Source organism: Archangium violaceum (assembly GCF_016887565.1).
GTDB lineage: Bacteria > Myxococcota > Myxococcia > Myxococcales > Myxococcaceae > Archangium > Archangium violaceum_B.
Map to the genome: position 1 here is coordinate 4701522 of NZ_CP069396.1, position 57671 is coordinate 4759192.

Below are 57671 nucleotides of genomic sequence, written 5' to 3' on the forward strand. Positions count from 1 at the left end.
GAGCACCGCCACGGCCTTGAGATCCTCCGTGGGCTTCTCCGGGTTCTTGATGGTCTCCAGGTCGGCCTTGATCTCCTTGCCGGCGATCTTCATGGTCAGAATGACGCCGACGTTGCTCTGCTTGTCCTTCTTGAAGTTGAATCCCTGGTACACGTCGAGGCTGCGGCTGAACTTGGGCATGGTGCTTTCTCGCGAGTATGTTGGTGATGGAAGACGGAGGGACTAGCCGAGCCGCGACTCGAGCTGGAGCTCGACGTTGAGGCCCTCGAACTGGATGTGGGGGAGGACGGAGACCTTGCAGTCGTACCAGCCGATCTCTCCCGAGCGCTTCACCACCTGGACCTGGGCGGCCTTGAAGGGGAAGCGGCGCAGCGTGAGGTCATCCGGGTTGGTCACTGCGGTGACGTAGTCCATCAGCCAGGTGCTGATCTGCTGGTGGATGTAGACCTCGTCGGCCGAACTGCCGATGTTGTCGCGCATGATGCTCTTCACGTAGTGCGCGAGCCGGGTGATGGAGAACGTGTAGGCCAGGTTGGTGACGAGCTGCGCGTTCTCCGAGTCCTTCGGGTCCTTGTAGCGCTTGGCGCGCTTGATGGAGGGGGTGCTGAAGAACGTCGCCTCCGCCTCGTTCTTCCGGTACACCAGCGGCATGAATCCGTGGCGGACGAACTCGTACTCCCGGAAGTCCGGGATGCACATCTCCACCGGCATCTGCATTTCCTGCTGACCGCGCAGGGTGAAGGTGTCCACCGGCAGGCCCTGGATGCGCCCGCCGCCCTTGGGGCCGCGGATGGACTGGCACCAGCCGGACAGCTCGAAGGCGCTCGCCAGGTTGCGTCCGAAGAGGATGGCGGCGTTGCCCCAGAGGTACTTCTTCGAGTCGCCGTGGGCCTCCTCGGTGAAGTTGAGCACCTCGCACGGGTTGGTGACCGGGTTGTACGGCAGCCGCACCACGTAGCGCGGCAGCGCCAGGCTGACGTAGGCCCCCGACTCGCTCTCGCGCAGCTCCGCCCACTTGCCGTAGCGCGGGTGGTTGAGCACGCCGTCCAGGCTCTTGAGCGACTCGAGCTGCTCGACGCTCTCGCAGTCGAAGAACTTGTAGCTGGCCGAGGCCACGAAGGGGCAGTGCGCGGCGTTGGCCACCCAGCTCATGCGCTCCAGCCACAGCAGGTCCGGCCGCGACGCCGTGAACTCATACAGTCCGAGCATCACGCCGAACGGCCGCCCGCCGTACTGGTCGTACTCGCGGGTGTAGACCTTGTTGAAGAGCGCGCTGGAGAAGATGCTGCTCGCGTTCTTCTCGAAGTCCTGGGCCAGCTCCTGCTTGGACACGTCCAGCAGGTCGATGGTGATGTTGGCCTGGAAGTTGGTGTGGTTGACTAGGTCCTCCACGCCGCGCCACGTGGCCTCCGCCTTCTGGAAGGTCTCGTGGTGGAGGATTTCATTCACCTGGGCCTCGATGATCTCATCCAGGCGGGCCACGGCGTTCATCACCTGGCCCTTGTCGAAGCGCGGCCGGTTGTCCTCGTCCTTGAGCGGCTTCACGTTGTGGAGCAGCGCCGCCAGCGCGGACAGGAAACGGCTGTCGGTGGAGATCTCGCTCTCCTGGAGTGAGGTGGGGATCAGGCCCGAGCCGATCATGGGCTCGGCGGACGCCGGAGGGGCGCCCAGGCCCCGGCTCTTGAAGATGTCCTGCAGGTAGTTTCTCTCAGCCATGGGAGGGTTCCTTGTGGGTAGGGGTGACTGGGGTTGGGGGTGGGATCAGGCGTCCGCCGTGCCGCCAGCAGGCAGGCGCAGGTTCTCGAAGCCCTTGAGCGAGTCGCTCTCCAGCAGCTTCTCGATGTCCTCGGGGTTGGCGTACAGCTCGGAGAGCGTGCGCCAGAGGTCCTTGCGGTTGTCGATGTCCGCCTGCATCTCCAGCAGCAGCTTGCGGAGCACGAGCAGGGCCTTGAGCTTGGGCACGTGCTGGACGAACTCGTCGGGGTGGAAGGACTTCATCTTCTCGAGGGGCAGCGTCACGTTGAGCGAGCCCTGGCCGTCCGCGGCGGTCTTGTCCGGCACCTGGAACTCGATGGACATGTTCATGTCCTTCATCAGGTCGTCCAGGCCGCCGGGCTTGACGGAGCGCAGCTTGCGCTCGTCCAGGTCCACCTTCCGGTCCTTCGCCGAGCCAAAGGAGAGATCGGCGAGGACGAGCATGCGGAAGGGCAGGTCGACCTCCTCCTCCTGCCCATTGATGGTGGTGCGGTAGGTGAGGGTGATGCGCGAGGTGGGAAGTTTGTCTTGGATGGGCAAGGTGCTACTCCTTCTGACTGCGGTGGCCGGGAGCTTGTGGCCCCAGGGTGATGCGTAATCTGGTGGAAACGGTTCGACTGGGCTGTGACGAGATTCATGGGAGGGAGGTGAAGTCCGTCACAGTGGCTCGAGCTGAATGCTAGGTGATGCGACGGTGTATGAGGCGGAGCATGCCCGCGTGCCGTGCTCCAAGGATCTCGCGAGGCTTCCCACGTCCAAGGAACAGTCGGCCAGGGGGACTTCGGCTCCTGCTTGTCGAGCGTCTTGCTTCTCAAATTCGGTTCTGGGCGATCTCGAACCTCGACTCCTCCATCTCCTTCATGGCGTCGCCCTTCGCAACCAGGACATAACACACCTTGCCGCCACAACCCGCGTGTTCCGGATGGCTTCTCTTCAGCGAATCGTAGATGTTTTGCTCAACGGCCAGTTGCGCTCGGTCGACCTCCTTGGTGAAGGAAAGCGTGACCAGCGCATGCTGGTGCAACTCCAACACCACCCGAAGCAACTTCATCATCTTGTCCCAGGAGACGGTGAGTATGGCCAGATCGCGTGCGTACTGGTATGCGTCACCACACGCCAGGACATCTGGCCTATTCTTGAGGTTGTACTCGTCGCGAGCGTAGGCGATCTTGAACTCGTCATAGGCCTTCTTGAAGCGCTCGAATTCACTGGTGAAGTCGTCGAATACTTTGCCGTTCTTCAGGACAGACCGAAGCGCGTCAATGCGCTTCAGTTGGCCGTCCAGCCCCTCAAACTCATTTGTGTTTTCGATGGGCTCCTCGAGCCGCTTCGCGTCCCAATATAGATTCAACATCTCGCCGGTGGCTTGGACCCCGGCTTTGAGGATCATGTTGGCCAAGTAGGGAACGTTGACCGCGTCCCCCGGTTGGGTATCCCAACCCTTCCAGACCTTGATTTCGTATTTGGCCTGCTTGACTGCCGCCCCTAAGGCACCGGTGCCCAATTTCAATGCGAAGGTGGACCCGAGCACGGACGCGAGCTTCTTGAACTCACCCCGATCGCAATACTTCTGGAGTTCCTTGAGTTCCTGCCAAGCCTTTTCCTTTTCGGCTTTGGTCATCTTCTTGTCCTGCTCCACCATGACATCCAGTTTCTTGAGAATGCGCTTGAGACCGTTTGGATCGATGGGGGCTGGCTGCGCGGAGGGAGCCAAGGGGTCGGACGGCTGAGTATTCCTCAGGGCCGACGGAGCCTTGATGGCGACCATCATGTCATTCAGTGCGCTTGATAGGTCCACCATGAGGAAGAGGCTTTGCAGAGAGAAGAAGGGCTCGTCGGCCTTCCGAAGCTCGTTTTCCCCGCTCTGCTGCTGCTGCGACTCCTCTAGGAGGGCCCGGAAGGCATCCACGTCCGCTGTATGGTCATGATAGATGCGATTCCCGACGGCGACGTTGTAGACGTCGTTGAAGAGGCGGTAGACAGGATCGTGCCTGTGCTTCGGGAACTCGCCTCTCGTCATCCACTGCTTGAAGCCGGGCTTCCTGGGAGTGTCCCCCTGCATTTGATAGCAGAGGCCATTGAAGGACGAGCCGCCGCGGCCGAAGAAATGGACGTCGCATTTCTTCCCATGGGCAGCCCCCCTTACCTGCCTCTGAATGAAGGTGTAAAGTTGATGAACCTTGGCTCTCGTGAGATCCTTCTGCATGGCATCGAGTTGATCGAAGCACCAGTCGACGAAGAACCCGAACCCCTTGAGCTTCTTCATGAGGTCTTCTTGTTTGGAGGCCCAGACATAGTAGATCGCGACCGCCTTGTCCGCGACCTCCTCCGCTGCAGCACAGTTGTGGATGGCACGGGCCTGCAGTTCCTTCAGCTTCTGTTTGCAGTTGATGATGTCCGCGAGGGAGTCCGTTATTGAGGTCAATTGTAGGCCCTGGATGTACTTCCGGACGGCGGAAAGCTTGTCGCCGACAAAGGTCCCCTGCTGATACTGCTCCATGAACTTGTTGTAAGACTTCTTGTAGTACCTTGACCGGACCCAATTCAAAATCTCAGAGATGATGGGACCCGCCAGAGCGCCCGCAATGAGGACGGCGGCGCCGCCAAAGGTCACCGCCGCCACGATTGCCGATACCGTGAGGCCACCCACGATCGAGATGACGGCGTAGACGACCTTTCTCTTGTTCCTGTTGAGTCGGCGCGCGGGAAGGAAGATGGAAGGTGCCTTGCTTCCTCCGCCCTTGGATTTGCGCGCGTAGGCGTCCACCATGATGGCTTCCAGGGCCATGTAGCACGAGGTCTCGTGTTCGATCTGCTCCTTCGAAACGGGCACCTTGTTCGCTCTGCTACCCTTTGAGCCACCGGACTGACGCTGGCCCTTGTCCAAGATCTCTTCCTTCGCTAGTTCCAGGTCGGCACGGGAGAGCTTCTGGCCCAGATTCGCGGCGCTCTCGAGCAGCACATTGTCGAAGGCCTCGGCGCTCGCTCTTATGTCGGGTTTCTTCTGCTTCGGGGAGGACGGTTGCGCCACCATCGTCCGCTGCGGAGATGGTTTGAGGTCCTTCTGTGGAAGAATGCTCTCAGACTGTTCCACCGAGTCGTCATTGTCCCCGGGATGCTTGTGCTGAACTGGAGGCGCGAGATGAAACTTGCGCTGTTTGTATGTGGCGGAAGGCTTCTCCGAATGGGACAAAGAGCCCTTGCTCTGCGTAGTAACCTTGTCGGACATTGCCATGTTCCTCCTGCCGTGAATTACTTGTTCCGTGCTCGTTCGCCAAAGCATCGAAGCCCTACCGCTACGACACACACCAGACTGCCCTCCAAGCCACATCCGCGCTGTGACGCGACTCACCCTCCGGGTGTGAGTCAGGACACGATGTTTGTGTTGAGCCCGTCACACGTAAGCCCAGCCGGTTCCTGGTGTGAGGTCTTGCCGCAGAAGAGGATGAACTGTTGAGGGCGGTTCTCCGCATCCACCAACGGTGCATAGCCGAGGTAGCTGTCTTGCTGGAGACGGGCTGGGGCGCTCTGGTCACGCAGCGCCATCTGGACGGTCAGGGGCAACGAGGTCTGGACCAGGAGGGGCAGCACTCCTTGCGTCAGTCGGCGCGGAGCTTCAATAGCCCAGGGGATTCCCATTCCGCATTGGCTCTCATTGAAGAAGAGCACCACTTCCAGTCCACCTGTGGGCACGGAAGCAAAGCCACCCAGGGCCGTGGAGTCTCCCAGCGTTGTGGCACTCAACTGGGAGCCTTGTGTCGCCACCGGTTGCACGTGCACCTTACGCCGCACGGACACTTCTGCCTCGGGATAGGCTTGGATGAACAGCCAGTGCAACGTGCTGGGGCTGGTGAGGTTCAGCAGGCTCAACCGGTGCTGGGTGGCGTTCTCCCATCCGGGGAGCAATGCGGAGTTCTGCTCCGGATAGAGCCCCGCGAAGCGCGCCCGGAGCAATTCATGATCAAAATAGCCCAGGAACCGCTCCATCCGCTCCGCCTCCAGCGGGTCCGTCTGCTCCATCGTCTGGAGGAGGAACGCGGGGAGGGGAGATTGCACGCCGAGCAGGCCGAGGTTCACCGTGAGGATGACGCGGCGGTGCGGCACCTGGAGGAATTGGATGTCATGCACCAGGTGGCCCTGGTGCACGAGCGTGCGGTGACTGCGGTATTCGATGTCATTCTCGCCGTAGCCTTCCTGGGCAAGCAGGGCCAGCAGGGCGGGCATGTCGAAGTGGCGGATGCGCTCGCGGAGGCGTTGCTCGAGCTGGGGACCGCTCATGACTCGTCCTCCGCTCCGGAAGCGGCGCTCAGGAACGCTTGCAGGTCCGTCCGGTAGAGCCGCTCGAGGGCACGCTCGCTCAAGGACCTGGAGCCCTGCATCCGGGGCTCGAGCCTTTCCCCATGGGCGCTCAAGCCCGCGAGGAAGCGGGAGAAGAGCGAGGGCAGATAGACGAGCGGATCGAAGTGGTCGATGACGTGGAGCACGTCCGTGGCGATCATGCTGGCGCGGGAGAAGTCCTGGCGTTCCACGAGCGTGTCGAAGGCAGCCAGCTTGTGCAGCAGTTGCTCCAGTGCAGGCGAGTGCCCTTGCGCGAGGGGCGGGGGCGAGCGCGTCCGCAGGGCCCTGGGCGCCTCGAGATGGAACTCCTCCTCGTCTTCTTCCTCCTCCTCCTCGTCTTCCTGCTCCTCGTCCTCCAGTTCCTTGGAAGTGTCCTCGTGGGTCGCTTCCTCTTCCGGCTCGGCGGGCGGCTCTTCCTTTCTCCTTTCGACCACCGGCGCTTTCTCTTCCTTCACCAGCGCCTTCGCCTGCTCCACGGCTCGCGCCTGTACAGGGTTGGCATTCGTCTCCGGGAAGAGCTCCCGCTGCTCGGTCAGCCAGCCGGTCACCTGGAGCAACCGGGTGAGGCCACCTCCACCGGGCGTGCGTTGCTCGAGTACCTCCACCAGCTTGCTGGCGTGCTGGAGCGCCTCCTGGACGTGGGACTGCGAACAGCTCTCGCACCACCTCCGCCATACGTCGTCCTGGGTCCGCCCATGAAACTCCAGGTGTTTGTGGAGTGTCTTGAACAGCCAGAGCAGGCCACTGTCGGCCAGGGTGGGCTTGTTGTCGTCGGGCCCGAGCTGCTCCCATCCCCGCGTGTAGACCTGGTGCAGGGCGGAGAAGAGCGCGGGCAGGGACCGCGGGCCCTGTGCCAGGAAGGTTCCAAAGACATACGGGGTCACCAGTCGCACATCACGGATGCCGTCGCGCAGCAGCGTCTCGGACGCTCGCGCCGCCTCGTCATAGGCGCCCCGCGCCATCTGGGCGATGACCCGATCCACCCGCGTCTCCACCTGCTCGGGTGTCAGGGTGGACATCGGGCCAGGGGCCGCCTTCAGTGTGCGCTCCAGCGCGGCGAGCGACTCCAGGAGCTCAGCCATCTTGCACCGCCGTCTGTCCGGGGTTGACGACCTGGATGACGCCGCCCCAGTTGCACATGCATTTGGAATTGCTGTCGAGGGCCGGCATGTTGCCGATGAGCACCTTGGGGCAGCCCGGGGCCCACGGGGCCGCGGTCACTGGGATGCACGGCATGGGGGTGAGCACACCCATCGCCGCCGCCGTGGCCGAGGCCACCATCGGATTGGCCATGGACTGGCACATCCCAAACGGCGGGATGTTCACCATCGGCTTGTTGTCCAGGATGTTGGCGGCGGGCGTGCTCGCGAGCACCTTGTTCGCCGGTGGCACCACCAGGGTCGATGGCGCCACGCCGAAGCTGCACTGGAGCGTGGCTCCCGTGACGACTTGGATGGCCATGGTCATTTCCTCGTGTTCGGGGGGGACGCGGCTTGCCGCACCTGGGCTCGCAACGCGGTGAGTGTCTGGAACAGGGGCTCCGAGGCCTTGTGGTAGAGCGAGCCCGTCAGGTATTGCGCGTGGCACCACGCGTCGCTCACCCGGCCCTCCTTGAGCCTCGGGTAGAGCGGGAAGACCTCGAACCGGTCGGGGATGTGCTCGGGGCCGAGCTGCAACTCGATGCGCCGGCGCATGTCCGCCAGGAACAGCGCCGGATCTCGTGGGGGATGGCCGGTGAAGACGAGCAACACGGTGCGCAGCTCGCCCGACACACCTCCCGTGGGCACGGTGAGCAGGGAGGTCGCGCAGGGCGGGTCCATTCCCTCCAGCGCCTCCGTCACCTCGGCGGCGGGAACGACCCGTCCCTCGTGCCGCGGCTCCCGCGTGCCCGCGTAATGGTACCGCTGGCGGATGCAGGAGAGGACGACATGGCCGGGCGGCCTGCCCTCCGCGGGCAGCAGGGTGAAGAGGCCCGAGTCCCCCGCGGCGCGTTGACCGCTCCGGTTGAGATCCTTCAGGGCCCAGCGCCGGCCCGGCGCGGGCGCGGCCTCGGTGTGCACATCCCCCACGCGCCGGAGCGAGCAGAGCACCGCGCCTCCCGCCGTCGCATCCACGAGGACGTTGGCGCAGGGCACCGACGTCAGCCCGCACTGCTTCACCCAGGCGCGCCACGCCTCCCAGTCGAGGGGGGCCTCGGGGTTGCGGAACCAGCCGCCCACCTTCTCGAGCCGGGTCCGGGTGCGCAGCAGCAGGTCCCTCAGCGCCGGGGTGACGCCGAGCGCGCGCACCGGGTATTCGGTCAGCAGGGTGGGGCGCTCCTCCAGGTCCGAGGGCTCGAGGTGGAGGAAGGTGGCGCCCCGCAGTAGCGTGGCGAAGAGGAGGGCGGGCAGGTGCTGGAGCAGGTGGAAGCCGGGGGCGGCCAGGTGGTCTCCCGGGGCCAGCGCGAAGGTGAGCGCTCCATCCACCAGCGCGCCGAGCCAGGCGTCCCCGGCCTTGAGGGGAACCGGGGTGGAGGGGGAGTCCACCAGGGGAGAGAAGAGCAGGCCCACCGGCTCGTCCGGTTTGTAGGAGTAGGAGGCGAGCGCGGGCGTGGCGGGGCCGGTGGTGGGCAGCAGGCACTTCGCATAGGGCCCCAGGAAGGGCGCCTGGTGGGGCTCGGCCGCCACGTGCTGGGGCGCGAGCGCGGCCAGGCGGCGCGAGACGAAGCTCCGGCCCACGGGCGGCAGCAGGCTGATGCAGGCCCCCAACCCCAGCGCCGCGGCGAGGCCCACCCACAGCTCGGGGCCGGGGTGGAACAGCAGGCACACCCGGGCTCCCGGCTTGACGCCCCGCTGCTCCCACGCCGTGGCCAGCCGTGCCGCCTGGTCGTGCAGCTGGCGGTAGCTGAGGGTCCGCCAGCCCCGGGTCCGGTCATACGTGCGCAGCGCGATGCGATCCGAGGCGGCGTGGCGGACGATGAGGTCATGGAAGAAGTCGTGGTGCTGGCCCGTGCGGCTCTTGAAGGGTGCACCGCGGCCCGCGTGGGCCGGAGACAGGGCCGCGGCGAAGCCCTCCGGGTCGGTCCAGCTCCGGCGGAGCCAGTCGGGGAGGCCCGGGGCGGGGGCGGCCTCCTCGACCTGTTGGAGAATGGTGCGGAAGTCGAAGGACATGCGGAGCACTCTGCCGGTGCTTCGCCGCACGGGCTGTGACGGTGTTCAACCGGAGCTTGTGAGAGGAATCACAGCGCTGAGTGGCTCCAGGGGCGCGCGGCTACCGCGTGCTTGCCCAAGGTGCGTGCACCGGGCCAGGTCGAGCACCGATTCCGGGGCCAGGTGGGTTCATTGGTGGGGCCGAAGGAGCGGGAGGGGAGGGAAGTTGCGGCCAGCGGTGCTCGACCCCGCTGGAACGAGTGCTCGAGTTGGCCGGAATACGCAATCCGGGGGCACAGGTCGTGCGGGCGTAACCCCCCTCACACCCGTTCAACGGAGTCCTTTGTCACCTTCCCCGGGCGAGGCGAGGCACGCCTCCTCATACCCCCACCGCTCCTGAGCCTCTCCTTCATCCAGCATCGCTCTCAGCTCAGCCAGGGATACGGAGGGGGGAACATCCACGGAAATCAGGCCTGGGATGTGACTGCCCTCGCTCGTGCATCCTCGTTCCTCGAGGAGCTTACGGACAATGGGCACCTCGTTCTTGTCGTAGATGATGAGCCTCAGCGTGCTGTGTCCAGAGGGACGTACGACCTTCTGGAAACGGAGCTCGCCTCCAGCTGAGATGGCCGAGACGACATCTCCGAGGGCAATTCCCGTGACGAAGAAGGGGATGTTGTCGATCTGGAACAGCCCTTCTCCAACGGGGAAGGCCCAGACGCTCTCGTAGTTCGCGGGAGGGTAGTCGTCCTCGTCCTTCTCCAGCTTGAAGACAACCTTCACCATGTCATCCGTGTTCATCGGGCCCATGATGCTCATTTCCCTGGTGGGACCTTGTCGCCCTTCTTGAGATTGCAATCCCGACAGAGTACCTGGCCGTTGTCGACCTCGCTGGGACCCCCTTTCGCACTGGGGATTCTGTGGTCCACATGGGTCTCGTTCAGTGGAGGAGTGACATCCTTCTCATGCTTCTTGGCAGGTACGGTTTCGACACGGCATTGCTCACAATGATTCTTGCCCTCGTTCGCCTGGGCGTTCTCCTGCTTGATCTGGCTTTTTTGCTTTCTTGTGAACCGTTTGCTTCCCCCGGAGAGCACAGTGGGCTCGTTCGAGGGTTGGGGCTCGACGACGAAGCGGGTCACGTCCGGGCTTGCAGAAAGGGAGTCTGTTTCGGGGCTGAGGGCCCCACCTGACGCCGTGGTCGCCAGCACCATCAGGAGGGTGCAAAGAATGTGTCTGAACATGAGCGTGTGCTCCTCGAAGCCGTATGACCACTTCGCCGTACATTTCCCACCGTACTACTGGTGGGGTGGGCGCGGGGGACGGCGCTCTTCTGCTTCAGCCGAAGGGGCACTGGAGGGGAGGCCGGAGCGCGTGAATCGCTGCGCGAGGTCCCCCGCGCTCCCGCTGCCCGCCGCGCAGCCGCAACCGGTCTCCTCGTCCTTGACGGAATCGTCCGGGTCGCACGCCGCGCCGGCCCCACCCTTGTCGGCATCGTGGACGGTAGCTGGGGGTCCGCCAGCCCCGGGTCCGGTCATACGTGCGCAGCGCGATGCGGTCCGTGGCGGCGTGGCGGACGATGAGGTCATGGAAGAAGAATGGTGCGGAAGTCGAAGGACATGGCGGCTTTTAGGGGACTTCCCTGGTGATGGGCGCCGGCACGGTCGAGACGAACACCTCCACTCGCGGGGTGCGCACCTGTCCCTCGGACCTCCGCACCCGCAGGTTCGCCGGGGGCACCCCTTGCCCGGCCAGGTAGTTCCGGACGGCCTGCGCGCGCTTGAGCGGCAGCAGGCGATCCGCTGTCTCGCTCCCCTCCTGGCCCGCGTGTCCCTCGAGGACGACGACGGACTCCCCGGGACGGGAGCGCAGGAGCATGAGCACCGCCTGCAACAGGCTCAGGTCTCCGGGCAGCTCCGCGCGCCCCGGCTCGAAGAGCACCGAGCCCTGGAGGAGGGGAGTGGTGTTCGCGGCAGGAGCCTCGGCGGGGAGCAACTCCCGGGTGGGTACGGGCATCACCCTCTGGCGGGGCGCTTCCTCCCGGGAAGCGAGGAGCTCCGGCTCCAGGCGGAACCGGGGAATGGTCTCCGTGAGCCGCTCCAGGCCGGGAGGAGGCTCCGTGTGGAACCCCAGGCCCAGGAGCACCCGCGCGGTGGGTGTACCGGGCGCCGTGCCCAGGCCGGGTCCTCCCAGGGCGAACAGCTCCAGCCCATGGGGCAGCGGCATCCGCACGCCTCCCAGCACCTCGATGGAGGGGGACCGCGTGTCCATGGAGAAGGCGCTCCGGATGGCGAGCTCGCCTCGGAGCCCCTTGTGCGTCACGGCCACTCCGGCGCCCAGGCGCAGCTCGGGAATGAGGTTCGTGGAGGCCGTGCCGGACAGGGGGTTGGAAGGCCGCAGCAGCACGCCCGCGTCGAGTGCGGGCTCGAGCCATCCCCACCGTCTACCCACGGTGACCCGGGCGCGGAAGCGCATTCCCGGGTCACGCGCCAGGGCGGACGGGCTCCCCACGGGCAGTCCGGCGCCCAGGTCCACCGAGAGATCCACGGGCTGCTCCTGGCGCAGCGACAGCAATCCCAGCCGGGCCTGGAGCACCGGTGTACCGAGCCCGTGCGCGGTCAGGGGCGGCAGTCCCATGTGGCTGGAATCTCCGCCCTGCTGCCAGAGCACCACGGGGAGCTGTGCTCCCACTTCGAGCCAGGGCAGCACGCCATAGCTGCCCGCCAGCACGGTCGAGGCCCGGTGGCGGACCCGAGCCATGCGTTCCCCCCCGTTCCGCAGCACGAGCGGCAGGTGCTGGTAGTGTCCGACCAGCCCCGCGCTCACGCCACCGGGGACCAGCAGCTCGCCATTGCCAGCCAGCAGGGAGCCCCGTCCCGTATTGAGCTCCAGGCGCTCCAGCTCGAAACCGGACGCCGCGGTCTGGGCCGGGGCCGTCGAGCAACTCAGGAGGGCCGCCACGGCAGCGCCTCGCATCAACGCGGGGATGTGCATGCGGAGCACTCTGCCGGTGCTTCGCCGCACGGACTGTGACGGGATTCAATCGGAGCCTGTGAGAGCAATCACAGCGCTTTCGATGCCAGGCGCCGGGCCCTCTTTCCTCCTGCCGGTGCGCGCATCCACTGTGCTTGGAACCCACTTCTCCAGCGGCGATGAGGGACGCGACACTGGTGCGTACCAGCGGGCTGCACGCCGTCACCGAATCGCTAGTGGTCGCAGGCGTCTTCGGCATCGCTCGCTGGTGCCTGTACGAGGTGGGGCACCTGCTGCTCAAGCTGGTGGCGCTCGCACCGAGGCCGGTGCGCTTGGTGCTCGATGACCCCCTGTGCGCTCGTGCGCGTGCCGTGCGCGAGCTGGCCAGCTCAACGGCTGCCCGAAGGGCAGCGCCCCTGGCGGCGCGTCAGCGGCCTTGAACCAGGTGGCCCCGCCTGGCCGCGCTTGTGTCTCGCGTCGTCGTAAGGGTGCAAGGGGGCCTCACCTGGGCCCCCTGAGCCACGGTGTAGCGGGAAGTCCCACCTACGCTGGACAGGGCTGCTCGCAGGGCCTTCAGCTGTTCTCGGAACTCGCTCCTCCAGCGGAGATGAACGCCTCCACGCTGGCCGGATCAATCCGGAGGGCCCCCGATACCCGAACGTGCCGGAGCTGCGTCCCAGAGGCCGGGCCGCACCTTGCAGCAAATATGCAGCAAAAGGCTTGGTAGACCCTGCGACCGGATGGGACGGTTGGAACCGTCCTGCCTCGGAATCTCCAGGAGTTACGAGCGCTTGCGAAGGGCTGATAACGCCTGGAGGAATCCCCGGTTGGCCTCCGGAGCCAAAGGCCGCAGGTTCGAATCCTGCATCGCGCGCAAGTTGAAGGGCCTGGAATCCTCGGGGACATCCCCCGATGGTTCCAGGCCCTTCGCTTTTCTCGGCGCCCCCTGGCGCCACCCGCCTCAGCCGACGCTCTGCCGCGCCGTGCTCTCCCTCGCCGGGAGCGACTCGAGCCGCACCTGGATGCCGTGACGGGCACGCAGCGTCAGGCCGGCCTTGAGGACCAGCGCCGACTTGTCCCGCACCTCCATCCGGAAGCGCCGCAGCCCCATGGCCAGCACCACCGTGGCCTGCATCTGCGCCAGGTGGTTGCCAATGCACAGTCGCTGGCCCGCGCCAAACGGCATGTAGGCCTGCCGGTGCCGCTTCGCCACGCGCTCCGGATCGAAGCGCTCCGGGTCGAACGTCTCCACGTCCTCCCAGAAGTCCGGGTGCCGGTGCAGCAGGTACGTGCAGATTCCCACCATGGTCCCCGGTGGAATGTCCCAGCCGCCAATGCGGTCCGCCCCCATCGCCACCCGTCCCACCAGCCACGCGGGCGGCAACAGGCGCATCGACTCCTGAAACACCTGCGTGGTGTAGCGCAGGTTGGGCAGATCCTGCGCACCGGGCTCGCGCTCGCCCAGCACCTCGGCGATCTCCTGGCGCATCCGCTGCTCCACCTGGGGATGGCGGTGGATCTGGTACCACGTCCACGCCAGTGCGGTCGCCGTGGACTCGTGCCCTCCCACGAAGAGGTTCATCACCTCGTCGCGGAGCAGCTCGTCGCTCATGCCCTCGCCCGTCTCCACGTCCCGGGCCGCCATGAGCAGCGAGAGCATGTCGTCCCACTCGCCCGGCGACTGGCGCCTCCTGGCGATCTGCTCGTAGATCATCTCGTCCAACGCGGCGAGCGCGTTGGTGTAGCGCCGCCAGCTCGGACGGGGGATGCGGATCAGATCCCACAGCGAACGGTCCCGGTTGTCATGGGTCATGATGAACCGGATGCTGTCGCGCACGCGGGGCCGTGTCTCGTTCATGTCCTCGGTGAGCACCGCCCGGCCCATCTGCGAGAGGGTGATGCGCGACATCTCCCTCAACAGCTCGAGGGGCTCGCCGCCGCGGGCATGCTCCTCCCAGCGCGCCAGCATCGACCGGGTACTGTCCACCAGCGTGTCCACGAGCCCCGCCAGCCGCTCGCGCGAGAAGGCCGGCTGCGCCATGCGCCGCTGCCTCCGCCAGTGCTCACCGTCCGCGGGAAAGAGGCCCCGGCCGAAGCGGCGGTTGCGCCTGGCCTCCGGTGACTTCGCGTAATTGGCCGCGTTGTCCACCAGGACGTGCCTGGCATGGTCCGGGTGGCTCAGCAGCACCATCGGGTGTTTCCCCATGGTGAAGGTCACCACGTCCCCGTACCGCTCCCGCTCCCGCACGAAGAAGCTGAGCGGATCCTTCATGTGCTGGTACACGTGGTCCAGCACCCAGCGGGACTTCGGGCCGGGAGGCAGCGAGGGAGACGGCGTGGAGGGCGGCATGGCGGCTCTCTTCACGGCAGGAGGATCTCGGACTGGACGTACGGCAGATCCGCGGTGACGCCCTTGCCCCGGCAGTAGTCCAGCAGCTTGCGCGACTCCACCAGTTGCGGCGAGTTCTCGTGGTAGCCCATCACCATCACGTGACCCATCCACGGCTCGCGGCCCATGGCGTAGATGTAGACCTGCTTCGGGTTGAGCCGCCGGACGATCTCGATGGCGCGCTCGGCGTTGGAGCCATTGAGCCGCCGCGACTGATCCATCTTGCGCGGCAGCGGCGTGGTGAGCAGCGGGCCGTACATCCAGCTCAGCGGCCCTCCCTCCGACTCCATTCCCAGGAACATCACGTCGATGTCGCCCACCAGCGCGTGGACATGATCGTACAGGCGCGGCTCCAGTGCGTTCGAGTCCGCCGCCATCAGCAGCGACTTGCCCTCCAACTGCACCAGGTGCGCCATCTTCGCCTGGATGTTCAGGTCCCCGTGCTCGCCGATGAAGGGCAGGCCCGTGATGGAGCCTCCCGGCACCTCGAGGGACTCCATCTCACTGAGGGCCACCACGCGGCGGAAGCCCGTGTGCTGGAGCATCAGCTTGAGCGAGGGATCCGCCAGGCCTCCTCCGCTGCTCGCGGGCACCACGAGCGTGCCGATGCGCGAGCGCAACTGCAGCAGCGGCTCGAACATCAGGTGGTCGGCGTGACCGTGGGTGATGAGCGCGTAGTCGATGTGCTCGGGCAGGTCCGCGTAGGTGTAGCGCGGCAGCTCCGTGGGGAAGTCGTAGCTGATGACCGGATCCGTCAGGATGCTCACCTCGCGCGTCTCGATGAGCACGCACGCGTGGCCGAAGTAGCGGATGCGCACGCCCGGGCCGTCGTACCTGGGCGCCGGACGCGGCGCCTCCTCCGTGAAGAACGTGGAGAAGAGCTCGGCGTCCTTGCCCTGGATGCCGAGCGCCTCGCGCACCGGCTCCACCTCGCCCGGCGTGCGCCGCATGGCGAAGAGCCGATCAATCGCCTCGTGGCGGTAGGGCACGTTCACGTGGATGCTTCCATCCTCCGTGTCCAGACGCGGCGTGCTGAAGACGTACGGCCGCGCGTCCCCGTGGATGAGCCGCATCGCCAGGCTCTGTGACGACTCCTTGTAGTGCGGACCCCGGTAGAGCAGCGACTCGAAGAAGCGCGGCGAGGCCCGGTTGTTCAGGTCGTACGTCAGCTCCACGTAGCCCTGCAGGATGTCCGGCACCTTCTTGTACATCTCCTCCAGCGAGAAGCCGTTGGCCGTGAGCAGCAGCTTGTCCAGCTCCGCCACCGCCTGGGCGAACCGCAGCGACGAGGCCTGCTCCTTGAGCGTGCGCTGCAGCAACTCCTGGATGTCCCTGGCCCGCTCCACGCCGTAGTTGATGTACGGGCCGCCCATCAGTGCCGGGCTCTTCAGCGCCGCCACGTGGACGGCCGGGTTGGCCACGAACGACTCCATGATCTTCACATGGTGGTTGGCCACGAAGAGCGGCGCGGTCGCGGGCGAGATGAGGAACCACCACGCGTACCACTGATTGTAGAGCGGCTCGGCGACGACGTTCTGCTTCAGGTAGCGCGCGGGTTGGGACATCTCGGCTCCTCGCATCTTCCAGGGGTGGGGGGCGGCGCGGGACCTGCTCGCTGGATGCGCTCGTGTGACTTTCTCGTGACGCGAGCACTCTTGCCGCTTGTTGGCCCAAAATGGATAAATACAGGCTTATTTCAGATTCGGGCGGAAGTGTATAGTCCCACGCCTTTCCACGAATCCAGATTTGACTTCTCCGCCCATTCGGTGGGGGCGGGAAGCGCTGGATGCGCCGCGCCGAATTCGACTCCTCGAGGCCCCTGATGTCCGCATCGTTCCGTCGTATTTCCACGCACCACACGCTCGTCGAACTGCTGGAGGCCAGGGCTTCCGAACGTCCTGGGGAGAGGCTCTACACGTTCGTGGAGGAGGATGGCGGGGAGCCGACGCTGACGTACGGCGAGCTGGAGCTGAAGGCCCGGCGCATCGCCGCCGCGCTCCAGGCGAGGGCGCGCGCGGGAGATCGCGTGATGCTGCTCTACCCGCCGGGCCTGGAGTACGTGGCGGGCTTCTTCGGGTGCCTCTACGCGGGGATGGTGGCCGTGCCGGCGTACCCGCCGGATCCGGTGCGTCTGGAGCGCACGCTGCCGCGGCTGCGCGCCATCATCCAGGACGCCCAGGCCACGGTGGTGCTCAGCACCTCCTTCGTGGTGTCCATGGGCGAGTTCCTCTTCGAGCAGTCGCCCGACCTGGCCGAGCTGCAGTGGGTGGCCACGGACGAGCTGCCCGCCGGGCTCGAGTCCTCCTGGCGGCGGCCGGAGACGGGGCCGGACTCGCTCACCTTCCTCCAGTACACCTCCGGCTCCACGGGCACGCCCAAGGGGGTGATGCTCAGCCACCGCAACCTGCTGCACAACCTCGGGCTGATCGCCGGGGCCTTCGGCGCCCACCCGGGCAGCGTGGGCGTCATCTGGCTGCCGCCCTACCACGACATGGGTCTCATCGGCGGCATCCTCGAGCCGCTGTACATGGGGTTCCCCGTCACCCTCCTGTCACCGCTGGACTTCCTCAAGCGCCCCTCGCGCTGGCTGGAGGCCATCTCTCGCCACCGGGCGACCATCAGCGGTGGCCCCAACTTCGCCTTCGACCTGTGCGTGCGGAAGATGACCCCGGAGCAGCGGCGGGGGTTGGATCTGAGCTCCTGGCAAGTGGCGTTCAGCGGCGCCGAGCCCATCCGCCCGGAGACGCTGGCGCGCTTCACCGAGGCCTTCGGGCCATGTGGTTTCCGGCGCGAGGCCTTCTACCCCTGTTATGGCCTGGCCGAGGGCTCGCTCATCGTCTCGGGTGGAGCGATGGAGGCCGCGCCGGTGCTGCGCGCGCTGGACACGGCGGCCCTCGAGAAGGGACGGGCCGAGGCTCCTCGCGACGGTGGCCAGCGCACGCTCGTGGGGTGCGGCCGCACGCTGGAGGAGCAGCGTCTGCTCGTGGTGGATCCGGAGTCGCGCGTGGCGTGCCCGCCGGGGCGGGTAGGGGAGATCTGGGTGTCGGGCTCCTCCGTGGCCCAGGGGTACTGGCGCAAGCCCGAGGCCACCGAGGAGGTCTTCCTCGCTCGCACGGCGGAGGGTGACGGTCCCTTCCTTCGCACCGGCGACCTGGGCTTCCTCCAGGAGGACGGGGAGCTCTTCGTCACCGGACGGCGCAAGGACCTCATCATCCTGCGCGGGCGCAACCACTACCCGCAGGACCTCGAGCTGACGGTGGAGCAGGCCCACCCGGCGCTGCGGCAGGGGTGCGGCGCCGCCTTCTCCGTCGACGTGGAGGGGCAGGAGCGGCTCGTCGTCGTCCAGGAGATCGACCTGCGCGGACAGGGCGATCTGCGGCGGCAACTCCTGGCGGCCGAGGAGGCCGCGGGCATCATCCGTCAGCGGCTGGCCGAGGGCCACGAGGTGCAGCTCCACGCCCTGGCGCTCATCGAGCCGGGCAGTCTGCCCAAGACGTCCAGTGGCAAGGTGCAGCGCCATGCCACCCGCGCGGCCTTCCTCGCGGACGAGCTGCGCTCGGTGCTGTCGTGGCGCGAGGAGGAGGAGCGCCGCGAGGCGCCCGTCCCGGAGCAGCCCCGGCAAGAGCCACCGGCCGCCACGGCGTCACGGGACGTGCCCACCACGCAGCAGGCGCTGGAGTCCTGGCTGGTGTCGCGTCTCGCCGCGCGGCTCCGGGTGCGCCCGGAGTCGGTTCGCACGGACGAGCCCGTCACCCGCTACGGTCTGGATTCGCTGGCGGCGGTGGAGCTGACGAACGAGATCGAGACGGGCCTGGGCGTGGTGCTTCCCATGGAGGTCCTGTTGCAGGGCCCGACGATCGCCGGGCTCGCGCGGCGCCTGGCGGGCGGTCAGGGCTCCGAGGTTCGTGCTCCGCTCTCGCGCCGTCCTCGCGAGGGCGGTCTGCCCCTGTCCTTCTCCCAGCAGCGGTTGTGGTTCTTCCACCAGCTCGAGCCCTCCAGCCCGCTCCACAACATCCCCACGGCGGTGCGGCTCTCGGGGGCGCTCGACCTGTCCGCGCTGGAGCGGAGCTTCGCCGAGCTGGTGCGGCGTCACGAGACGTTGCGGACCACCCTCGCCGACGAGGGTGGGGTGCCGGTGCAGCTCATCTCCCCGGCGGTCGGCGTGAGGCTGCCCGTGGTGGACCTGAGCACGCTGCCCGAAGCGGCGCGCGAGGCCGAGGCGCGACGGCTCGCGGATGAGGAGGCTCGCGAGCCCTTCGATCTGGCGCGCGGCCCGCTGCTGCGCACCACCCTGCTCCGGATGGGTGAGCGGGAGCATGTGCTGCTGCTGACGGTGCACCACATCGTCTCGGACGGCTGGTCCATGGGCGTGCTCGTCCGCGAGGTGGCCGCGCTCTACGAGGCCTGTTCGTCCGGCCGGGCTCCCGCGCTGGCGGAGCTGCCCGTGCAGTACGTGGACTTCGCCGCCTGGCAGCGCGAGTGGCTGTGCGGCCGCGTGCTGGAGTCGCAGCTCTCGTACTGGCGCAAGCAGTTGGAGGGCGTTTCCCACGCGTTGGAGCTCCCCACGGATCGTCCCCGCCCCTCAGCGCAGAGCTTCCGGGGAGCGAGCCTCCCCGTGCGGCTTCCCGCGGAGCTGTCCTCCGCCGTGCGCGAGCTGAGCCGGCGCGAGGGCGTCACGCCCTTCATGGTGCTGCTGGCCGCCTTCGAGGCGGTGCTCCACCGCTACTCGGGACAGGAGGACTTCTGCGTCGGCTCGGCCATCGTGGGCCGCTCCCGGCGCGAGCTGGAGGGGCTCATCGGCTTCTTCGCCAACACCCTGGTGCTCCGCGCCCGGGTGGCCGGAGGGCTGTCCTTCCGCGAGCTGCTCGGGAGGACTCGCGACACGACGCTGGGCGCCTACGCCCACCAGGACATGCCCTTCGACAAGCTGGTGGAGGCTCTCCAGCCCGAGCGCGAGCCCGGCCGCTCCCCGCTCTTCCAGGTCATGTTCGTCCTCCAGCAGGACGTGCAGCCGCACCTGTCCATGCCTGGGCTGTCGTTGCGCAGGCTCGACGTGGACACCCGGACGGCGCAGTTCGATCTGGCCCTGTCCCTCACCGACTCGGCCGAGGGCTTCTCGGGCTTCCTCGAGTACAGCACCGACCTGTTCGACGCCGGCACCATGGAGCGGCTGGCCGTGCACCTGTGCACCCTCTTGGAGGGCGCCGTCTCGCGTCCGGAGCTGTCCGTCTCCGCGCTGCCCCTGCTGCCCCCGGAGGAGCGTCACCGGCTGCTGGTGGAGTGGAGTGGCCTCGCCGGGCCCGCCCCTGATTCCCGTCTCGTGCTCGAGCTGTTCGCGGAGCAGGTGGCCGCGCGCCCGGACGCGGACGCCCTGGACTTCGAGGGCCAGCGGCTGACGTACCGGGAGCTGGATGTGAGGGCCAATCAGCTCGCGCACCATTTGAGGTCGTGGAGCGTGGGGCCCGATGTGCGCGTGGGCCTGTGCGTGGAGCGCTCGCTGGAGCTGGTGGTGGGGATGCTGGGCATCCTCAAGGCCGGTGGTGCCTTCGTGCCGTTGGATCCGGTGTACCCCGCCGAGCGTCTGGCCTTCATGCTCCAGGACTCGGTGGTACCGGTGCTGCTCACGCAGCGGACGGTCCTCGACCAGCTCCCGAGGGAGCACGGCGCTCGCGTGCTGTGCCTGGATTCGGAATGGGCCCGGGTGGAGTCATTGCCTCGCGAGGCGCCCGTCTCCCCGTTGGATGCGGACAACCTGGCGTACGTCATCTACACGTCGGGCAGCACGGGCCGGCCCAAGGGCGTGCTGGTGGTGCACCGGAGCCTGGGCAACGAGTCCCTGGAGTCCGCGAGGCTCCATGGCTGCGGGCCGGGGAGCCGGATGCTCCAGTTCTCGAGCCTGAGCTTCGACATCTCGGTGTGGGAGGTGTTCGGCGCGCTGGTCGCGGGTGCGTGCGTGGTGCTGGCGCCCAGGGAGCGGCTGCTGCCGGGCTCGGCGCTGGGGACCTTGCTGAAGGAGCAGCGCATCACGGCGGCGACCCTGACGCCCATGGTGCTGGCACAGCAGGAAGAGACCGGGCTGGAGGCGCTGAGCACCCTCATCTCCGGCGGTGACGTGTGCACTCCCGAGGTCATCCGCCGGTGGAAGCCAGGCCGGCGTTTCCTCAACGCCTATGGCCCGACGGAGATCACCATCTGCGCCACCATCGACACCGACGTGGATGCGCAGCGGCCGTCGATCGGCCGCCCCCTGCGCGGCATGCGCGTGTACGTGTTGGATCCGGCCCTGCGGCCCGCTCCCTCGGGCGTGCCGGGTGAGCTCTACGTGGGCGGCGTGGGTGTGGCCCGCGGCTACCTGGGACGGCCGGAGCTGACGGCCGAGCGCTTCGTGCCGGATCCGTTCAGCGCGGACGCGGGAGCCCGGATGTACCGCACCGGTGACCGCGTGCGCTTCCTGGCGGACGGCCGCATCGAGTACCTGGGCCGGTTGGACGGCCAGGTGAAGGTGCGCGGCATCCGCATCGAGCCGGGCGAGGTGGAGGCGGTCCTCAAGGACCACCCGGCCGTGCGCGAGGTCGCCGTGGTGCCCCGCGAGGACGTGCCCGGCGACAGACGGCTGGTCGCCTACGTGGTGCCTCGGCCCGGTCAGGACTCGGAACTTCGTGCCCTGCGCTCCTGGCTCAAGGGCAAGCTTCCCGAGGCCCTGGTGCCCTCGGCCTTCGTCCCCCTGGAGGCGCTGCCCCTCAACCCCAACGGCAAGCTGGATCGCAAGGCCCTGCCCGCGCCGGACCGGCTCGGCCAGGACGCGCACTTCGTCGCTCCGCGCACCCCCGTGGAGGAGATGCTCGCGGGACAGTGGACACAGCTGCTCGGCGTGACGCGGGTGAGCAGCGACGACGACTTCTTCGCACTGGGTGGGCACTCGCTGCTCGCCACGCAGGCCCTCTCCCGTCTGCGTGCCGCCTTCGGCGTGGAGGTCTCCCTGCGCGAGCTCTTCGCCACCCCCACCGTGGCCGGGCTGGCGGAGCGCATCGAGGCACTGCTGCGCGCACGCCAGAGCTCGCGCGTGCCGCCGCTGAGGGCCGCGCCGCGCCAGGAGGCGATGCCGCTGTCCTTCGCCCAGCAGCGGCTGTGGTTCCTCCAGCAGCTCGAACCCGATGGGGCTTCGTACAACATGCCCGCGGCCGTCCGCATGCGGGGGACGCTCGACGTGGCCGCCCTGGAGCGCTCTCTCGGCGAGCTGCTCCGGCGCCATGAGGTGCTGCGGACCACGTTCCGCCTCGAGGCGGGGCAGCCCGTCCAGAGCGTCTCCTCCGTGCCGGTACGGCTCCTGGCGCGAGTGGATCTGGGCTCGCTGCCCGAGTCCTCTCGCGAGGACGAGGTGCGGCGGCTCTCGCACGAGGAGGCTCGGCGGCCGTTCGATCTCACGCGCGGCCCGCTACTGCGTGCCACCCTGCTGCGGCTGGACGAGCAGGAGCACGTGCTGCTGGTGACGTTGCACCACATCGTCTCCGATGGCTGGTCCACCGCGGTGCTCGTCCGCGAGGTGGCCGCCCTCTATGAGGCCTTCCTGTCGGGCCGACCGTCGCCGCTGCCCGAGCTGCCCGTGCAATACGCGGACTACGCGGTGTGGCAGCGCTCCTGGCTCCAGGGCGAGGTGCTGGAGTCGCAGCTCGCGTTCTGGCGCCAGCAGCTCGAAGGCGCGCCTCCGGTGCTGGAACTGCCCACGGATCGGCCTCGCTCGAGCTCGAATCACCGGAGCGGTGCGTCCCTCCCCGTGATGCTGCCCTCCACCCTGGCCAGCGCGCTGCGGTCCTTCAGCCAGCGCGAGGGCTCCACGGTGTTCATGACGCTGCTCGCCGGCTTCCAGGTGCTGCTGTCCCGCTACAGCGGGCAGAAGGACATCGTCGTGGGCACCGACGTGGCCAACCGCCATCACGCGGAGACGGAGGGCCTCATCGGATTCTTCGTCAACCAGCTCGTCATGCGCACGCGTCTGGAGGGCAATCCCTCCTTCCGCGAGGTGCTGGCGCAGGTGCGGGAGTCGGCCCTGGGCGCCTACGCGCATCAGGATCTGCCCTTCGAGGAACTGGTGCGCGCGCTCAATCCGGAGCGCAGCCTGGCGCATGCGCCCCTCTTCCAGGTGAAGCTCGTCCTCCAGAACGTGCCGGACGGCCAGCTCGAGCTGCCCGGGCTGTCGCTGGACCTCGAGGTGCTCGACTCCGGGGCGGCGAAGCTGGACATGGTGCTGCTGCTCTCGGAGACGGAGCGGGGCCTCGAGGGCACGTTGGACTACGACGCCAGCCTGTTCGAGCCGGCGTCGATGGAGCGTCTGGTTGGCCACCTGCGCACGCTGCTGGAGGCCGCGGTTGCCAATCCGGGCCAGCGTGTGTCCGCGCTCCCGCTCCTCACCGAGGAGGAGCAGAGGAGGGTGTTGGAGGAGTGGAACGCCACGGAGGTGGAGTGGCCTCGGGAGAAGTGCATCCACGAGCTGGTGACGGAGCAGGCCAGGGCGAGGCCCGAAGCGGTGGCGGTGTCCTGTGAAGGCCAGAAGCTCACGTACCGGGAGCTGGAGGAGAGGGCGAACAAGCTGGGCAACCACCTGAGGGGGCTGGGAGTAGGGCCCGAGGTGAGGGTGGCGCTGAGCGTGGAGCGCTCGCTGGAGCTGGTGGTGGGGATGCTGGGCATCCTGAAGGCGGGAGGGGTGTACGTGCCGCTGGAGCCGAGCTACCCGGCGGAGCGGCTGGCGTACATGATGAGGGACGCCGGAGTGTCGGTGGTGCTCACGCAGGAGCACATCGCGGACGAGCTGCCGGCGCAGGGAGAGCTGCTGCTGTGCCTGGACACGGAGTGGGCGCAGGTGGAGGCACAGCCGGCGCAGGCACCCGAGTCAGGGGTGAGAGCGGAGAACCTGGCGTACATCATCTACACGTCGGGGAGCACGGGACGGCCCAAGGGAGTGATGTTGGGACACCGGGGCCTGTGCAACACGGCGAGGGAAGCGGGCAAGGCGCACGGGTACGGGCCGGAGAGCAGGGTGCTGCAGTACGCGAGCATGAGCTTCGACGCGTCGGTGTGCGAGGTGTTCGGAGCGCTGGTGGCCGGAGCGAGCCTGGTGCTGGCGCCCAAGGAGAAGCTGCTGCCGGGTGAAGCGCTGGGAGGGTTGCTGAGGCAGGAGGGAATCACGGCGGTGACGCTGACGCCCTCGGTGCTGGCGCAGCAGGAGGAGGAGGGGCTGGAGGGGCTGGGGACAATCATCTCGGCGGGAGAGGCGTGCACGCCGGAGCTGGTGAGGAGGTGGGGCAAGGGAAGGAAGCTGCTGAACGCGTACGGACCGACGGAGGTGACGGTGTGCGCGACCATCACGTCGGGGAGCGTGGAGGAGAGGGTGACGGTGGGAAGGGCGTGGGGGAACGTGAGGGTGTACGTGCTGGACGAGGCGCAGAGGCCGGTGCCGGTGGGAGTGGCGGGAGAGCTGTACGTGGGAGGAGAGGGACTGGCGCGGGGCTACGTGGGGAGGGCGGAGCTGACGGCGGAGCGGTTCGTGCCGGACGGGGTGAGTGGAAGGGCGGGAGAGCGGCTGTACCGGACGGGCGACAAGGTGAGGTGGGCGGAGAAGGGGGAGTTGGAGTACCTGGGACGGTTGGACGAGCAGGTGAAGGTGCGCGGAATGCGCGTGGAGTTGGGGGAGGTGGAGGCGGTGCTGATGGGGCACCCGGCGGTGAGGGAAGCCGCCGTGGCGCAGAAGGAGGACGCGGCGGGAAACAAGAGGCTGGTGGGGTACGTGGTGCCCAGGCCCGGCCAACAGGTGGAAGTGGGGCTGCTGCGCGCGTGGTTGGGAGAGAGGTTGCCGGAGCACCAGGTGCCTTCGGCGTGGGTGGTGCTGGAGACGCTGCCGCTGAGCACCTCGGGCAAGGTGGACAAGAAGGCCCTGCCCGCTCCCGATGGCTCGCGTCCCGAGCAGGAGCGGCCCTACGTGGCCCCTCGCACCAGCACCGAGCGCCAACTCGCTGAAGTCTGGGCGCCACTGCTCGGCCTGGATCGCGTGGGCGTCGATGACGACTTCTTCGAGCTGGGCGGCCACTCGCTGCTCGCCACGCAGGCGATCTCCCGCATCTCCGCACTCTTCGGCGTGGAGCTCCCCCTGCGCGAGCTCTTCGAGGCCCCCACCGTCGCCAGGCTGGCGGTGAGGCTCGAGGCGGAGCTCCAGGCCGGACGGGCCCTGCGCGCACCGGCCCTGCTTCGCGTGGAGCGCACTGGCTCGCTCCCCCTGTCCTTCGCGCAGCAGCGGCTGTGGTTCCTGGACCGCATGGAGCCCGGCAGCCCGCTGTACAACAACCCGGCCGCGGTGCGACTGGATGGCCCTCTCGACGTGGCCGCGCTGGATCGTGCCTTCCAGGAGATCGTACGCCGGCATGAGGCCTTGCGGACCCTGTTCCAGGACGTGGAGGGACAGCCGGCGCAGGTCATCGTGCCCTCGGTGCAACTGCCCTTGCCCGTGGTGGATCTCCGCGAGCTGCCCGAGCCCTCGCGTGAAGAGGAGGCGCGGCGCATCTCGGTCGAGGAGGCGCGGCAGCCGTTCGACCTCACTCGCGGCCCGCTGCTGCGCGCCCTGCTGCTGGCGCTTGGCGAGCACTCGCACGTGCTGCTGCTGACGATGCACCACATCGTCTCCGACGGCTGGTCCACCGCCGTGCTCATCCGCGAGGTGGCCGCGCTCTACGAGGCCTTCCACTCCGGTCGGCCCTCGCCCCTGCCCGAGTTGCCCGTGCAGTACGCGGACTACTCGGCCTGGCAGCGCTCCTGGCTCCAGGGCGATGCGCTGGAGGCGCAGCTCGCGTACTGGCGCCAGCAGCTCGCCGGAGCACCCTCGGTGCTCGAGCTGCCCACGGATCGGCCTCGCCCCGCGGTGCAGTCCTTCCGTGGCACGAGCCTCCCCGTCCGCCTCCCCCGCGAGCTCTCCGCCGCGGTGCGCGAGCTCAGCCGGCGCGAGGGCGTCACCTCCTTCATGACGCTGCTCGCGGCCTTCCAGACGGTGCTGTCCCGGTACTCGGGACAGGACGACGTATGCGTGGGCTCGCCCATCGCGGGCCGCACCCGCTCCGAGCTCGAGGGCCTCATCGGCCTCTTCATCAATACCCTGGTGCTGCGCACGAAGCTGTCGTCACAGCTCACGTTCCGCGAGCTGCTGGCTCGGGTGCGCACGACGACGCTGGACGCCTATGCGCACCAGGATGTGCCCTTCGAGAAGCTGGTGGAGGAGCTGAAGCCGGTTCGCAGCCTGAGCCACTCGCCGCTCTTCCAGGTGCTGTTCATCCTGCAGCAGGACCTCCAGCAGGAGCTGAAGCTGCCTGGGCTGTCGCTGCATCCGCTCGCATCGGAGAGCGGCACCGCGAGGTTCGATCTCACGCTGAACCTCATGGACCTGGAGGACGGCTTCGCCGGGACGATCGACTACAGCACGGACCTGTACGACGCGGAGACGATGGAGAGGCTGTTCGGACACGTGAGGACACTGCTGGAAGCAGCGGTGGCCGAGCCGGACAGGAAGGTGGGGGAGCTGCCGCTGCTGACGGCGCAGGAGCGCGAGCGGGTGCTGGAGGAGTGGAACCAGACAGGAGCGGAGTACCCGAGGGAGAGGAGCATCGGGGAGGAGTTCGAGGAGAGGGTGAAGGAGAGGGCGGGAGCGGTGGCGTTGGAGTGCGGGGAAGAGAAGAGGACGTACGGAGAGCTGGAGGAGAGAGCCAACCAGATAGCGCACTACCTGAGAGGGCTGGGGGTAGGTGCGGACGAGCGTGTAGGGCTGTGCGTGGAGCGCTCGGCGGAGCTGGTGGAGTGGGTGCTGGGGATAGTGAAGGCGGGAGGGGCGTACGTGCCGTTGGACCCGGCGTACCCGAGGGAGAGGCTGGCGGGGATGCTGGAGGACGCCAGGCCGAGGGTGGTGGTGACGGAGAGGGAGCAGGAGGGGCGGCTGCCGCTGGAAGGGCGAGTGGTGGTGGTGAGGGAAGAGGTGGAGCAGGAGGTGAGGAGGCAGCCGAAGACGGCGCCGAGGAGCGGGGCGGGCCCGAGGACGGTGGCGTACGTGGACTTCACGTCGGGGAGCACGGGAAGGCCGAAGGGAGTGCTGACGGAGCACCGGGGCGTGCTGAGGACGGTGAAGGGGGCGAAGTACGCGCACCTGGGGCCGGAGGAGACGCTGCTGCTGATAGCGCCGATTTCATTCGACGCCTCGACGCTGGAGGTGTGGGGAGCGCTGCTCAACGGGGCCAGGCTGGTGGTGTACCCGAGGGGGCCGGTGGGGGACGTGGAGGAGCTGGAGAGGGTGGTGAAGGGGAAGGGGGTGACGGTGCTGCACCTGACGGCGGGACTGTTCACGCAGGTGGTGGACACGAAGGTGGAGGGGCTGAGGGGAGTGAGGCAGGTGCTGACGGGAGGAGACGTGGTGTCGGCGCCGCACGTGAGGAGGGTGTTGGAGGAGCTGAAGGTGCCGGTGACGGCGTGTTACGGGCCGACGGAGAACACGCTCTTCACCAGCTGCCACCGGATGGAGAGGGTGGAGCAGGTGGGGGAGGTGGTGGCCATTGGCCGGCCGATAGGAAACACGCGGGTGTACGTGCTGGACGAGGGACTGCAGCCGGTGCCGGTGGGGGTGGTGGGAGAGCTGTACACGGCGGGAGAGGGCTTGGCGCGGGGGTACCTGGAGGAGGCGGGGCTGACGGCGGAGAAGTTCATGCCGGACCCGTACGGAGGGGAAGGGGAGAGGATGTACCGGACGGGGGACATGGCCAGGTGGAGGAAGGACGGGGTGCTGGAGTTCGTGGGACGAGGGGACACGCAGGTGAAGGTGCGTGGCTTCCGGGTGGAGCTGGGGGAGGTGGAGGGAGCGCTGAGGGGGATGGAGGGAGTGAGGGAGGCGGTGGTGGTGGCGAGGAAGGAGGAGGGGGGCCACAAGAGGCTGGTGGCGTACGTGGTGGGGCAGCCGGGGAGGAAGGTGGAGGCGGGAGAGGTGAGGGCGTACGTGAAGGGGAGGTTGCCGGAGTACATGGTGCCGGCGGCGGTGGTGGTGATGGAGGAGCTGCCGCTGACGCCCAACGGGAAGGTGGACAGGAAGGCGCTGCCGGAGCCGGAGAGGGTGAGGGGAGAGGCGCGGGAGTACGTGGCTCCGAGGACGCCGGAGGAGGAGAAGCTGGCGGGGATATGGGCGGGGGTGCTGGGAGTGGAGAAGGTGGGGGTGCACGACAACTTCTTCGAGTTGGGCGGCGACTCCATCCTCAGCCTGCAGATCATCGCGAAGGCGGGACAACAGGGACTGCGCATCACGCCGAAGCAGCTCTTCGCGCGGCAGACGATCGCCGAGCTGGCGGAAGTGGTGTCCGCGAGCAAGGCGCGGGGAGAGCAGGGCGTGGTGGAAGGCCCGGTGCCGCTGACGCCCGTCCAGAGGGAGTTCTTCGAGAAGGGGCTGAAGAAGCCGGAGCACTTCAACCAGGCGGTGCTGCTGGAGGTGCGCGAGGCGTTGGACGCGGCGCTGCTGGAGAAGGCGCTGCGGCACGTGGTGGAGCACCACGACGCGCTGCGCATGCGCTTCGAGCGCACCGACTCGGGCTGGACGCAGCTCAACGCGGGCCTGGACGTACATGTGACGCTGGGCCGGGTGGATCTCTCGGGCACGCCGGATGAAGGACTGAAGGCCGCCATCGAGTCGGGTGCGGCGCGAGTCCACGCGGGAATGGAACTCTCGCGGGGACCTCTCTTCCAGGCGGTCCTTTTCGAGCTCGGTGCCGCCCGCTCCGCGCGACTGCTGCTGGTGGCGCACCACCTGGTGGTGGATGCGGTGTCGTGGCGCGTGCTGCTGGAGGACCTGCAGACGGCCTATCAGCAACTGCGTGCGAACACGGCGGTGGCACTGCCGGAGAAGACGACGTCATTCAAGCGCTGGGCGGAGCGGCTGGAGACGTACGCGCGCTCGGAAGAGGTGGGTCGCGAGGCGGCGTACTGGCGAGAGCTGCTGAGCCATGAGGTGCCGGCTCTCCCGGTGGACAGGGCCGGCGGGGCCAACACGGTCGGGTCGGCTCGGGAGGTGAAGGTCTCTCTGGGCGAGGAGGAGACGCGGGCACTGCTGCAAGAGGTCCCAGGCGCGTGGAGGGCCAGCGTGCAGGAGGTGCTGCTGGCGGGCCTGGCCAGGGGCCTGTCGACGTGGACGGGAAAGGCTCGGCTACGAGTGGAGGTGGAGGGGCACGGGCGAGAGGAGCTGTTCGGGGACGAGGTGGACATCACCCGGACGGTGGGGTGGTTCACCGCGGTGTACCCGGTCGAGCTGGAGGTACCGGTGGGCGGCGGCGCCGGGGACGCGCTGCGGGCGGTGAAGGAGACGCTCCGGCAGGTGCCCGGGAAGGGTGTGGGGTACGGGCTGGTGCGTTACCTGCGCGAGGGCGGAGGTGCGCCGCGAGGCACGCCGCGCGCGCAGGTGGCGTTCAACTACCTGGGGCAGTTGGACGGAGTGGCGGCTCAATCGTCCGTGTTCGCGCCGGCCAGGGAGTCGAGCGGGCCGGTGCAGGACTCGGGTGAGGCGCGCGGGCACGTGCTGGAGGTGAACGGGTACGTGCTCGGCGGCCGGCTCGAGTTGACCTGGACGTACAGCGAGAATCTCCACGCCCGGAGCACCATCGATGCGCTGGCCGCGAGCTTCCTCGCGGGGCTGCGGGAGCTCGTCGCGAACCGCCGTTCGCCCGACGCGAAACGGCTCTCTCCGTCCGACTTCCCGCTGGCGAAGCTGAGCCAGGAGGAGTTGGAGAAGGTGCTGCGGGGACGGGGTGAGGTGGAGGACGTGTACCCGCTGTCTCCGATGCAGCAGGGCATGTTGTTCCACGTGCGGCTGGCACCCGAGACAGGGGTGTACTTCGAGCAGCTCACCTGGAGCATCCGCTCGGAGCTGGAGAGCGGGGCCCTGCGGCGTGCCTGGGAGAAGGTGGTGAGCCGGCACCCCGCGTTGAGGACGGCGTTCCTCTGGGAGGGGCTGGCCGAGCCGGTGCAGGTGGTGGAGGCGAAGGTCGAGCTGCCCTGGAGGGAAGAGGACTGGAGGGGCATGCCGGCCGAGCAACAGCAGCGCGAGCTCGAGGCGCTCCTGGAGAAGGACAAGGCGAAGGGGCTCGAGCTGAGCAAGGCGCCGCTCATGAGGCTCACGCTGGTGCGGCTGGCCGACAGGGAGTACCGGCTGGTGTGGAGCCACAGCCACCTCTCATTGGACGGGTGGAGCCTGGGCGTGGTGCTCAAGGATTTGTTCGCGCAGTACGAGGCCTGCCGCCAGGGTCGTGAGTTGGAGCTGGGCCGTGCGCCGCGGTTCAGTCGGTACGTGGAGTGGCTGGGCAGGCAGAAGGTGGAGGAGGTGGAGGGCTGGTGGAAGCAGGAGCTGAAGGGCTTCCGGGAGCCGACGCCGCTGCCAGCGGGAAAGGGGAAGGTGGAGAAGGCGGGTGAGGTGGTGGAGGTAGTGGAGGAGAAGGAGTGGCTGACGAAGGAGGAGACGGAGCGGTTGCAGGGCTTCGCGCGCAAGCACCAGCTGACGCTCAACACGCTGGCGCAGGCGGCGTGGGCGCTGGTGCTGGGCAAGTACGCGGGACAGAGGGATGTGGTGTTCGGGGCGACGGCGTCGGGAAGGCCGGCGGAGCTGGAGGGGGTAGGGGAGATGGTGGGCCTGTTCATCAACTCGCTGCCGGTGAGGGTGAAGCTGGAGGAAAGGCAACCGGTAGTGGAGTGGCTCAGGAAGCTGCAGGAGGGCCAGGCGGAGCTGAGGCAGAGGGAGTTCAGTCCGCTGGTGCAGGTGCAGAGCTGGAGCGAGGTGCCTCGGGGAGCGGCGCTGTTCGAGAGCCTGCTGGTCTTCGAGAACTACCCGCTGGATGCGGCGGCGAAGCAGTACGCGCGAGGGCTGGAGGTGGAGGCGGAGGTGGTGGAGCGCACCAACTACCCGCTGACGGTGGCGGTGGTGCCCGGGGAGAGAGTGCTGCTGAGGGTGTCGTACGAGGCGGCGAGGATGGAGGAAGGCGGCGCCAGGAGGGTGCTGGAGCACTGGAAGGCGGCGCTGGAAGGACTGGTGGAGGGAGCCGAGGGGCGGCTGGGAGCGGTGTCGCTGCTCAGGGGGGAGGAGAGGAGGAGGGTGCTGGAGGAGTGGAACCAGACGGGAGCGGAGTACCCGAGGGAGAGGAGCATCGGGGAGGAGTTCGAGGAGAGGGTGAAGGAGAGGGCGGGAGCGGTGGCGTTGGAGTGCGGGGAAGAGAAGAGGACGTACGGAGAGCTGGAGGAGAGAGCCAACCAGATAGCGCACTACCTGAGAGGGCTGGGGGTAGGTGCGGACGAGCGTGTAGGGCTGTGCGTGGAGCGCTCGGCGGAGCTGGTGGAGTGGGTGCTGGGGATAGTGAAGGCGGGAGGGGCGTACGTGCCGTTGGACCCGGCGTACCCGAGGGAGAGGCTGGCGGGGATGCTGGAGGACGCCAGGCCGAGGGTGGTGGTGACGGAGAGGGAGCAGGAGGGGCGGCTGCCGCTGGAAGGGCGAGTGGTGGTGGTGAGGGAAGAGGTGGAGCAGGAGGTGAGGAGGCAGCCGAAGACGGCGCCGAGGAGCGGGGCGGGCCCGAGGACGGTGGCGTACGTGGACTTCACGTCGGGGAGCACGGGAAGGCCGAAGGGAGTGCTGACGGAGCACCGGGGCGTGCTGAGGACGGTGAAGGGGGCGAAGTACGCGCACCTGGGGCCGGAGGAGACGCTGCTGCTGATAGCGCCGATTTCATTCGACGCCTCGACGCTGGAGGTGTGGGGAGCGCTGCTCAACGGGGCCAGGCTGGTGGTGTACCCGAGGGGGCCGGTGGGGGACGTGGAGGAGCTGGAGAGGGTGGTGAAGGGGAAGGGGGTGACGGTGCTGCACCTGACGGCGGGACTGTTCACGCAGGTGGTGGACACGAAGGTGGAGGGGCTGAGGGGAGTGAGGCAGGTGCTGACGGGAGGAGACGTGGTGTCGGCGCCGCACGTGAGGAGGGTGTTGGAGGAGCTGAAGGTGCCGGTGACGGCGTGTTACGGGCCGACGGAGAACACGCTCTTCACCAGCTGCCACCGGATGGAGAGGGTGGAGCAGGTGGGGGAGGTGGTGGCCATTGGCCGGCCGATAGGAAACACGCGGGTGTACGTGCTGGACGAGGGACTGCAGCCGGTGCCGGTGGGGGTGGTGGGAGAGCTGTACACGGCGGGAGAGGGCTTGGCGCGGGGGTACCTGGAGGAGGCGGGGCTGACGGCGGAGAAGTTCATGCCGGACCCGTACGGAGGGGAAGGGGAGAGGATGTACCGGACGGGGGACATGGCCAGGTGGAGGAAGGACGGGGTGCTGGAGTTCGTGGGACGAGGGGACACGCAGGTGAAGGTGCGTGGCTTCCGAGTGGAGCTGGGAGAGGTGGAGGGAGTGGTGAGGGGAATGGAGGGGGTAAGGGAGGCGGTGGTGGTGGCGAGGAAGGAGGAGGGGGGGCTCAAGAGGTTGGTGGCGTACGTGGTGGGGCAGCCTGGGAGGAAGGTGGAGGCGGGGGAGGTGAGGGCGTACGTGAAGGGGAAGCTGCCGGAGTACATGGTGCCGGCGGCGGTGGTGGTGATGGAGGAGTTGCCACTGACGCCCAACGGGAAGGTAGACAGGAAGGCGTTGCCGGCGCCGGACAGCGCGCGGCCAGAGCAGGCGCAGCCCTACGTGGCGCCTCGCACCGACATCGAGCAACAGCTCGCGCGGATGTGCGCGGAGCTGCTGGGCGTCGAGAAGGTTGGCCTCAATGACGACTTCATCGAGCTGGGCGGGCACTCGCTGCTCGCCACCCGGCTCGTCTCTCGTATCCGCACGACCTTCGGCGTGGATCTCTCCCTGCGGACACTCTTCGAGTCTCCGACGGTGGCCTCCATCGCCGTCCACATCGTGCACCTGCAGTCCCAACAGATTTCCCCGGACGAGCTCTCCCAGCTGATGGCCGAGCTCGAGCAGATGTCCGGTGACCAGGTGGAAGATCTCCTTTCCGGGCCCCACAACCCGACCGACAACAAGAAGGCATCCAATGAGTGACGCATTGCAGCGCATCGCGGCCCTTTCCCCTGAGAAGCGTGAGCTGCTCCTGAGACAGCTCCGTCAGCGCGGAGTGCGTCCCGGGCAACAGCCCATCCCTCCGCGGCCGAACAGCGGGCAGCCTCCGGCGCTGTCCTTCGCGCAGCAGCGGCTGTGGTTCATGGACCGCATGGAGCCTGGCAGCCCGCTGTACAACCTCCCCCTGGCGCTCCGATTGGAGGGCGTCCTGGACGTGGCCGCGCTGGAGCGAGCCTTCCAGGAAGTGGTGCGCCGCCACGAGGCGCTGAGGACTTCGTTCCAGGAGGTCGGGAGCGAGGCCGTGCAGATCATCGCGCCCTCGATGCATGTTCCTCTCCGGGTGGAGGACCTGTCCGCGTTGTCCCCGGCTGAACGGGAGCAGGCCGCGCGGCGCCGGGTGGCGCAAGAGGGCAATGTGCCCTTCGACCTCACCCGCGGCCCCCTGCTGCGCACCCTGCTGCTGCGCCTGGGTGAGCGCGAGCACGTGTTGCTGCTGACGCTGCACCACATCGTCTCGGACGGCTGGTCCATGGGGGTCCTCGTTCACGAAGTGGCCGCCCTCTATGACGCCTTTTCATCTGGAAGGCCGTCGCCGCTGCCGGAGCTGTCCGTGCAATACGCGGACTTCGCGGTGTGGCAGCGCGGGTGGTTGCAGGGCGACGCCCTGGAGGCGCAGGTCTCGTACTGGCGCCAGCAACTCGCCGGAGCACCCGCGGTGCTGGAGCTGCCCACGGATCGGCCTCGCCCCGCGGTGCAGTCCTTCCGCGGCGCCACGCTCTCGAGGGTGATGCCCCGCGCGTTGTGGGAGGGCATCAAGGCCTTGAGCCAGCGCGAGGGCGTCACCCCCTTCATGACGCTGCTCGCGGCCCTCCAGACGGTGCTGTCCCGGTACTCGGGGCAGGAGGACGTGTGCGTGGGCTCGCCCATCGCCGGCCGCACCCGCTCCGAGCTGGAAGGGCTCATCGGCGTGTTCATCAACACCGTGGTGCTGCGCACGAAGCTGTCGTCACAGCTCACGTTCCGCGAGCTGCTGGCTCGGGTGCGCGCGACGACGGTGGACGCCTACGCGCACCAGGATGTGCCCTTCGAGAAGCTGGTGGAGGAGCTGAAGCCGGTCCGCAGCCTGAGCCACTCGCCGCTCTTCCAGGTGCTGTTCGCCTTCCAGAACGCGCCCGAGGCGAAGGCCGACCTTCCGAGCCTCTCCCTGCGTCCCTTCGAGGCGGAGACCCATTCGGCGAAGTTCGACCTGGGCATCACCTTCGCGGAGACCCCCGAGGGTCTCGCGGGCACGCTGGATTACAGCACGGACCTGTACGACGCGGAGACGATGGAGAGGCTGTTCGGGCACGTGAGGACACTGCTGGAGGCAGCGGTGGCCGAGCCGGACAGGAAGGTGGGGGAGCTGCCGCTGCTGACGGCGCAGGAGCGCGAGCGAGTGCTGGTGGAGTGGAACCAGACAGGAGCGGAGTACCCGAGGGAGAGGAGCATCGGGGAGGAGTTCGAGGAGAGGGTGAGGGAGAGGGCGGGAGCGGTGGCGTTGGAGTGCGGGGAAGAGAAGAGGACGTACGGGGAGCTGGAGGAGAGAGCCAACCAGATAGCGCACTACCTGAGAGGGCTGGGGGTAGGTGCGGACGAGCGTGTAGGGCTGTGCGTGGAGCGCTCGGCGGAGCTGGTGGAGTGGGTGCTGGGGATAGTGAAGGCGGGAGGGGCGTACGTGCCGTTGGACCCGGCGTACCCGAGGGAGAGGCTGGCGGGGATGCTGGAGGACGCCAGGCCGAGGGTGGTGGTGACGGAGAGGGAGCAGGAGGGGCGGCTGCCGCTGGAAGGGCGAGTGGTGGTGGTGAGGGAAGAGGTGGAGCAGGAGGTGAGGAGGCAGCCGAAGACGGCGCCGAGGAGCGGGGCGGGCCCGAGGACGGTGGCGTACGTGGACTTCACGTCGGGGAGCACGGGAAGGCCGAAGGGAGTGCTGACGGAGCACCGGGGCGTGCTGAGGACGGTGAAGGGGGCGAAGTACGCGCACCTGGGGCCGGAGGAGACGCTGCTGCTGATAGCGCCGATTTCATTCGACGCCTCGACGCTGGAGGTGTGGGGAGCGCTGCTCAACGGGGCCAGGCTGGTGGTGTACCCGAGGGGGCCGGTGGGGGACGTGGAGGAGCTGGAGAGGGTGGTGAAGGGGAAGGGGGTGACGGTGCTGCACCTGACGGCGGGACTGTTCACGCAGGTGGTGGACACGAAGGTGGAGGGGCTGAGGGGAGTGAGGCAGGTGCTGACGGGAGGAGACGTGGTGTCGGCGCCGCACGTGAGGAGGGTGTTGGAGGAGCTGAAGGTGCCGGTGACGGCGTGTTACGGGCCGACGGAGAACACGCTCTTCACCAGCTGCCACCGGATGGAGAGGGTGGAGCAGGTGGGGGAGGTGGTGGCCATTGGCCGGCCGATAGGAAACACGCGGGTGTACGTGCTGGACGAGGGACTGCAGCCGGTGCCGGTGGGGGTGGTGGGAGAGCTGTACACGGCGGGAGAGGGCTTGGCGCGGGGGTACCTGGAGGAGGCGGGGCTGACGGCGGAGAAGTTCATGCCGGACCCGTACGGAGGGGAAGGGGAGAGGATGTACCGGACGGGGGACATGGCCAGGTGGAGGAAGGACGGGGTGCTGGAGTTCGTGGGACGAGGGGACACGCAGGTGAAGGTGCGTGGCTTCCGGGTGGAGCTGGGGGAGGTGGAGGGAGCGCTGAGGGGGATGGAGGGAGTGAGGGAGGCGGTGGTGGTGGCGAGGAAGGAGGAGGGGGGCCACAAGAGGCTGGTGGCGTACGTGGTGGGGCAGCCGGGGAGGAAGGTGGAGGCGGGAGAGGTGAGGGCGTACGTGAAGGGGAGGTTGCCGGAGTACATGGTGCCGGCGGCGGTGGTGGTGATGGAGGAGCTGCCGCTGACGCCCAACGGGAAGGTGGACAGGAAGGCGCTGCCGGAGCCGGAGAGGGTGAGGGGAGAGGCGCGGGAGTACGTGGCTCCGAGGACGCCGGAGGAGGAGAAGCTGGCGGGGATATGGGGGACGGTGTTGGGAGTGGAGAAGGTGGGGGTGCACGACAACTTCTTCGAGTTGGGCGGCGACTCCATTCTCAGCCTGCAGGTGGTGGCTCGCGCGACGCAGGCGGGTCTGAAGCTGTCGCCCAAGCTGCTCTTCCAACATCAGACGGTCGCGGAGCTGGCGCGGGTTGCCGTGGTGTCGAAGGGAGCGCGGGGAGAGCAGGGCGTGGTGGAGGGCCCGGTGCCGCTGACGCCCATCCAGCGTGAGTTCTTCGAGAAGGGGCTGAAGAAGCCGGAGCACTTCAACCAGGCGGTGCTGCTGGAGGTGCGTGAGGCACTGGACGTGGCGCTGCTGGAGAAGGCGCTGCAACACGTAGTGGAGCACCACGACGCGCTGCGCATGCGCTTCGAGCGGACCGACTCGGGCTGGAAGCAGCTCAACACCGGCAGGGTGGACGCCGTGAGGGTGCGGCGGGTGGATCTGTCCTCGGTGCCCGAGCTGGAGCAGGCCGCCGCACTGGAGACCGCGGTGGCGGAGGTGCAGCGGAGCCTGAACCTGTCCGAGGGGCTGCTGCTGCGCGTGGCGCTCCTCGAGCTGGGTCAGGACAAGCCGGGTCGCCTGCTGCTGGTGGGGCACCACCTGGTGGTGGATACGGTGTCGTGGCGCGTGCTGCTGGAGGATCTGCAGACGGCCTATCAGCAGTTGAAGAGCGGCGCGCCGGTGGCGTTGCCGGAGAAGACGACGTCATTCAAGCGCTGGGCGGAGCGGCTGGAGGCGTACGCGCGCTCGGAGGAGCTGGACCGGGAGCGGGCGTACTGGGAGGGCGCGCTGTCGAGAGAGGTGCGGGCGCTGCCGGTGGACAAGGCCGGTGGGGCCAACACGGTGGAGTCGGCTCGGGAGGTGAAGGTCTCGCTGGGCGAGGAGGAGACGCGGGCGCTGCTGCAGGAGGTGCCAGGCGCGTGGAGGGCCAACGTACAGGAGGTGCTGCTGGCGGGGCTGGTGAAGGGCCTGGGGGAGTGGACGGGACAGGGGCGCGTGCGGGTGGAGGTGGAGGGGCACGGGCGGGAAGAGCTGTTCGGAGACGAGGTGGACATCACCCGGACGGTGGGTTGGTTCACCGCGGTGTACCCGGTGGAGGTGGAGACGCCGGTGGGGGCAGGCGCGGGAGACGCGCTGCGAGCGGTGAAGGAGACGCTCCGGCGGGTGCCGGGCAAGGGCCTGGGATACGGCCTGTTGCGCCACCTCCGTGAGGACGGCGGAGGGCTGGGACGCGGGCACCACGCGGAGGTGGTGTTCAACTACCTGGGGCAGTTGGACGGGGCGGCGGCGCAGTCGACGGTGCTCGTGCCCGCGCGAGAGTCGAGCGGGCCGATGCAGGACGGGGCGGAGGAGCGCGGGCACGTGCTGGAGGTGAACGGGTACGTGCTCGGCGGTCGGCTCGAGGTGAGCTTCGGCTACAGCGCCAACCTGTACGACAGGGCCCGCATCGAGAGCCTGGCGGGGAAATACGTGGAGGCGCTGCGCGCGCTGGTGGAGGGCAGGAAGACGGAAGAGGCGCGTCGGCCGACGCCCGTTGACTTCCCGTTGGTGAAGTTGGGGCGGGAGGAGTTGGCGAGGGTGCTGGCGGGGCGGGGTGAGGTGGAGGACGTGTACCCGCTGACGCCCATGCAGCAAGGCATGCTGTTCCACATGCGGCTGGCTCCGGAGAAGGGGGTGTACCTCGAACAGCTGACGTGGAACATCCGAGCGCAACTGGAGAGCGGGGCGCTGAGGCGTGCCTGGCAGACGGTGGTGAGCAGGCACGCGGCACTGAGGACGGCGTTCCTCTGGGAGGGGCTGTCGGAGCCGGTGCAGGTGGTGCAGGCGAAGGTGGAGCTGCCCTGGCGGGAGGAGGATTGGCGGGGCATGGAGGAGGGCGAGCAGCAGCGCCGGCTGGATGCGTTGCAGCGGGAGTACAAGGAAAAGAGGTTGGAGCTGACCCGGGCGCCGCTCATGAGGCTCACGCTGGTGCGGCTGGCCGAGAGTGAGTACCGGCTGGTGTGGAGCCACAGCCACGTGGTGCTGGATGGGTGGAGCCTGGGCGTGGTGCTCAAGGATCTGTTCGAGCAGTACGAGGGCTACCGGCGTGGGCTGGAGGTGGAGACAGGCCGTGCGCCGCAGTTCAGTCGGTACGTGGAGTGGCTGGGCAGGCAGAAGGTGGAGGAGGTGGAGGGCTGGTGGAAGCAGGAGCTGAAGGGCTTCCGGGAGCCGACGCCGCTGCCAGCGGGAAGGGGGAAGGTGGAGAAGGCGGGTGAGGTGGTGGAGGTAGTGGAGGAGAAGGAGTGGCTGACGAAGGAGGAGACGGAGCGGCTGCAGGGCTTCGTGCGCAAGCACCAGCTGACGCTCAACACGCTGGCGCAGGCAGCGTGGGCGCTGGTGCTGGGCAAGTACGCGGGACAGAGGGATGTGGTGTTCGGGGCGACGGCGTCTGGAAGGCCGGCGGAGCTGGAAGGGGTAGGGGAGATGGTGGGCCTGTTCATCAACTCGCTGCCGGTGAGGGTGAAGCTGGAGGAAAGGCAACCGGTAGTGGAGTGGCTCAGGAAGCTGCAGGAGGGCCAGGCGGAGCTGAGGCAGAGGGAGTTCAGTCCGCTGGTGCAGGTGCAGAGCTGGAGCGAGGTGCCTCGGGGAGCGGCGCTGTTCGAGAGCCTGCTGGTCTTCGAGAACTACCCGCTGGATGCGGCGGCGAAGCAGTACGCGCGAGGGCTGGAGGTGGAGGCGGAGGTGGTGGAGCGCACCAACTACCCGCTGACGGTGGCGGTGGTGCCCGGGGAGAGAGTGCTGCTGAGGGTGTCGTACGAGGCGGCGAGGATGGAGGAAGGCGGCGCCAGGAGGGTGCTGGAGCACTGGAAGGCGGCGCTGGAAGGACTGGTGGATGGGGCGGAGGGAACGCTGGGCGCGGTGTCGCTGCTCAAGGGTGAAGAGAAGAGGAAGGTGTTGGAGGAGTGGAACGCCACGGCTGTGGAGTGGCCTCGGGAGAAGTGCATCCACGAGCTGGTGACGGAGCAGGCCAGGGCGCGACCGGAAGCGGTGGCGGTGTCCTATGAGGGCCAGAAGCTCACGTACCGGGAGCTGGAGGAGAGGGCGAACAAGCTGGGCAACCACCTGAGGGGGCTGGGAGTAGGGCCCGAGGTGAGGGTGGCGCTGAGCGTGGAGCGCTCGCTGGAGCTGGTGGTGGGGATGCTGGGCATCCTGAAGGCGGGAGGGGTGTACGTGCCGCTGGAGCCGAGCTACCCGGCGGAGCGGCTGGCGTACATGATGAGGGACGCCGGAGTGTCGGTGGTGCTCACGCAGGAGCACATCGCGGACGAGCTGCCGGCGCAGGGAGAGCTGCTGCTGTGCCTGGACACGGAGTGGGCGCAGGTGGAGGCACAGCCGGCGCAGGCACCCGAGTCAGGGGTGAGAGCGGAGAACCTGGCGTACATCATCTACACGTCGGGGAGCACGGGACGGCCCAAGGGAGTGATGTTGGGACACCGGGGCCTGTGCAACACGGCGAGGGAAGCGGGCAAGGCGCACGGGTACGGGCCGGAGAGCAGGGTGCTGCAGTACGCGAGCATGAGCTTCGACGCGTCGGTGTGCGAGGTGTTCGGAGCGCTGGTGGCCGGAGCGAGCCTGGTGCTGGCGCCCAAGGAGAAGCTGCTGCCGGGTGAAGCGCTGGGAGGGTTGCTGAGGCAGGAGGGAATCACGGCGGTGACGCTGACGCCCTCGGTGCTGGCGCAGCAGGAGGAGGAGGGGCTGGAGGGGCTGGGGACAATCATCTCGGCGGGAGAGGCGTGCACGCCGGAGCTGGTGAGGAGGTGGGGCAAGGGAAGGAAGCTGCTGAACGCGTACGGACCGACGGAGGTGACGGTGTGCGCGACCATCACGTCGGGGAGCGTGGAGGAGAGGGTGACGGTGGGAAGGGCGTGGGGGAACGTGAGGGTGTACGTGCTGGACGAGGCGCAGAGACCGGTGCCGGTGGGAGTGGCGGGAGAGCTGTACGTGGGAGGAGAGGGACTGGCGCGGGGGTACGTGGGGAGGGCGGAGCTGACGGCGGAGCGGTTCGTGCCGGACGGGGTGAGCGGGAGGGCGGGAGAGAGGCTGTACCGGACGGGCGACAAGGTGAGGTGGGCGGAGAACGGGGAGTTGGAGTACCTCGGACGGTTGGACGAGCAGGTGAAGGTGCGCGGAATGCGCGTGGAGTTGGGGGAGGTGGAGGCGGTGCTGGTGGAGCACCCGGCGGTGAGGGAAGCCGCGGTGGCGCAGAAGGAGGACGCGGCGGGGAACAAGAGGCTGGTGGGGTACGTGGTGCCCAGGGCGGGGGAGCAGGTGGAAGTGGGGCCGTTGCGCGCCTGGCTCGAGGAGCGGTTGCCGGAGCACCAGGTGCCTTCGGCATGGGTGATGCTGGAGGCGCTGCCGCTGAGCACCTCGGGCAAGGTGGACAAGAAGGCCCTGCCCGCTCCCGATGGCTCGCGGTCCGGTGGGCCGGAGCTGGTGCTTCCCCGGACTCCCATGGAGGAGGTGGTGGCCGGAATCTTCTCGCGGCTGCTGGGCATCAAGCAGGTGGGCGTGAGAGACAGCTTCTTCGAGCTGGGCGGACACTCGCTGCTGGCCACCCAGGCCATCTCGCTCATCCGCAACTCGCTCGGGGTGGAGCTCGCCCTGCGCGAGCTCTTCGATGCGCCCAACGTGGCCGCCCTGGCCGAGCGGATCGAGGTGGCCAACCGCGCGGGACGGGGCCTGCACGTGCCTCCTCTGAAGCCCGCATCGCGCGAGGCCTCCCTGCCCCTGTCCTTCGCCCAGCAGCGGCTGTGGTTCCTCGATCAGCTCGAGCCCAACACCGCCCTCTACAACATCCCCTCCGCCCTCCGGCTGAAGGGGGAGCTCGATGTGGCCGCGCTCGAGCGGTGCTTCGAGGAGTGCATCCGCCGTCACGAGTCCCTGCGCACCGTCTTCCAGTCCGGTGAGCAGGGTCCGGTGCAGCTCATCCTTCCCACGGCGGGCAGCCCCCTGTCCGTGGTGGACCTGTCGGCGCTGCCCGAGCCCCAGCGTGAGCAGGAGGCGCGGCGGCTGGCCGATGAGGAGTCCCGGCGTCCCTTCTCCCTGTCGCGAGGCCCCCTGCTGCGCTCCACGCTCCTGCGTCTGGCCGAGCGCGAGCACGTCCTGCTGCTGACGATGCACCACATCATCTCGGACGGCTGGTCCGTGGGCATCCTCATCCGCGAGGTGGCCGCGCTCTACGAGGCCTTCCGCTCGGGCCGGCCCTCGCCGCTCCCGGAGCTGCCCGTGCAGTACGCGGACTACGCGGTGTGGCAGCGCGGCTGGCTCCAGGGCGAGGCGCTGGAGGCGCAGCTCGCGTACTGGCGCCAGCATCTCGCGGATGCTCCCGCCGTGCTGGAGCTGCCCACCGACCGTCCCCGGCCCGCCACGCGCAGCTACCGCGGGGCCTCGTGCGTCACCTCCATTCCCAAGCCGCTGGCCGACTCCCTCAAGGACTTCAGCCAGCGCGAGGGCGTCACCCTCTTCATGACGTTGCTCGCCGGCTTCCAGGTGCTGCTGTCCCGCTACAGCGGGCAGAAGGACATCGTCGTGGGCACCGACGTGGCCAACCGCAACTACGCGGAGACGGAGGGCCTGCTCGGCTTCTTCATCAACCAGCTCGTCATGCGCACGCGCCTGGAGGGCAACCCCTCCTTCCGCGAGGTGCTGGCGCAGGTGCGCGAGTCCGCCCTGGGTGCCTACGCGCACCAGGATCTGCCCTTCGAGGAGCTGGTGCGCGCTCTCAACCCGGAGCGCAGCCTGGCGCACGCCCCCCTCTTCCAGGTGAAGCTCATCCTGCAGAACACCCCCGTCTCGGAGCTGGTCCTGCCCGGGCTCGAGCTCAGCTCCAGCGTGAACCTCGAGCAGGGCTCGGCCAAGCTGGACCTGACGGTCTCCATGGGCGAGACGCCCGAGGGGCTCTCGTGCGTGTGGATGTACAGCACGGACCTCTTCGACGCCTCCACCATCGAGGGGCTGGCGGGCCACTTCCAGCGCCTGCTGGAGGGCCTCGTCTCGGACGCGGGGCAGCGCGTGTCCGCCCTGCCGATGCTGTCCGCGCCCGAGCGCCACAGGCTGCTCGTGGAGTGGAACGACTCGGCCGCTCCGTTCCCCGGAGACACGTGCTTCCACCAGCTCTTCGAGGAGCAGGTGGTCCGCACCCCGGACGCCATGGCCGTCCACTGTGAGCCGGCCGGGCTCTCGTACGCCGAGCTCAACCGCCGCGCCAACCAGCTCGCGCACCACCTGCGCACGTTCGGCGTGGGGCCGGAGACGCGCGTGGGCCTCTTCCTCGAGCGCTCGGTGGAGGCCGTGGTGGGCCTGCTGGGCATCCTCAAGGCCGGCGGCGCCTACGTGGCGCTCGATCCCGCCCAGGCGCACCTCTCCGAGCGCATGGCCTTCATGCTCCGCAACGCTGGAGTGGGCATCATCGTCACCCAGGAGGATCTCGCCGACGAGCTGCCTTCCCAGGGCGCGCTCCTCGTGTGCCTCGACGCCGATGAGCCCCTCCTCTCCGTGCAGCCCGAGAGCAACCCCGACAGCGGCGTGACGTCCGGCAACATCGCCTACGTCATCTACACGTCCGGCAGCACCGGCCAGCCCAAGGGCGTGGCCATCGAGCACCGGCACCTCTCCTGCTACGTGGCCAGCGTCTCGCGGCGGCTGGAGCTGCCGCCCCAGGCGAGCTTCGCCTCGGTGTCCACGCTCGCGGCGGACCTGGGCCACACCGCCATCTTCCCCACGCTGTGCGCGGGCGGCACGCTGCACCTGGTGCCTCGCGACACCGCGGCGGATGCGGCCGCCCTCGCCGCCTACGGCGAGCGCCACGCGGTGGACTGCCTGAAGATCGTCCCCACCCACCTGGCCGCCCTGCTGTCCTCTCCCGGTGCCGAGCGGCTCCTGCCGCGCAAGCGCCTGGTGCTGGGCGGCGACATCTCGGACTGGTCCCTGGTGGAGAAGGTGCACGCGCTCGCGCCCGAGTGCGCCGTCTTCAATCACTACGGTCCCACCGAGACCACGGTGGGCGTGCTGGCCCACCCCGTGGAGCGCGGCGTCCGCGTGCCCGGCTCCGCGTCCGTGCCGCTGGGCCGGCCGCTCGGCAACGTGCGGCTCTACGTGCTGGATGCCCAGGGGGAGCTCGTTCCCCAGGGTGTTCCGGGCGAGCTCTTCGTGGGCGGCGCCAGCGTGGGCCGGGGCTACCTCGGCCGGCCGGACCTCACCGCCGAGCGCTTCGTGCCGGATCCCTTCGGCCAGGAGCCCGGCGCGCGCCTGTACCGCACGGGTGACAAGGTGCGCTGGTTGTCCGAGGGCCGCATCGAGTTCCTGGGCCGTGTGGACCACCAGTTGAAGATCCGCGGCTACCGCGTGGAGCTCGGCGAGGTGGAGGCCTCGCTGGCCACGTACCCCGCGGTGGAGGACTGCGTGGTGGTGGCTCGCGAGGATGTGCCCGGGGACAAGCGGCTGGTGGCCTACGCCGTCGCCCGCTCCGGAATGACGGTCGAGCCCGAGGCGATGCGCGCCTACCTCAAGGAGAAGCTGCCGGAGTACATGGTGCCCTCGGCCTTCGTCCCGCTGGAGGCCCTGCCGCTCACGCCCAATGGCAAGGTGGATCGCAAGTCGCTGCCGGCCCCGGAGCGCGGCCGCTCCGAGGAGGACGCCTTCATCGCGCCCCGGACTGACACGGAGCAGTTGCTGGCCTCCATCTGGATGGAGCTGCTCCGGCTGGAGCGGGTGGGGGTGAAGGACGACTTCTTCGAGCTGGGTGGCCACTCACTGCTGGCCACGCAGGTCGTCTCGCGCATCCACGTCACCTTCGAGGTGGAGCTGGCCGTCATCGACCTCTTCGAGGCGCCCACGCTCGGAGCCCTGGCCGCGCGGATCGACTCGAGGACGCCCTCGCGCTCGGTGCTGGTGCCGCTGCGCCGTGGGGGCTCGCGGCGTCCCTTCTTCTGCGTCCACCCGGTGAGCGGCGGCGTGCTCTGCTACCTGGAGCTGGCGCGGCGGCTGCACCCGGAGCAGCCCTTCTACGGGCTACAGGCGCCGCCGCCCGAGGGCCTGGACGCCGCCACGTCCATCCAGGCGCTGGCGGCCCGGTACGTGGAGGCCATCCGCACCGTGCAGCCGGAGGGCCCCTATCTGCTGGGAGGCTGGTCCATGGGCGGCCGCGTCGCCTTCGAGATGGCCCGTTTGCTCCAGCAGCGGGGACAGCAGGTGGCGCTGCTGGCCATCATCGATGCCCGGGGCAGGGACGAGCAGGTGCCTCCCTCGGGAGAGGAGGCCACCACGCAGGGCCTCTTCGCCTTCGCGGACCACCTCACGCGGCTCGCCGGCAGCCACCCGCTCGCCGCGGAGCTGGCGGCCCAGCTGGACCTGGACACGCTGCGCGCCGTGCTGGAGGAGCGCTCCGAGCCGCCAGCCGGGCTTCCCCAGGACGGACTGGCCGAGCTGCGCGCCCTGTGGCGCGTCTTCTCGAGCAACCTCCGCGCCTCGTGGGCGTACGTGCCGGGGTCCTACGCGGGCGCCCTCAAGCTCCTGCGTGCCAGTGACGCACCGGGGAACGCGGCGCCGGAGCCCGAGCTCGGCTGGGGTCCGTTGGCGGAGGGTGGCGTGTCGGTGAGCGTCCTGCCCGGCGATCACTTCAGCGTGATCGCCCCGCCCGGGGTGGAGCACCTCGCCACGCGGCTCCAGGAGTTGCTGGAGGAGGCGCGAGCCGGGGACGGCGCGGGAACGCAGCAGCGGGTGGGCTGAGTGCCCCGAGGTGCCCCCGGTCTCCGGGGGCACCCCAGCGGGGCGGGTGGCTCAGGCGGCGGAGCTGGCCGCCTTGCCGTACTTCTCGATGCGCGCGAGCGACTCGCGGGCCGCGTCGCGCAGCGGCTCCTCCTCGTTCTCGAGCTGCTTCAACGCGGCACGCACCTCCTCGCCGGGGTAGAGGATCTCCCCCAGCCGCGTGGCGGCCCGGATGCGATCCGGCAGGGCGCCGCCGCGCAGCTCGGCCAGCAGGTAGTCCCGGTACAGCCCCAGGAAGTGGTTCTCCAGCTCCACCATCCGGGCGCACAGCTCGCGCACGTGCGCGCGATCCGCGGGCTCGGTGGGCAGCAGGTAGCCCCACCGCGTCCGGCTCTCGTAGATGGCCTCGAAGAGCGGCGTCCACTCGTCGTGCAGGTGCTCGCGGTGGGCCTTGATCGTCGAGCTCTTCGAGATGGTGTACTCGCCCTTCTGGAGCGCCAACAGGGCCGTGGCCATGCGGCACGCCATCGTCACCAGCTCCTTGATGCTCGGCTGGAGGCTGCCGTCCGGCATCCGCATGTGCCGGTAGTCGTAGCCGTAGAAGTCCCCGCTCGGATCCGGGAAGCCCAGCGGGTAGCGCAGCGGCTCCTCGTCCGCCCTGGGCCGGCTGCGCTCGATGTACATGAAGGGCTGGTGCATGCTGGTGCGGATCCACTTCTCCATCGGCATCTGGGGAATCCGCTCCCGGATGTCCTCGCCCATCAGGAACAGGGAGGAGTGCTTGAGGTTCACCTCTCCGTCCGCGAGCAGCCGCGCCTCCTCCTTGATCGAGACATCCAGCGGCACCCGGCTCACCGGCTGGCAGAAGTGCAGGAACTGCTGGAAGCGCTCCCGCTCACCCTCCTGCAGCCGATCCTTGAAGACGATGCACACATCCACGTCGCTGGCGCCCACCGCCTCGTTCGTGGCCTGGGTGCCCAGCAGGTAGTACGCGCGCACGCGGCCCGGGAAGGTCATCTGGAACAGGCCGATGAACCCGTAGAGCGCCGCGTCGATCTCCATGTTCCCGGTCGTGTCGACCAGGGAGACGTCTTCCATCATCATGTCGTTGGTTCCTCGGGATGTGTCTGTGACTCAGAAGGAGGTGCCCACTTCCAGCAGACCGAGCTGGAGTGCGAGGCCGGTTCCGGGCAGGTCCGTGCCGACGCCCACGCCCAGCTCGAGCGCGGACACGTGCAGGCCGCCGGAGGAGAAGCGCAGCGGTGCCACGCTCACTCCGAGCGAGACCGCGGGACTCTTCACGGGGGTGGGGTGCTGGGGTGTCAGGAAGGTGAGCCCGTCCCCCGCCAGCGCGGAGAGGGAGAGGAGCACGGCCGGCGTGTACGTGCCGCGCCGTTGCACGCCCGCTCCCAGCCGGAGCGCCGCCGTGTTGCCGATGCCCAGCAGGTAGTGGAGCTCGGCCTGGACGAAGAAGCGCTCCTGGAAGGTGGCGCGCAGCCCCAGGCCGCCGCCCACGCCGCCCGTCGTCCTCGCGTCCGAGAGGTACACCAGCGCCGCGGACTGGCTGTAGAGGGTGAGCCGGGGCGAGCGCGTGGGGGCCTGTTCCGGTTCGGGAGCGGATTGGGCGCGGGCGCTCGTGACGGTGAGGAGGAGGCCGAGGCACCCGGCGGCGGCATGCAGGGACTTCATCGCGGACCTCCCGCCCAGTACGCGAGCGCGGCGGCGGACAGCCGTACCACCTTCTGGAAGCCGGTGGGATCCACCGTGTCCACCGTGTCCGTCTCCTGGTGGTAGTGGGGGTTGCGGAAGTTGGCGGTGTCGGTGAGGAAGAGCGCCTCGTGGCCGGTGAGCCAGAAGGGCGTGTGATCGCTGCGCATCAGGTTGCCGGCCGCGGGGGAGGTCCCATCGCGGGGCGCGAGGATGGGGAGGAGGGGCAGGAGGTTCAGCTCCTGGTTGAGCGCGTACAGCTCGGAGGCCCTGCGGCTGGAGACGTCGTTGCCGATGACGGCGAGGAAGTCACCGGCCGCGGGGGTGGGCAGGCCTGGCAGCGACTGCTGGGTGCCCGGCCGCGAGTCGAAGTAGCCGATGCAGTCGAAGACCACGGCGGCGACGACGCGCTCGGGGCCGGACTGGGAGGTGACGTAGCGGGTGCTGCCGATGAGGCCCAGCTCCTCCAGGTCGAAGCCCACGAAGCGCAGGGTGCGCGGGTAGCGGTGCTGCGAGAGGACGCGGGCGAGCTCCAGCACCGCGGCCACGCCGGTGGTGTTGTCATCCGCGCCCGCGTAGAAGGCGTCGAAGTGGGCGCCCACCAGGACCACTTCCTCGGGGTGGGTGGTGCCGGGGAGGTCGGCGATGATGTTGGAGGTGGGAAACGCGCTGCTGGAGGACTCGTTGCGCTGGACGCGCAGTCCGAGCGCCTCCAACCGGGTCTGCATCAGCTTTCCCGCGTTCTCCCGGGTGAGGTGGCAGTAGGGCGGATACCTCTCTCCGTCCAGCTCCGAGCAGTCCAGCGGAGTCTCGTGGCGATGCGCGTCCACCAGCTCGCGCAGGGTGTCCATCAGCAGCTCCCCATCCACCTGGGCGGAGAGGGACGTCAGCTGCTCCAGCTGGGGATTCTGGAGGACCGGTTCGGAGGCGCAGCCGCAGAGGGCGAGCAGCACGAGCCCGGCCAGCCGGGCGGGACCCTGGAAGGGGCCATTCATAGGGAGGCTCCGATCCGCAGCAGGCCGAGTTGCACGCGGGCCACCGCGCCGAAGGAAGGCGCGGTGGTGCCCACCTGGAGCTCCAGGGCGCTCACCAGGAACCGGCCGAAGTGGAAGCGCAGCGGGGCCGCGTCGAGGGCCACGTACAGGGGACTGATGCGGGTGTCCTCGAGGTTGGGGAGATCCTGGGTGGGAAAGCCCCTGTTCGAGTAGTCGAGCCGGGCGAAGCCGCTCAGGCCGATCTCCGGGCCCATCGACGCCTCCCAGATGCCGAAGCGCGCGGTGAGCTGCGCCTGGAGGAAGCCCTCGAGGGGGAAGAAGGTGGCGTTGGCGGGCAGGCCGCTGCGCACACCGACTCCGAGCCGCAGGGCGTTCCAGGGGCCCTCGGACGCGGCGCGTCGGTGATAGGCGGCCTCGAGCATCAGGAAGGGCGCGGAGGGCCGCAGGAAGGAGTTGTACGTGAGCGCGGACGTCCCCAGGGACACTTCCTGGGTGGCTGGATGGGCCTGCGCGGACGCAACCGGCGGGAGCAGGCTCGCCAGGAGGAGGGGGAGGATGTGGAGTTTCATGAGGGAGCGGCGGGCGGGGGGCGCCCGTCGGAATCCCGGAGTCTAGCCGGAATGCCGGCGGTCTTCAGCCCTCGGACGCTTCCGCGGGGGGAAGGTGGATGCGCACCGAGCGCACCCGGCGCTGGCTCGCGTCGAGCACCTCCAGCACCGTCCCGTCCTCCAGGGTCAGCTTCGTGCCCTTCTCGGGGATCGTCCCCGCCTTCACCGTGCACAGGCCTCCTACCGTCGACCAGCCCTGGCCCTCTTCCAGCTCCAGTCCCAGCTCCCGGTTCACGTCCCGGATGGCCGCCGTGCCCTGCACCACCGCCGTGGTGGGGCTCTCGCGCCGGACGAGCTCCTCGGGCGTCTCGAGCTCGCTGGCGATCTCCCCCACCAGCTCCTCGACCAGGTCCTCCACCGTCACCAGCCCCGCCACGCCTCCCCGCTCATCCACCACGATGCCCAGCTGCATCCGCCGCCGCTGCAGCTCCTTCAGCGCGTCGATGGCCCGCATCGACTCGAAGGCGAACCAGGGCGGCCGCATCACGTCCTCCAGGACGATCAGCTGGCCCTCCCAGGCGACTCCCAGCAGATCCTTCGCGATGACGTAGCCCACGACGTTGTCGAGTGAGCCCTCGTACACCGGCATCCGCGAGTGTCCGTGCTCCAGGAGCACCTGTTTGATCTCCTCCGCGCTCGAATGCCGGCGCAGCGCCACCATGCGGCTGCGCGGCACCATCACCGCCGACAGGGGGATGTTCCCCATCTCGAAGGCCCGGGAGGCGATCTCCCCCGCCTTCGGATCCAACGAGCCCGCCTTCGCCGCCTCCTCCACCAGCTGCATCAGCTCGTCCGGTGACAGGCGCGACTCGGTGAAGGTGGTCCGGTCCCCGAAGAAGCGCAGCAGCAGGTTGGAGCTGGCCGTGAGGAACCAGACCAGCGGCCGCATCAGCCAGGCCAGCCCCTTGAGTGGGCGGGCGATGAACAGCGCATAGCCCTCGGAGAAGCGCAGGGCCAGGGACTTGGGCACCAGCTCGCCCAGCACCAGCGAGAGGTAGGACACCAGCCCCACCACCAGCGCGAAGGCCAGCTGCTCCGCGAGCGCCTCCTCCAGCCCCAACCGGGTGAGGGGCCCGACGAGACGCTGGGCGATGGAGGCTCCACCGAAGGCCGCCGCGGAGGCTCCCACCACCGTGATGCCGATCTGCACCGTGGCCAGGAAGCGCTCGGGGTCGTCCCGCAGGGCCTGTACCGCCCCGGCCGCGCGGCTGCCCTCGTCGAGCAGCTCCCGCAGCCGCGTCTTGCGCACCGACAGCAGGGCGAGCTCCGCCCCGGAGAAGACGCCGTTGGCCAGGATCAGCAACAGGATGATGACGAGCTCGGTCGCGATGGCCGCATACCCTCCAGTCACCGTCTATAGCAGCAGGAGCCGCTTACGGAGCCGGAAACCTACCTCGCCTCACGCGTCCAGTGACTGGAGCAGGAGCGAGAGCTGGTCCCGGCTGGCTCCCTTGGGCAGGTAGTAGTGCGGCCCGGAGCGGAGCGCGCCGCCCACCTCCTGCGCCGCGGCGGCCGTCAGGAACACCACCCGGGGTGGGTTGCCGTTGCGGGGCATCCGCTCCACCACCTCGAAGCCATTCATCCCGGGCATGTTCAGGTCCAGGAGCATCACGCCGTAGCGCTGCCGTGACAACGAGTCCAGTGCCTCCTGGCCGTTGGCGGCCTCGATGGCCTCGTAGCCGAGATCCTCGAGGCATAGCCGGAGGAACTCCCTCCAGTCGGCGTCATCGTCGACGACCAGAACCTTGCGTGTGTCGTCCGCGGTTGCCCTTCGCCCCAAGTGGCCTCCTTGTACGTGGGGACAACTCCTCAGCGGGAATGTGCCATCCACCTGGGAAGCAAGGCCGCCTGGAGGGCAGGGGAGGGGCCTTGGATCAGACGAGCGACATGGTCAGCTGGCTGGCCAGGTATTGCAGGGCGGGCATGACGTTGGGGGCGGAGCGCTTGCGAGCGGGGGGAAGCGCCATCCCCTGCCACGCGGGCTCACCGACCAGGCGGCCGGCCGCATGCTGGAAGAGGCGGAAGCGGCCGAGCTCGATGGAGCTGCCCGAGTTGTAGATGCGCAGGCCGCGGCCCTGGAAGCGGCCCAGATCGAACTCGCGCGGCACGTGGCGGTGGCCGTGGAGGATGAGATCGCACCGGCCCTGGGCCCGGCGGACGAGCTCGGCGCCCAGCGCCAGCTCGGAGGCGTGCGGCCAGCCCATGCGGGTGGCGAGGCGCTCCGGGAAGCTCTCCTCCGGCAGCGGCAGCACGTGGTGGTGCAGCAGCACCGCGGTGAGCGCGCCCGTCGGCGCGGCGCACAGGGCCGCGTCCACCTCGTCCAGCACCGCCGGGGTCAGCTCGCCGTGACAGGCGAAGTAGTTGCGGTTGTGCGGGCCCGTGGAGTCCACGCACACCAGGTAGAGGCCCTCGTGCCGCTCCACCCGCACCTTCCGGCCGTTCATCCACTGGCCGCCGGCGTCCTCGCCCGTGCGGTCGTGGTTGCCGGGGATGAAGGAGAGCCGGCCGGCGTCGATCAGCGGCGCGAAGAGCTCGCGGAAGCGCCGGTACTCGCTCCGGCTGCCCTGGTGGGTCAGGTCTCCCGTCACCACCACGTGGTCCACGCGCTCGGCGAGGAGGGTCTCCACGAGCGCGCTGGCCGTCGCGTCGCTCTCGCGGGTGAGGTCCAGATGCAGGTCCGACAGATGTGCCAACTTGCGGATGAGCATGTGCCTCTAGAGATACCCACCCGCTGAAACACGGCCATGTCCCCCGGGTGAACCTTTCGGGTGGGGCCGGTGACTTCGCGGTGAACCCGTCAGCCGGCGAGCAGCTCCTCGGCGCGCTCGGGCTCGGGCGTGGCCAGGGGCCCCTGCACGGCGGGCGTGGGTGGCACCAGCTTCGAGCCGGGCAGCACGCGCAGCTTGTTGCCGCGCCAGTCCACCGAGCGCGCGAAGAGTCCGTTGGTCCAGGCCACGAAGAGCAGCAGGTCCTTGAGCAGCACCGCGGGCACCACCTTCCACGAGGTGGTCTGTTCGGGGCGCGACAGGTGGAAGATGGTCACGTCGTGGACCAGCTTGGCCAGCAGCGCCGCGCCCACCACGCCCAGGGCCCGCTCCGACGGCGACAGCAGCGCGCCGAGCAGCGCCCAGGGCAGCGGATTGAGCAGCGACTGCGCCAGGTACACCGGCGTGGGGATGCAGGTGTGGTGGATGATGCTCCAGCGCACGTAGCGCTTGAGGAAGGCCGTCACGCTCTTCTCCCGCGACACGTTGTAGACGGGCGAGCGCGCCACCACGGCCCGCTTGCCCAGCCGCCGCGTCACCCACCGGCCGATGACGAAGTCCTCCGCCAGCACGTTGCGCACCGAGTAGAAGCCTCCCAGGGACTCCACGTCCTCGCGGCGCAGCGCCATGGACTTGCCCACCACGATGTCCTGATCCACGGCCTGCTTGGCGGCGATCTGTCCCGCGCCCGTCGTGGTGCTCTGGTACAGGTTGTCCATCAGCGAGCCCAGCGTCCGCTCGCCCACGCCGCTCACCGGGTGCGAGATGCAACCCACCTCCGGGTCCTCGAAGGTGCGGGAGATCTCCTCCAGGTAGTCCGGCCCCACGCGCGTGTTGGAGTCGCTGATGACGAGGATGTCGTAGCGGGCCGCGCCCGCCAGGGTGATGAGCTGGTTGACCTTGGGGTTGAGGCCGGGCTCGCCGTGCTGCAGCTCCAGCCTCATGACGTGCGGCCAGCGCGCCACCGCCGCCCGCGCCACCGCGTAGGCGGGATCCCTCGTGTCCTTCACCCCGAGGATGACCTCGTAGGCCGGATAATCGAGCGCGGCGAAGCAGGCCAGGTTGGCCTCCAGGTCATCGTCCACGCCACACAGGGGCTTGAGGATGGAGATGCCCTTGGGCTGGCCACTGGACGCCGGGGAGCCGGCTCGGGGGCGGGTCTGGCGGTAGCGCAGCACACAGAGGAGCTGGGCTCCCAGGGCGACGATTCCGACGACGGCGGCGGCGAGCAGGGCCAGGCTGAGCGCGTGGAGCATGGGGGGCGGGCTTTCTCCTGAGCAGGGGCGCGTTCATCGCGCGTCCTACCCGGGACGTTAGGAAAGCCCGGCGACTGCCCCGCGACGGTCCCGCGTCACCCGGGAGAACTCTTGGTGACGGGACCGTGAACCCCTTGCCCGCTCAGGACGTGGTCGTCAGGTTGCGGCTGCGCGGGTGGCGGATGTCCGTGCCGCGCACCATGTAGATGACCATCTCCGCCACGTTGGTGGCGTGGTCACCGATGCGCTCGAGGTGCTTGGCGATGAACATCAGCGCCGTGGCACGGCGGATGTTCCTCGAGTCCTCCATCATGTAGCCGAGCAGCTCGTTGAAGATCTTCAGGTAGAGGACGTCCAGGTGGTCGTCCTCCTTGCGCACCTCTTCGGCCTTGACCGGGTCCGAGGACACGAAGGCATCCAACGCCTTCTTCACCTGCTGCTGGGCCAGCTCGGCCAGCCGCGGCGTGTCCACGTAGGCCTTGAGCGGTGGCGCCTCGTTCAGATCCTTGGCCCGCTCGGCGATGTTCACCGCCAGGTCGCCGATGCGCTCCAGGTCGGTGACGATCTTCAGCGCGGTGGTGATGAGGCGCAGATCGCTCGCGGCCGGCTGGCGCAGCGCGAGGATGCGGCGGCACGTCTCGTCCACCTCCACCTCCAGGCGGTTGACCTCCTTGTCCGCCTGGATGACCTTCTCGGCGAGCGCGGAGTCCCGCTCGGTGAGCGCGCGCACGCTGTCGGCGATGTGCGCCTCCACCTTGGCGCCCATGCCCAGCAGCTTCTCGCGCAGATCCCTCAGGTCCGCTTCGAACGCCTTGTCCGTATGCGTCGATGGCATGTCCGCTTCCCTCGCTCCTACCCGAACTTCCCGGTGACGTAGTCCTCGGTGCGCTTCTCACGAGGGTTGGTGAAGATCTGCTCGGTGGGACCGCATTCCACCAGCTCGCCCATGTAGAAGAAGGCCGTGCGATCGCTCACCCGCGCCGCCTGCTGCATGCTGTGCGTGACGATGGCGATGGTGTAGCGCTCCTTCAGCTCGTGGATGAGCTCCTCGATCTTCGCCGTGGCGATGGGATCCAACGCGCTGGCGGGCTCGTCCATGAGCAGCACCTCGGGCTCGATGGCCAGGGCGCGCGCGATGCACAGACGCTGCTGCTGGCCGCCGGACAGGCTCAGGGCGCTGTCGTTGAGCCGGTCCTTCACCTCGTCCCAGAGGGCCGCTCCCTTGAGCGACTTCTCCACGCGCGCGGCGATCTCCGCCTTGTCCTTCATCCCGCCCACGCGCAGGCCGTAGGCCACGTTCTCGAAGATCGTCTTCGGGAAGGGGTTGGACTTCTGGAAGACCATGCCCACGCGGCGGCGCAGATCCACCACGTCCACGTTGCGGTCATGGATGCTCGTGCCGTCCAGCAGCACGGTGCCCTCGTGGCTGGCGCCCGGGATGAGATCGTTCATCCGGTTGAGCGAGCGCAGGAAGGTGGACTTGCCGCAGCCGGACGGGCCGATGAGCGCCGTCACCTGGTGCTCGGGGAGGGTGAGGCTCACCGCCTTCACCGCCACCTTGGGGCCGTAGCGGAGGGTGAGCGCGCGCGCCTCCATCTTGACGCGCGAGGGAGCAGCGGGAGAGAGGGGCATGGCTCGGTGTCAGTGGGACGCGGAGGCGCGCCGGCGGGTGCGGGCGCGGATGAGCACCGCGACGAGGTTGAGGGCGAAGGTGAGCGCGAGCAGCACCAGCACCGTGGCGTACAACAAGGGTTGGGTGGCCTCCACATCCGGGGACTGCGTGGCCAGCACGTAGGTGTGGTAGCCCAGGTGCATGAACTGGGAGTTGAACTTGTTGGGCAGGTCGGGGAGGAAGTAGGCGGCGCCGGTGAAGAGGATGGGCGCCACCTCGCCCGCGCCGCGGGACACCGCCAGCACGGCGCCGGTGAGGATGCCCGGCAGCGCGCCCGGCAGCACCACCCGCGCCAGCGTCTGGGACCGGGTGGCCCCCAGCGCCAGGCTCGCCGTGCGGTGGTCCATCGGCACCGCGCGCAGCGCCTCCTCGGTGGAGACGATGACCACCGGCAGCGTCAGTACCGCCAGGGTGAGCGAGGCCCAGAGGATGCCCGGCTGGCCCCAGTGCAACTCCTGGTAGCCCAGCAGCCGGTCCATGCTCCCGCCCACGAAGTGGATGAAGAAGCCGAGGCCGAACAACCCGAAGACGATGGACGGCACGCCGGCCAGGTTGACCACCGCCAGCCGCACGGCTCGCGCCAGGAGCGAGCTGGGGGGCGCGTACTCGTGCAGGTACACCGCCGTGAGCACACCCACCGGCATCACCGCGAGCGTCATCAGCAGGGTGAGCGCCGCGGTGCCGTAGAGGGCGGGGAAGATGCCGCCGCCCATCATGCCGTCGGAGGGCGGCTCGCTGAGGAACCGCCAGTTGACGTGCCCGAGGCCGCCCCGCGCCACGTCGAAGAGGATGATGGCCAGGATGGCCACGATGAGCAGCGCGGCGAAGCCGGTGAGGGACGTGAGCGCTCCGCCCACGGCCCGGCGCATGGTGTGCTTCACGCTCCCGCTCCCGACAGCCGCTTGAGGACGCGGCGTGTCCAGACGTTCGCCAACATGTTGAGGACGAAGGTGAAGATGAAGAGCTCGACTCCGATGAAGAACAGGAGCGAGTAGTGCGGGCTGCCCACCACCACCTCGCCCATCTCCGCGGCGATGGTGGCGGACATGGAGCGCACCGAGTCCGCGAAGTTCCACGACACGATGGCCGCGTTGCCCGAGGCCATCAGGACGATCATCGTCTCACCGATGGCGCGGCCGAAGCCCAGCACGCACGCGGCGAGGATGCCCGGGGCCGCCGCCGGCAGGACCACCTTCCAGGCCGTCTCCCAGGGCGTGGCGCCCAGCGCGAGCGACGCCTCGCGGTAGCTGCGCGGCACCGCGGTGAGCGCGTCCTCGGCCACGGTGAAGACGACGGGGACGATCGCCAGCGACAGGCCCAGCCCCGCGACGACCGCGTTGAGCCGGGAGGTGAGGCCGAAGGTGTCCTGGAGGAAGGTGGCCAGCACCATCAGGGCGAAGAAGCCCAGCACCACCGAGGGAATGCCCGCCAGCAGCTCGATGGTGGGCTTGAGGATCTCCCGCAGCCGCCGGGGCGCGAACTCGGCCGCGAACAGCGCGCCCGCCACGCCCACCGGCACCGCCACCACCATGGACACCAGCGTCGTCTTCAGCGTGCCGATGAAGAGCGGAATCATGCTCACCTTCGGTACCGAGGACACCGGCTGCCACACGAAGGTGGCCGGCTTGCCGGCGCGCACCACCTGCGGCAGGAACATCTTCCCCAGGCTGGCCTCCTCGCGGGCGTGGGCGTCCAGGAAGATCGCCAGCGCCTCCTTCGCGATGAAGACGAGGATGAGCACCAGCGCCGCGATCCCCGTGAAGGCCATGGCCGTGATGAAGCCAGCGATGACCTTCTCCCGGATCTGCCTCCGCCGGGCGACGGAGGAGAGCCGCGGCGCCACGGGTACCGTCTCCACGAGCCCCTCACTCTGCATGGCTGCTTGTCTATCCACGTTGTCCTCGGGGAGCGTGTGACAATCTCGTGACGCCTGGGGCCCTGGGGTACTACTTCACCGGGAAGTAGCCGACCTTGGTGACGAGCGCCTGGCCCTCGGGGGACAGGACGTAGTCGATGAAGGTCTTGGCATCCGCGGCCGGCTTGTTGCGCAGGTAGAAGTAGAGGTCGCGCGAGAGCGGGTACTTGCCGCTCTTGATGTTCTCCGCGCTGGGGGCGATGGCCTCGTTGCCCTTCTTGATCTTCAGCTCCTTGATGCCCTTGGCGTAGGCGGCGCCGCCGTAGCCGATGCCGTTCTTCTCCTTGGACACCGCGTTCACCACCGCGGCCGTGCCGGGCAGCGTCTGGGCGCTGGAGGTGTAGTCATCCCCGTTGAGCAGGTTGTCCTTCACGAACACGTAGGTGCCCGAGGAGTTCTCGCGCGAGTAGACGATGATGGGGGCGTCCGGGCCGCCCACTTCCTTCCAGTTGGTGATGTCGCCCAGGTAGATGCCCTTGAGCTGCTCCTGGGTGAGGGCGTCCAGCGGGTTGTTCTCGTTGACGTAGAAGGTGACGCCGTCCTTGGCCACGGAGATCTCCGTGCCGGTGGTGTTGAAGCGGGTGCGCAGCTTCTCGCCCTCCGCCTCCTTCATGGGGCGGCTGGACATGGCGATGTCCGTGGTGCCGTTGATGAGCGCCGACAGGCCGACGCCCGAGCCGCCACCCGTCACCTGCAGCTTGATGGTGGGGTTCTTCTTCATGAACTCCTCGGCCCAGCGCTGGCCGAGGATGACCATGGTGTCGGAGCCCTTGACGGTGATGGTACCCGCGCGAGCCGCGCCCGGGAGGGCGAGCAGCAGCACCGCGGCGATCGAGGCGATGAAGTTCTTCATGACGGATGTCTCCTTGCGATTCCGGGAAAGTGAGGGCTGCTGACTAGAAGCGGGCCTGCAACTGGGCGGTGAGCACGTTGTCGCGCGGGTCCTTCACGCCCGAGACGGTCGCCGTCATGGGGTGCTCGTAGGTGGCGGAGAGCTTCAGGTTCTCACCGAAGTAGTGGACGACGGTAGCGCCGATGGTGCCGACGGCGTTGGTGCCGGCCGGGCGATCCGAGCCCTCGGAGGCGGCGGCGGCCGGGACACCGCTGGCCGCGTCGAAGTAGTCGTAGCGCACGGCCACCGCGTCGTGCAGGCCGATGTTCTGCACCAGCAGCACGTACCAGCCGCTGGCCTGGCGGTCGAGCAGCTCGGCGCCATTGCTCACGTACGTCTTGCCCTTGATGTACTCACCCTTGAGGGCGGTGGCGCCGACGGGCAGGAAGTCCAGGTAGACCTGGAGGTCCGCGCCGACGCGGCTGCGCTCGTGGGCGTGCCGGTACGTCTCACCGGCACCCCTGCCCATCGTGTGGCCGTACCAGCCGGAGACGCCGCCGGAGATCCACTTCGCATCGAACCCGGCGCGGCCGACGAAGTCCTTCTCCTTGTCGTTGTCGACGCCGACGGAGCCCGGGTAGCTCATGCCGTTGCCGTCGAAGAGGCCGATGCCCAGGCGGAAGACGCCGAACTTGCCGGCGTACTTGACGCCGCGGTCGCGCTCGTCGGGGAGGAAGGCCCGGACGACGCGGGTGCGCTCGGGGAACTCGCGGTCGCTGGAGGACTGCACGGACTCGTAGCCGAACGGCCACTTCAGCTGGCCCAGCGTCACCGACATGTTCTGCTTCGTGCCGGGGATGAAGAGCGTGGCCTCCGCGTCGCGGACCGTCACGCCGGTGGGGACCGCGTCGATCTGCAGCATGTACTGCACGAGATCGCCGGTGTAGGTGGCCTTGATCCGGCCGCGGCGCACCAGGAAGCGGCTGTAGCCGCCGGTGCCGTCCTCGCGCGACTCCTCCCACTGGTAGCGGGCCTGCACGTAGCCGGAGAACTTCAGCTTCGTGAGCGGGGAGAGGATGCCCTTGATCTCGATCAGCTGCTCCTCGATGGAGGCGACCTTGCCCTCGGCGTTGGTCATCCGCTCGTCGGGGCTCGGCGAGGCGGGGGCGGCTTCCGAGGCGGGGGCGGCTTCCGAGGCGGGGGTGGCTTCCGAGGCGGGGGCGGTCTCGGGAGCGGGAGTGGCCTCCTGGGCCAGGGCGGCGCCAGAGGCGAAGGTCAACATCGCGGCAATCAGGTTGCGCATACGAGGAGGGGGCTCCGGGTGTCTTTTTCTGTCCGTTGTTGAAAGACGCGGACCATGTACGGGTCGTTCGTGGCCGTTTGAGGGACGCGGCGTGACAATTGGGTAACGACGGGCTCAGACCGTGTTCGGGTCGACGAT

General features: G+C 68.7%; 31 protein-coding genes and 1 tRNA gene (2 of these 32 cut by a window edge). 4 read left to right on the forward strand and 28 right to left on the reverse strand.

Annotated features, from left to right (window positions below; genetic code table 11):
* The 11 genes from JRI60_RS19300 to JRI60_RS19350 form a co-directional block, all read right to left on the reverse strand.
* Positions 1-180 carry the 5' end (the start) of a hypothetical protein gene (locus JRI60_RS19300; RefSeq protein WP_204227329.1) on the reverse strand. It extends 387 nt beyond the left edge of the window, so 180 of the gene's 567 nt are visible here — the first part of the coding sequence; the start codon lies at positions 178-180; its stop codon lies off the left edge, out of view.
* 42 nt (positions 181-222) lie between these two features.
* On the reverse strand, positions 223-1716 hold the full coding sequence (tssC, locus tag JRI60_RS19305) for a type VI secretion system contractile sheath large subunit (RefSeq protein ID WP_204227330.1): 1494 nt from the start codon (positions 1714-1716) through the stop codon (positions 223-225).
* Between the two features lie 45 nt (positions 1717-1761).
* Complete coding sequence (tssB, locus tag JRI60_RS19310) at positions 1762-2295, reverse strand: type VI secretion system contractile sheath small subunit (RefSeq protein WP_204227331.1); 534 nt, start codon at positions 2293-2295, stop codon at positions 1762-1764.
* 271 nt (positions 2296-2566) lie between these two features.
* Positions 2567-4984: a hypothetical protein gene (locus tag JRI60_RS19315; protein WP_204227332.1), complete on the reverse strand. Its 2418-nt coding sequence runs from the start codon at positions 4982-4984 to the stop codon at positions 2567-2569.
* A 137-nt stretch (positions 4985-5121) separates the two neighbouring features.
* The gene (locus JRI60_RS19320) at positions 5122-5979 is read right to left on the reverse strand and encodes a type VI secretion system baseplate subunit TssG (protein ID WP_239470611.1); all 858 of its coding nucleotides are present in this window, start codon (positions 5977-5979) and stop codon (positions 5122-5124) included.
* Between the two features lie 50 nt (positions 5980-6029).
* The gene (locus JRI60_RS19325; RefSeq protein WP_204227334.1) at positions 6030-7175 is read right to left on the reverse strand and encodes a type VI secretion system protein IglI family protein; all 1146 of its coding nucleotides are present in this window, start codon (positions 7173-7175) and stop codon (positions 6030-6032) included.
* Positions 7168-7554: a DUF4280 domain-containing protein gene (locus JRI60_RS19330; RefSeq protein WP_204227335.1), complete on the reverse strand. Its 387-nt coding sequence runs from the start codon at positions 7552-7554 to the stop codon at positions 7168-7170. Before JRI60_RS19330 ends, JRI60_RS19325 begins: the two co-directional genes overlap by 8 nt.
* Before the next feature lie 2 nt (positions 7555-7556).
* Positions 7557-9242: an AMP-binding protein gene (locus JRI60_RS19335; RefSeq protein ID WP_204227336.1), complete on the reverse strand. Its 1686-nt coding sequence runs from the start codon at positions 9240-9242 to the stop codon at positions 7557-7559.
* 309 nt (positions 9243-9551) lie between these two features.
* A complete protein-coding gene (locus JRI60_RS19340; RefSeq protein ID WP_204227337.1) occupies positions 9552-10022 on the reverse strand; it encodes a DUF4265 domain-containing protein in 471 nt (156 codons plus the stop codon).
* Between the two features lie 14 nt (positions 10023-10036).
* On the reverse strand, positions 10037-10465 hold the full coding sequence (locus tag JRI60_RS19345) for an HNH endonuclease (protein ID WP_204227338.1): 429 nt from the start codon (positions 10463-10465) through the stop codon (positions 10037-10039).
* Positions 10466-10850: 385 nt separating this feature from the next.
* Positions 10851-12215 (reverse strand): OmpA family protein, encoded by a 1365-nt coding sequence (locus JRI60_RS19350; RefSeq protein WP_204227339.1) that lies wholly within the window; start codon positions 12213-12215, stop codon positions 10851-10853.
* Between the two features lie 158 nt (positions 12216-12373).
* On the opposite strand from JRI60_RS19350, the gene JRI60_RS19355 reads away from it, so the two are divergent.
* Together JRI60_RS19355 and JRI60_RS19360 are read left to right on the forward strand one after the other, a co-directional pair.
* Positions 12374-12634, forward strand: coding sequence for a hypothetical protein (locus tag JRI60_RS19355; RefSeq protein ID WP_204227340.1), 261 nt, complete (start codon positions 12374-12376; stop codon positions 12632-12634).
* Positions 12635-12978: 344 nt separating this feature from the next.
* A tRNA-Arg gene (locus JRI60_RS19360) sits at positions 12979-13069 on the forward strand.
* A gap of 86 nt (positions 13070-13155) precedes the next feature.
* Here the strand turns inward: JRI60_RS19360 and JRI60_RS19365 are convergent.
* Complete coding sequence (locus JRI60_RS19365; protein WP_204227341.1) at positions 13156-14559, reverse strand: cytochrome P450; 1404 nt, start codon at positions 14557-14559, stop codon at positions 13156-13158.
* The gene (locus tag JRI60_RS19370) at positions 14556-16148 is read right to left on the reverse strand and encodes an MBL fold metallo-hydrolase (RefSeq protein ID WP_204227342.1); all 1593 of its coding nucleotides are present in this window, start codon (positions 16146-16148) and stop codon (positions 14556-14558) included. Before JRI60_RS19370 ends, JRI60_RS19365 begins: the two co-directional genes overlap by 4 nt.
* Positions 16149-16405: 257 nt before the next feature.
* Here JRI60_RS19370 and JRI60_RS19375 point away from each other — a divergent pair, with 257 nt between their 5' ends.
* Complete coding sequence (locus tag JRI60_RS19375; RefSeq protein WP_204227343.1) at positions 16406-32656, forward strand: non-ribosomal peptide synthase/polyketide synthase; 16251 nt, start codon at positions 16406-16408, stop codon at positions 32654-32656.
* Positions 32649-44501, forward strand: a complete 11853-nt coding sequence (locus JRI60_RS19380; protein ID WP_204227344.1) for an amino acid adenylation domain-containing protein — start codon at positions 32649-32651, stop codon at positions 44499-44501. Before JRI60_RS19375 ends, JRI60_RS19380 begins: the two co-directional genes overlap by 8 nt.
* Positions 44502-44552: 51 nt before the next feature.
* On the opposite strand, the gene JRI60_RS19385 is transcribed toward JRI60_RS19380, so the two are convergent.
* The 15 genes from JRI60_RS19385 to JRI60_RS19455 form a co-directional block, all read right to left on the reverse strand.
* The gene (locus tag JRI60_RS19385; protein ID WP_204227345.1) at positions 44553-45584 is read right to left on the reverse strand and encodes a nucleotidyltransferase domain-containing protein; all 1032 of its coding nucleotides are present in this window, start codon (positions 45582-45584) and stop codon (positions 44553-44555) included.
* 30 nt (positions 45585-45614) lie between these two features.
* Positions 45615-46169, reverse strand: coding sequence for a hypothetical protein (locus JRI60_RS19390; RefSeq protein ID WP_204227346.1), 555 nt, complete (start codon positions 46167-46169; stop codon positions 45615-45617).
* Entirely contained in the window at positions 46166-47182 is a 1017-nt protein-coding gene (locus JRI60_RS19395) for a M28 family metallopeptidase (RefSeq protein ID WP_204227347.1), read from the reverse strand. The genes JRI60_RS19390 and JRI60_RS19395 overlap by 4 nt, the downstream gene beginning before the upstream one ends.
* On the reverse strand, positions 47179-47751 hold the full coding sequence (locus tag JRI60_RS19400) for a hypothetical protein (protein ID WP_204227348.1): 573 nt from the start codon (positions 47749-47751) through the stop codon (positions 47179-47181). The genes JRI60_RS19395 and JRI60_RS19400 overlap by 4 nt, the downstream gene beginning before the upstream one ends.
* A gap of 64 nt (positions 47752-47815) precedes the next feature.
* Positions 47816-49093: a hemolysin family protein gene (locus tag JRI60_RS19405; RefSeq protein ID WP_204229007.1), complete on the reverse strand. Its 1278-nt coding sequence runs from the start codon at positions 49091-49093 to the stop codon at positions 47816-47818.
* A 96-nt stretch (positions 49094-49189) separates the two neighbouring features.
* Entirely contained in the window at positions 49190-49570 is a 381-nt protein-coding gene (locus JRI60_RS19410) for a response regulator (protein ID WP_204227349.1), read from the reverse strand.
* Positions 49571-49664: 94 nt separating this feature from the next.
* On the reverse strand, positions 49665-50498 hold the full coding sequence (locus tag JRI60_RS19415) for a metallophosphoesterase family protein (RefSeq protein ID WP_204227350.1): 834 nt from the start codon (positions 50496-50498) through the stop codon (positions 49665-49667).
* 89 nt (positions 50499-50587) lie between these two features.
* Positions 50588-51811, reverse strand: a complete 1224-nt coding sequence (locus JRI60_RS19420; RefSeq protein ID WP_204227351.1) for a glycosyltransferase — start codon at positions 51809-51811, stop codon at positions 50588-50590.
* 142 nt (positions 51812-51953) lie between these two features.
* On the reverse strand, positions 51954-52646 hold the full coding sequence (phoU, locus tag JRI60_RS19425) for a phosphate signaling complex protein PhoU (RefSeq protein ID WP_204227352.1): 693 nt from the start codon (positions 52644-52646) through the stop codon (positions 51954-51956).
* A gap of 17 nt (positions 52647-52663) precedes the next feature.
* Entirely contained in the window at positions 52664-53407 is a 744-nt protein-coding gene (gene pstB, locus JRI60_RS19430; protein ID WP_204229008.1) for a phosphate ABC transporter ATP-binding protein PstB, read from the reverse strand.
* 45 nt (positions 53408-53452) lie between these two features.
* Entirely contained in the window at positions 53453-54364 is a 912-nt protein-coding gene (gene pstA / locus JRI60_RS19435; protein ID WP_204227353.1) for a phosphate ABC transporter permease PstA, read from the reverse strand.
* A complete protein-coding gene (gene pstC, locus JRI60_RS19440; RefSeq protein ID WP_204227354.1) occupies positions 54361-55359 on the reverse strand; it encodes a phosphate ABC transporter permease subunit PstC in 999 nt (332 codons plus the stop codon). The genes pstA and pstC overlap by 4 nt, the downstream gene beginning before the upstream one ends.
* 70 nt (positions 55360-55429) lie before the next feature.
* Positions 55430-56251, reverse strand: coding sequence for a phosphate ABC transporter substrate-binding protein (locus JRI60_RS19445; RefSeq protein WP_204227355.1), 822 nt, complete (start codon positions 56249-56251; stop codon positions 55430-55432).
* A 43-nt stretch (positions 56252-56294) separates the two neighbouring features.
* The gene (locus JRI60_RS19450; protein ID WP_204227356.1) at positions 56295-57533 is read right to left on the reverse strand and encodes a porin; all 1239 of its coding nucleotides are present in this window, start codon (positions 57531-57533) and stop codon (positions 56295-56297) included.
* Between the two features lie 114 nt (positions 57534-57647).
* Positions 57648-57671, reverse strand: partial view of a response regulator gene (locus JRI60_RS19455; RefSeq protein WP_204227357.1) — the end only. It continues 666 nt past the right edge of the window; only the last 24 of its 690 coding nucleotides appear in the window; its start codon lies beyond the right edge, outside the window — the gene reads right to left on this strand; it ends in the stop codon at positions 57648-57650.

What these genes read in the sequence shown, in the direction of transcription:
- JRI60_RS19420 (WP_204227351.1), bottom strand. Translation starts at nt 51,811, where the DNA reads ATGCTCCACGCGCTCAGCCTGGCCCTGCTCGCCGCCGCCGTCGTCGGA.
- JRI60_RS19350 (WP_204227339.1), bottom strand. Translation starts at nt 12,215, where the DNA reads ATGCACATCCCCGCGTTGATGCGAGGCGCTGCCGTGGCGGCCCTCCTG.
- JRI60_RS19370 (WP_204227342.1), bottom strand. Translation starts at nt 16,148, where the DNA reads ATGTCCCAACCCGCGCGCTACCTGAAGCAGAACGTCGTCGCCGAGCCG.
- JRI60_RS19400 (WP_204227348.1), bottom strand. Translation starts at nt 47,751, where the DNA reads ATGAAACTCCACATCCTCCCCCTCCTCCTGGCGAGCCTGCTCCCGCCG.
- tssC (WP_204227330.1), bottom strand. Translation starts at nt 1,716, where the DNA reads ATGGCTGAGAGAAACTACCTGCAGGACATCTTCAAGAGCCGGGGCCTG.
- JRI60_RS19415 (WP_204227350.1), bottom strand. Translation starts at nt 50,498, where the DNA reads ATGCTCATCCGCAAGTTGGCACATCTGTCGGACCTGCATCTGGACCTC.
- JRI60_RS19395 (WP_204227347.1), bottom strand. Translation starts at nt 47,182, where the DNA reads ATGAATGGCCCCTTCCAGGGTCCCGCCCGGCTGGCCGGGCTCGTGCTG.
- JRI60_RS19450 (WP_204227356.1), bottom strand. Translation starts at nt 57,533, where the DNA reads ATGCGCAACCTGATTGCCGCGATGTTGACCTTCGCCTCTGGCGCCGCC.
- JRI60_RS19355 (WP_204227340.1), top strand. Translation starts at nt 12,374, where the DNA reads ATGAGGGACGCGACACTGGTGCGTACCAGCGGGCTGCACGCCGTCACC.
- JRI60_RS19340 (WP_204227337.1), bottom strand. Translation starts at nt 10,022, where the DNA reads ATGAACACGGATGACATGGTGAAGGTTGTCTTCAAGCTGGAGAAGGAC.
- JRI60_RS19320 (WP_239470611.1), bottom strand. Translation starts at nt 5,979, where the DNA reads ATGCCCGCCCTGCTGGCCCTGCTTGCCCAGGAAGGCTACGGCGAGAAT.
- pstC (WP_204227354.1), bottom strand. Translation starts at nt 55,359, where the DNA reads ATGCAGAGTGAGGGGCTCGTGGAGACGGTACCCGTGGCGCCGCGGCTC.
- JRI60_RS19390 (WP_204227346.1), bottom strand. Translation starts at nt 46,169, where the DNA reads ATGAAGTCCCTGCATGCCGCCGCCGGGTGCCTCGGCCTCCTCCTCACC.
- pstB (WP_204229008.1), bottom strand. Translation starts at nt 53,407, where the DNA reads ATGGAGGCGCGCGCGCTCACCCTCCGCTACGGCCCCAAGGTGGCGGTG.
- JRI60_RS19325 (WP_204227334.1), bottom strand. Translation starts at nt 7,175, where the DNA reads ATGGCTGAGCTCCTGGAGTCGCTCGCCGCGCTGGAGCGCACACTGAAG.
- phoU (WP_204227352.1), bottom strand. Translation starts at nt 52,646, where the DNA reads ATGCCATCGACGCATACGGACAAGGCGTTCGAAGCGGACCTGAGGGAT.
- JRI60_RS19345 (WP_204227338.1), bottom strand. Translation starts at nt 10,465, where the DNA reads ATGTTCAGACACATTCTTTGCACCCTCCTGATGGTGCTGGCGACCACG.
- JRI60_RS19380 (WP_204227344.1), top strand. Translation starts at nt 32,649, where the DNA reads ATGAGTGACGCATTGCAGCGCATCGCGGCCCTTTCCCCTGAGAAGCGT.
- JRI60_RS19445 (WP_204227355.1), bottom strand. Translation starts at nt 56,251, where the DNA reads ATGAAGAACTTCATCGCCTCGATCGCCGCGGTGCTGCTGCTCGCCCTC.
- JRI60_RS19385 (WP_204227345.1), bottom strand. Translation starts at nt 45,584, where the DNA reads ATGATGATGGAAGACGTCTCCCTGGTCGACACGACCGGGAACATGGAG.
- JRI60_RS19375 (WP_204227343.1), top strand. Translation starts at nt 16,406, where the DNA reads ATGTCCGCATCGTTCCGTCGTATTTCCACGCACCACACGCTCGTCGAA.
- JRI60_RS19335 (WP_204227336.1), bottom strand. Translation starts at nt 9,242, where the DNA reads ATGTCCTTCGACTTCCGCACCATTCTCCAACAGGTCGAGGAGGCCGCC.
- JRI60_RS19330 (WP_204227335.1), bottom strand. Translation starts at nt 7,554, where the DNA reads ATGGCCATCCAAGTCGTCACGGGAGCCACGCTCCAGTGCAGCTTCGGC.
- JRI60_RS19315 (WP_204227332.1), bottom strand. Translation starts at nt 4,984, where the DNA reads ATGTCCGACAAGGTTACTACGCAGAGCAAGGGCTCTTTGTCCCATTCG.